We start from the raw sequence: 54587 nt of genomic DNA on the forward strand, positions 1-54587 counted from the left end.
CCGCATCCCGCCGATACGCGACGCGGTCGGTGTCGTCGGTTTCCACGGCAACGATGTCGATATCTCCCTGTCCTCGGGCACCGTCTACATGCCCAGCGGCCGCACCGTGGCGGCCAGCAACGGCACGCTGACGGTCAAGGCGGCCAACCGCCCGCCGGTCGTCGGCGCGCTCGATATCGACGTCGACGGCGAAGCGTCGGCCGTCGCCGAACTCGCATCCTACGAGCCGATCAACGCCATGCGCCATGTCGGCATCCTGCCGGAAGACCTGTCGGGCAGCGTCACCGGCCACGTCAAGGCGGATATTCCGCTGCAGTCCGGTGTCGACTCCTCGAAGCTCGATTGGCTGGTGTCGCTCGACTACAGCGGCATGTCCTTGGCCAAGCCCTTCGAGGGCCAGATCGTGACGGATGCCGACGGTTCGATCACGGTCGATCCGGAGAAGGCGGTGATCTCCGCCAAGGCATTGCTGAACGGCATTCCGGCCGAACTCGATCTGGTAGAGCCGCTCGCGGATGACGGGCCGGCGCGCAGCCGCAAGGTGGCTCTGGTGCTCGACGACAAGATCCGCGCCGCCGCCATGCCCGGCCTGAAGCCGCTGCTTGCCGGAACGGTAAAGGTGGCGATCGACAAGAACGGCAGCGGCGACCAGAACGTCTCGGCCGACCTGACCAACGCCAGGCTGGACATTCCCTGGGCGGGCTGGAGCAAGGGGGCAGGGGTCCCCGCCAAGGTCACCTTCGTCATGACCAGGTCCGGCGAGACCATGACGCTGTCCGATTTCGACCTCGACGGAAAGACGTTCTCCGTCGACGGCAGCATCGTGCTGGTCAATGGCGCCTTGTCGTCGGCGCGGTTCAGCAAGGTCACCTTGAACAGGGGCGACGACGTTGCCGTGTCGGTGAAGCGGTCCGGCAAGGGCTATGCGGTCGACATATCGGGCAACGCGCTCGATGCCCGCTCGCTCATCAAGCAGTTCACTTCGGACGTCGACACGGCTACCAAGACCACCGGTTCCGATGCCATTTCCGTCAGCGCCGATGTCGACCGGCTGACCGGTTTCCACGACGAGCAATTGTCCAATCTGAAGCTCGACTACAGCGCGGCCGGCTCGCGGGTGAACGGGCTGAAGGTCAGCGCCACGGCCAGTTCAGGTGCGGCCATATCAATCAGCAACACCACCGGGGCCGGCCGGCGCACGCTCAACATGCAGTCCGCCGACGCCGGCGCCATTCTGAGATTCCTCAACATCTACGAGCATATGGAAGGCGGCGCGATCACGCTCGCACTGGCCGGGCCGAGCGACGGATCGCTCAAGGGCAAGGTCGACACCAGCAACTTTTTCGTCGTCAACGAACCGAAACTCGCCTCCATCGTCTCGACCACGCCGGCCGGTGACAACCGCAGCCTCAACCAGGCGGTCAAAGGCAAGCTGGATACGTCGCGGGTGAAGTTCGAACGCGGTTACGCCGAGATCGACAAGGGCAGCGGCTATCTGAAACTGGCCAATGGCGTGCTGCGTGGACCGCGCATCGGGACCACGTTCCAGGGCACGCTCTACGACCAGAACAACAACATGGACATGACCGGCACGTTCATGCCGGTCTATGGCCTCAATCGCATCTTCGGCGAACTGCCCATCGTTGGCGCGCTGCTCGGCAATGGCCGCGACCGTGGCCTGATCGGCGTCACCTATCGGCTCAAGGGCAATGCCAACAAGCCGCTGCTGGACATCAATCCGCTGTCGGTGATCGCGCCTGGAATATTCAGGTCGATCTTCGAGTACCGGTGATCGAGTTCAGGTAGGTCGGACCAGAATGTGTTTTTTCTTTCCCAGAGAAAGTTTTACGATGTTTTCCGGACTCAAATCCTTTGATGTCACCAGGCGGCGCTCGTCGCTCACCGGCTCGTCGTTCAGGCGCACGGCACCGCCCTGCACATGCCGCCGCGCTTCGCCGTTCGATGCCGCCAGTCCGGCAGTGACCAGCAGCGACAGGATACCGACGCCGGTTTCAAGCGCCGTTTTGTCGACCTCGACGGTCGGCAGCGACTCCGCGAGCGCGCCTTCCTCGAAGGTCTTGCGCGCCGTATCGCTGGCTTGCTCGGCGGCTGCACGGCCGTGCAGCAGGGCGGTGATCTCGGTGGCGAGGATCTTCTTGGCCTCATTGATCTCGGATCCGCCGAGCTGTTCGAGCCGCGCCACCTCGTCCAGCGGCAGCGTCGTGTAGAGCTTCAGGAAGCGGGCGACGTCGGCATCCTCGGTGTTGCGCCAGTACTGCCAGAATTCGTAGGGGCTCAGCATCTCCGCATCGAGCCAGACCGCGCCCGAAGCCGACTTGCCCATCTTGGCGCCCGACGAGGTGGTGAGCAGCGGCGTCGTCAGCGCATAGAGCTGCGCATCCTCCATGCGGCGGCCGAGATCGATGCCGTTGATGATATTGCCCCACTGGTCGGAGCCGCCCATCTGCAGGCGGCAGCCGAGACGCTTGTAGAGCTCGACGAAATCATAGGCCTGCAGGATCATGTAGTTGAATTCGAGGAACGACAGCGACTGCTCGCGATCGAGCCGCAACTTGACGGAATCGAACGCCAGCATGCGGTTGACGGAAAAGTGACGGCCGACATCGCGGAGGAAATTGACGTAGTTGATCTCCATCAGCCAGTCGGCGTTGTTGACCATGATGGCGTCGTTCGGACCGCTGCCGAATTTGAGGTAGGGCATGAAGTTGCGGCGGATGCCGGCTAGATTGTCTTCGATGTCCTGCGGGGTCAAAAGCTTGCGCGCCTCGTCCTTGAAGGACGGGTCGCCGATCATCGAGGTGCCGCCGCCCATCAACGCGATCGGCCGATGACCGGTCTGCTGCAGCCAGTGCAGCATCATGATTTGGATCAGCGAGCCGGCGTGCAGGCTCTTGGCGGTGGCGTCGAAGCCGATATAGGCCGTCACCGTCTCCTTGGCGAAGATATTGTCGAGGCCGGCATCATCCGAAGTCTGGTGGATGAAACCGCGCTCGCTCATCGTGCGCAGGAAATCGGATTTGAAGGCGGACATTGTTTCTTTCCCGAAAGCGCCCGGCCGCTGTGGCTCGGATGTGCATGAACGCGGGCGTTTAGCATCCAAGCGCGATCAGCAAAAGTGGTTTCCGGTTTTGCGTCTGATCGCGCGCCAGACAAAGATCCAGCGATCAGCAAAAGTGGTTTCCCGTTTTGCAGCTCGCGCGGATGGCGTTTGCGAATCCTTGCTTCGTCGTTTGGGCTGGCGTATTGAGGCGCCGCGCAGGGGCAGGGCCTGAGGCGCCGCGACGGGGCCATCCCGCAGATCAGATCCGGAAAGCTCCGCGATGAACAGGAACTATCTCTTTCTCTTTCTGTTCAGCGTGCTGATGACATTCAGCGGACTGGCGAGCCTTCCACCCGTCGACCGGGACGAATCCCGTTTTGTCCAGGCCACCAAGCAGATGGTCGAAACCTCCGACTATGTCGACATCCGTTTTCAGGATGCCTCGCGCTACAAGAAGCCGATCGGCATCTACTGGCTGCAATCGGCGGCCGTGGCGCTGAGCGGCGAGGGGGCGGCGGCGCCGATCTGGGTCTACCGCCTCGTCTCCATGCTTGGCATTGCCTTGGCCGTCGTCGGCATTGCCTGGACAGGCACCAAGCTGTTCGGGGCCAATGCCGGTCTCGCCGCCGGCCTGATAATGGCGGCTATCTTCGCCACAGCCTTCGAGGGCCGTGACGCCAAGACCGACGCCATGCTGCTGGCCTGCTGCGTGGCGGCGCAAGGCGCGCTCGCCCAGATTTATCTGGCATCGCGCCGCAACGAACCGGTGGCCGCCCATTTGCCGTGGATCTTCTGGGCGGCTCAAGGCCTCGGAATCCTTATCAAGGGGCCGGTGGCTCCGCTCCTGTCGGTGCTGACGGTCGCCGCCCTGTTTGCCTTCGAGCGCGACTGGCGCTGGCTCCTGAAGCTGAAGCTCGTGCGCGGTGTCGCTCTGGTGGTGCTCATCGTGTTGCCCTGGGTGGCCCTCATCACCTGGAAGAGCGGCGGCGCCTTTCTCAGTGATGCCGTCGGCAAGGACATGATGGCCAAGGTCGCCTCGGGCGAGGAATCGCACGGCCTGCCGCCGGGCTTCTACATGCTGACCTATTCCTTGTTCACGTGGCCGTTCGGTCTGATCGCGGTCGGTGCCGGGCTGCAGGCCCTCAACCGTCTGCGCGACGATCCGCGGTTGCGTTTCTGCCTGGCCTGGTACATTCCGTTCTGGCTGGTGTTCGAGCTGATCCCGACCAAGCTGCCGCACTATGTCCTGCCGGCCTATCCCGGCATGGCGCTGCTGATCGGCTGGCTGCTGACCTTGCCGCCGCAGGAGGCGAATGCGCCGCTCAGGCGCTGGCAGGATTGGTTGTGGTGGTCGACCGCATTCGGTCTTGCCGTGGTCAGCCTTGGCCTGGCGGCGGTCTGCGTCGGAGCGCCGATCTACCTCACCGGCACCTTCTCCTGGTGGAGCATTCCGGCCGCCGCGGCAGCACTGGGGGCGGGCTACCTTGCCTTCTCGCGGGAGTTGCAGGTTCCGCTTCCTCGCATCGGCGCCGTCGCGGCTTGCGCGGGCATCACCTATGGGCTGTTGTTCGGCGTCATCGCACCTTCGCTGAAGCCGATCTGGCTGAGCCCGGCGATCGAGGCGGCGTTCCAGGCCAACAGGCCTTGCGACACCACGGTGCTCGCTTCGGCGGAATATCACGAGCCGAGCCTGGTGTTCCTGGTCGGCACCAAGACCGTCCTGACCGATGTCGATGGCGTCGCCAAGCATCTGCTCGGCGATCCTGCCTGCGCCCTGGCGCTGGCGCAGGTCGGCGACGAGCAGAAACTGAATGGGCTGCTGGCGGCGCAAGGCAAGTCGGCGAACCGCGTTGCCGAGGTCGACGGCCTCAACTATTCATCGGGAGACAAGCTGTCGCTCGGCCTCTATCGTGTAACCCAGTGACGGCTCGCCGATGCCCATGACGGCAACAATAGGGTCGAATTTCCTATGCTGGTGAAATCACGCCCGCCCGTTTCGAGCCTGCTCCTTGGGGTAGGGCGCCGGTCGCTCGACAATTTTCGCGATACGATGCAGATCGCCAAAAGCCGCCTTGCCACCCGTCCGGCCAGATACCCGAACGTTTTGTGGTCGGTCTGGGTGCTGGTCTGGATTTTGCTGACGGCGGCGGCGTTTGTTCGTCTCGACACCCCGGCCGGAATGCTTCACGGCAAGTGGTCGGCGGAATTTGCCCGGACTGCCGACTTTTTCACCCAGTTCGGCCTGGGTGGCTGGTATCTCATTCCGTCGGCGCTTCTGCTTGTCGCCGCGAACCTGACGGATTGGCGAAGCCTCTCCCGGCGCTCGCTGATGCTCCTCTACAACTGGACCTGCCTGGCTTTTCTGGTGCTGTGCGCCACCGGCCTGTCGGGAATCGCCGTCAATGTGCTGAAATATGCCATTGGCCGGGCTCGCCCGCTCTATTACGAGGACTTTGGCGTGCTTACCCTGCACCCCTTCGCTTTCGATGCGCGCTTCGCCGGCTTTCCATCCGGCCATGGTACGACGATGGGCGCGGTGTTCGGAGTCGCTTTGCTGTTGTTTCCGCGGCGCTGGTACATCGCCCTGGCGATCACCGCCTGCATCGCCTCGACCCGTATCTTCGTTGGCGCGCACTATCCCAGCGACACCGTCGCCGGCTTCGGCCTCGGCTGCGGTTTCGCGCTGGCCTGCGGGCTGGTCTTTGCCCGGCTCGGCTTCATTTTCCGGCCGATGCCGTCGGGACTGCCGGTCCGCAAGATAACGTTTCGGCTGATCGGACCGACAAGGAAGGCTGCCTGAGCATTCGAAGTTCAGTTGCCGTCCAGTCCGCCATAGGATCTGACCAGACCGGCCATGCCGGGCGACTGGTGGTCTTCGCTTTCCAGCCCCTGTGCAACGCCGACGCGATCGGCGACCGGCCGGTTCTGGCTGACCTTCCACTTTCCGTGGATTTCGCTGATCTCGATTTCCAGCCCGATAATGCCCTTGATCTGCGACTGGATGAAGGGCTCCGGCGCATCGGTCACCGCCCAGGGCGCGGCGCGGGCGCCTTCCTGGGAGACGGTCAGATCGGCGATCTGCTGCGCCAGCCAGTCCTGGTCATCCATCACCTTGACTGTGCCGCGAACCTGCACGATGGCATAATTCCAGGTCGGCACCACCTTGCCGGTCTCGCGCTTGGTCTCGTACCAGGACGGCGTCACATAGGCATCGCTGCCCTGGAAGACGATCAATACCGGTGAAGCCGGATTGTCGGCCAGCAGGCGCCATTGCGGGTTGGCCCGCGCCAGATGGGCGCGCAGCCTGCCGTTAGGCCCGATTTCCGCGTCGAGCAGGAACGGGACAGCGTTGGCGACCGGCCCATCGGACCCGTTGGAAATCAACAGGCCCAGCGGATGCGTCCGGATCAGCCCGTGCAGGATTTCCGGCCGCGTTTCCCTGAAATGAGGAGGCTCGTACATCGCCGTCCGTTCTTTTCTTGTTTATCTCAGCCGCTTCGGACGCGGATCCGACAATTCGCCGGCCAGCCGGCGGTCGAGATAGTCGGCGCATTCCTCGAGCAGCAGGTCGGCATCGTTGGCGAAGAAATGGTTGGCGCCGGGCAACGTCTTTTGCGTGATGGTGATGCCCTTCTGCGTGTGCAGCTTGTCGACCAGGCCCTGCACATCCTTCGGCGGCGCCACCTTGTCGGCATCGCCATGGATGATCAGGCCCGATGACGGGCAGGGCGCCAGGAACGAGAAATCATAGGTGTTGGGCTGCGGCGCGATCGAGATGAAGCCTTCGATCTCCGGCCGGCGCATCAGAAGCTGCATCCCGATCCAGGAGCCGAAGGAGTAGCCGGCGACCCAGCAGCTCTTGGAATCGGGATGCAGCGACTGCACCCAATCCAGCGCCGCGGCGGCATCCGACAACTCGCCGGTGCCGTGGTCGAATTCGCCCTGACTGCGGCCGATGCCGCGGAAATTGAAGCGCAGCGTGGTGAAATCCCGCTTCTGGAACATGTAGAAGAGGTCGTAGACGATCTTGTTGTTCATCGTGCCGCCGAATTGCGGATGCGGGTGCAGGACGATGGCAATCGGCGCGCTTTTTTCCTTGGAAGGCTGATAGCGACCCTCCAGGCGGCCGGCAGGACCGGTGAAAATGACCTCAGGCATAAAATACTCCACTTGGTAATACGAACGCGCGGTGCCTGGAACGTTTCCTCTGGCCTTGACGCAGGGCGAGCGTCTTCTTAGAAGCTAGTTTAGAATTGTTCAAAACTGGGTGGCAAGACATCGAGCCCGGCCACCCGCGCCGCAAGCCGCGTAAATAGGACGGCTCGCCTTGGAATTTCAAGGAAATAACGCCATACGACATCGGAATGGCTTCTGACGGGACTTGACGGACGAAAATGGCCGCAAAACGCGCCTATCTCGATTATAATGCCAGTGCGCCGCTGCTTGCCGCGGCCCGCGAGGCTATGGTCGCGGCGCTTGACGTCGCCGCCAATCCGTCATCGGTTCACGCCGAGGGGCGTGCGGCCCGCCGCCTGATCGAGAGCGCCAGGCGTGACGTGGCGGCGCTCGTCAACGCCAAGGCGGAGCATATCGTGTTCACCTCCGGTGCCACGGAAGCCGCCTCGACGCTGCTGTCACCAGACTGGCGGATGGGGCGCGGCACCGTGCGCATGAGCCGGCTTTACGTGTCCGAGGCCGATCATCCCTGCCTGTTGAATGGCGGACACTTCCCGGCAGCGCAGGTTACCCGGATCGGTGTCGACGCCAACGGCATCGCCGATCTCGGCGCCTTGGCATCGGTGCTCGGCGGTCATGACAAGAGCGAAGGCCTGCCGCTGGTCGCTATCCATGCCGCCAACAACGAAACCGGCGTCATCCAGCCGATCGATCGCATCGCCGAAATCGTCAAGACGGCGGGCGGTATCCTCATTGTCGACGCCGTACAGGCCGCGGGGCGCATTTCGATCGAGCTATCAGCGGGTTACGCCGATTATCTGATTCTGTCCTCGCACAAGATCGGTGGTCCCAAAGGTGTCGGCGCCATCGTCGCGGCTTCGGATTTGATGATGCCGAAGCCGTTGATCAATGGCGGCGGCCAGGAAAAGGGCCATCGCGGCGGCACTGAAAACCTCGCCGCCATATCAGGTTTTGGCGCGGCCGCCCGCGAGGCGCTTGCCGGACTACAAAGCATGGATGCGGTGCGCCGGCGCCGCGACGAGATCGAAGCCATCGTGAAAACGCTGGTGCCGGACGCGGAAATCTTCGGAACCGGTGCGCCAAGGCTTGCCAATACGGCATTCTTCGCTATTGCGGGCGTCAAAGCCGAAACCGCGCAGATCGCCTTCGATCTGGCCGGTGTAGCGCTGTCGGCCGGCTCTGCCTGTTCGTCTGGCAAGGTCGGACCGAGCCATGTGCTGAAAGCCATGGGATACGGCGACAGTCTCGGCGCCTTGCGGGTGTCCATCGGACCGGCGACCGGCGCGGAAGACGTTGAGCTTTTCCGCACCGCGCTTGCGGGTATTGCCGCCCGTAGGGCGGATAGAGAACGGGCCGCGTAGCGGTTGGACGAATTTGGGCCTTTCGGCCTGGTAGAGCCGTGCGTTTCATGCTGGCCGGGTGAATTCCCGGTCGAAGCGCACTATATTAAACTTACGCTGCCGCGAGCACCTCTTGGGGTTCGGTTTTGGCGGTGCCATAGTTTGAAAACTGTCGGGCCTTGACCGCGGCGTGGATGGAGAACGCATATGCCTGCTGTGCAGGACACGATCGATCGGGTCCGAAAGATCGACGTCGACCAATACAAATACGGATTCCAGACCGAAATCGCGATGGACAAGGCCCCCAAGGGCCTCAGCGAAGACATCATCCGTTTCATTTCGGCCAAGAAGGACGAGCCGTCCTGGATGCTGGAATGGCGTCTGGAAGCGTATCGCCGCTGGCTGACGCTTGACGAGCCGACCTGGGCGCGCGTCCACTATCCGAAGATCGATTTCCAGGACATCTACTTCTACGCGGCGCCGAAGAGCACGCCCGGCCCGACCTCGCTCAGCGATGTCGATCCCGAGCTGCTGAAGGTCTACGAGAAGCTGGGGATTCCGCTGCGGGAGCAGGAAATCCTCGCCGGCGTGCAGAAGACCGACGCCTCCGAGCTCGAGGAAGTCAGCGACAATGTCTATAAATCAGGCCGCGTCGCCGTCGACGCCGTGTTCGATTCCGTCTCCGTCGTCACCACCTTCAAGAAGGAGTTGGCGCAGGCCGGCGTCATCTTCTGCTCGATCTCGGAAGCCATTCGCGAGCATCCGGAGCTGGTGAAGAAATATCTCGGTTCGGTCGTGCCGACGTCCGACAATTACTACGCGACGCTGAATTCGGCCGTGTTCACCGACGGCTCCTTCGTGTTCGTGCCCAAGGGCGTGCGCTGCCCGATGGAACTGTCGACCTATTTCCGCATGAACGAGAAGAACACCGGCCAGTTCGAACGCACGCTGATCATCGCCGAGGAGGGGGCTTACGTCTCCTATCTCGAAGGCTGCACGGCGCCGCAGCGCGACGAGAACCAGCTGCATGCCGCCGTTGTCGAACTGGTGGCGCTCGACGATGCCGAGATCAAATATTCGACGGTGCAGAACTGGTATCCCGGCGACGCCGAAGGCAAGGGCGGCATCTACAATTTCGTCACCAAGCGCGGCGACTGCCGCGGCGACCGTTCCAAGATTTCGTGGACGCAGGTCGAGACCGGCTCCGCCATTACCTGGAAATATCCGAGCTGCATCCTGCGTGGCGACGATTCCCAAGGCGAGTTCTATTCGATCGCCGTGTCGAACGGCTATCAGCAGGTCGACAGCGGCACCAAGATGATCCATCTCGGCAAGAACACGTCGAGCCGCATCATCTCCAAGGGCATCGCCGCCGGCTTCTCGCAGAACACCTATCGCGGCCAGGTCTCGGCGCATCGCAAAGCGACCAACGCCCGCAATTTCACCAACTGCGACAGTCTGCTGATCGGCGACCAGTGCGGCGCGCACACCGTGCCTTACATGGAAGCCAAGAATTCGACGGCGCAGTTCGAGCACGAGGCGACGACGTCGAAGATTTCCGAGGACCAGAAATTCTACGTCATGCAGCGCGGCATCCCGGAAGAGGAAGCGATCGCGCTGATCGTCAACGGCTTCGTCAAGGATGTCATCCAGCAACTGCCGATGGAATTCGCGGTCGAAGCGCAGAAGCTGATCGGGATTAGCCTTGAGGGCTCGGTCGGCTGACCGGATATATATTCAGGAAACGAAAAAATGCTTGAAATCAGAAACCTGCACGCCCGCATCGTCGATGACGGCACCGAGATCATCCGCGGCTTGAACCTGACGGTGAAAGCCGGCCAGGTCGCCGCGATCATGGGGCCGAACGGCTCGGGAAAATCGACGCTGTCCTACATCCTCGCCGGCCGCGAGGACTATGAAGTGACCGAAGGCGACATCCTCTACAACGGCCAGTCGATCCTCGAAATGGATCCGGCCGAGCGCGCCACGTCAGGCATCTTCCTCGCCTTCCAGTATCCGATGGAGATACCGGGCGTCGCGACCATGGAATTCCTGAAAGTGGCGATGAACGAGCAGCGCAAGGCACGTGGCGAGGAGCCGCTGAAGATCCCGGAATTCCTCAAGCGGGTGAAGGAAGCCGCCGCCTCGCTCAGCATGGACATGGCGATGCTCAAGCGGCCGCTCAATGTCGGCTTCTCCGGCGGCGAGAAGAAGCGCGCCGAGATCCTGCAGATGAAGCTGCTGGAGCCGAAATTGTGCGTGCTCGACGAGACCGATTCCGGCCTCGACATCGATGCGCTGAAGATCGTGTCCGACGGCGTCAACGCGCTGCGGGCGCCGGACCGGGCGTTCCTGGTCATCACCCACTACCAGCGCCTGCTTGAGCACATCGTGCCCGACACCGTGCACGTGCTCTACAAGGGCCAGGTCATCAAGTCAGGCGACAAGTCGCTGGCGCTCGATTTGGAAGCCAATGGCTATGCCGGCGTGATCGGCGAAGCAGCGTGAGATGCCAGAGGGCAGTTTGATGAATATGCACGCACAACCGCAGCGGACACCGGCCGAGACAGCGTTGATCGACGCGTTCGGCGACCGATTGTCGCTGCTGCCGGGCGACGGCGCGGTGATGCTGAAGCGCGACGACGCCATCGAGACGATCAAGCACGGTCTGCCGACGCGGCGCGTCGAATCCTGGCACTATACCGACCTGCGCCGGTTGCTGAATACCGTGCCGGACTTCGACCCGGCCGCCATGGCTAAAGCCATCGCACCGATCGTCGAAGGTTCCGCCGTGGTGTCGATCCTGAACGGCAAGTCCGACGCCAAGGTGCCTGTCCTTGAAGGCGTCACCTTCCAGCGCCTTTCGGAAAAGCTGATCGACGGCAGCATCGCACCGGGGCTCGATCCCTATGGCAGCGACGATGCCATCGGCGCGCTGAACACGGCTTTCGTTGCCGATGGTTATTTCATCGATATTGCCGATGGGACGAAGCTGGAAAAGCCGATCGAACTGCAGAACCTGCAGGCTGGCGGCCAGACGCATGTGCGCCTGCCCGTGCGCGTCGGCGCCAGCGCCAAGGCCGTCATCGTCGAACGGCAGACGGGTGATGGCGCTGCCTTGAGCAGCTCGGTAAGTCAGATCGTGCTCGACGAGGGCGCCGAGGTAACGTGGCTGGTCGTCCAGGAGCAGCCGGAAACGGCGACGCATCTGGCGCAGTTCAAGGCCCATATCGGCAAGAATGCGAAACTGACGCTGTTCGTCATGAACGCCGGCGGCAAGCTCGTGCGCCAGGAGATCATGGTCAGGACGACTGGCGAAGGCGCCGATTTCAAGCTTCGCGGCATCAACCTGCTGGCCGGCGACACCCACACCGACGTGACCATGGTGCTCGACCACGCCGTGCCGCACACGACCTCTACGGAAGTGATCCGCAATGTGGTGACGGGCAAGGCGCGCGGTGTGTTCCAGGGCCGCATCAACGTCCATCAATATGCGCAGAAGACCAACGCCAAGATGGCCTGCAACACGCTGCTTTTGTCGGACGATGGCGAGTTCTCGACCAAGCCCGAGCTTGAAATCTTCGCCGACGACGTGATTTGCGGCCACGGCGCGACGGTGACCGAGATCGACCACAACCATCTGTTCTACCTGATGGCGCGCGGCGTCGACGAGAAAAGCGCGCGGGGGTTGCTCGTGAAGGCCTTCGTCGCGGAGGTGATCGAGGAACTGGACGACGAGGCGATCGTCGAGGCGCTGGAAGCGCGGCTCGACGACTGGTTCGTGGCACACGGGTGACCTGATGAACGCTCCAGGCAAGATCGGAGATTTCTACGACGTCGAAGCGATCCGCCGCGATTTCCCGATCCTGTCGCGGGAAGTCTATGGCAAGCCGCTGGTCTATCTCGACAATGGCGCCTCGGCACAGAAGCCGCAGGCGGTGCTCGACGCCATCCAGCACGCCTATTCTCAGGAATATGCCAACGTCCATCGCGGCCTGCACTTCCTCTCCAATGCGGCGACCGACGCATATGAAAAGGCGCGGGAAACGGTGCGCCGTTTCCTCAATGCGCCGAGCACCGACAACATCGTCTTCACCTCGAACACGACGTCGGCCATCAATACCGTCGCCTATGGCTATGGCATGCCCAACATCGGCGAGGGCGACGAGATCGTGCTGTCGATCATGGAGCACCACTCTAACATCGTTCCCTGGCATTTCATCCGCGAGCGGCAGGGCGCGAAACTCGTTTGGGTGCCGGTCGACGATCTCGGCGTCTTCCACATCGAGGAATTCGAGAAGCGGTTGACCGATCGCACCAAGCTGATCGCCATCACGCAGATGTCGAATGCGCTGGGCACGGTGACGCCGATCAAGGAGATCGTGCGCATTGCGCATTCGCGTGGAATTCCCGTGCTGGTCGACGGCAGCCAGAGCGCCGTGCATATGCCGATCGATGTGCAGGATCTCGACTGCGACTTCTTCGTCTTCACCGGCCACAAGGTCTACGGCCCCTCGGGCATCGGCGTGCTCTACGGCAAGAAGGACATTCTCCAGGGCATGCGGCCCTTCATGGGCGGCGGCGAGATGATCGAGGAGGTGACGGAAGACATCGTCACCTACAACGAGCCGCCCCACCGTTTCGAAGCCGGCACGCCGCCGATCGTCCAGGCGATCGGGCTGGGTGCTGCGCTCGACTATATGGAAAAAATCGGCCGCGAGCGCATCGCCGCGCATGAGGAAGATCTCAAGAATTACGCGCATGAGCGGCTGCGCGCCATCAATTCGCTGCGCATCTTCGGCGATGCGCCTGGCAAGGGCGCCATCATCTCGTTTGAACTGCAAGGCATTCATGCGCATGACGTGTCGATGGTGATCGACAGGCAGGGCGTTGCTGTCCGCGCCGGCACCCATTGCGCCCAGCCGCTGTTGAAACGGTTCGGCGTAACCTCCACATGCAGGGCATCGTTCGGCATGTATAATACCAGGGCCGAAGTCGACGCTTTGGCCGAGGCGCTCGAAAAAGCGCGCAAATTCTTCGGATGATGATTTTTTTGGGTGACGACCATGGATGATGCAAGCATCGCTGCCGAGACCATTCCGGAAACCGCGCCCAATGCGCTGGTTTCGGGATCGGCCATTCCAGCCGACGAGCTGGCGCGGCTGACCGACGACATCGTCTCGGCGCTGAAGACCGTCTACGATCCGGAAATCCCAGCCGATATCTACGAGCTCGGCCTGATCTACAAGATCGACATCGAGGACAATCGCTCGGTCAAGATCGACATGACGCTGACCGCTCCGGGCTGCCCGGTCGCCGGCGAAATGCCCGGCTGGGTGGAGAATGCCGTCGGCGCCGTCGAAGGCGTGTCCGGCGTCGAGGTCAACATGACTTTCGACCCGCCATGGTCGGCCGACCGCATGTCGGAAGAGGCGCAGGTGGCGGTGGGTTGGTACTAGCCCGACAGAGGCTGGTGCACTTGCGCCAGGGATAAAACTTCACCATTTTAGGTGAGGAATCATTCGGCAGGCCTTGAACCTGCATGGAATGGAAGGAAAAAGAATGGGACGCTTCGCCGTCATCACGATGACCGAAAAGGCCGCCGACCGGGTGCGCGAGATCGTCGCCACCCGCGACAACGCGCACGGCATCCGCCTCGGCATCAAGAAGGGCGGCTGCGCCGGCATGGAATATACGGTCGATCTGGTGACCGAGCCCAACACCAAGGACGACCATATCGAGCGCGATGGCGCGCATGTCTATGTGGCGCCCGAGGCAGCGCTATTCCTGTTCGGGACCGAGATGGATTTCGAGCAGACGACGCTTCGCACCGGCTTCACATTCCGCAACCCGAACCAGAGTTCGGCTTGCGGTTGCGGCGAATCCGTCGAACTCAAGCCGGCCGACCTGAAGGCGCTGGCAGAAGCACGCGCCTCGGCCTGATCTTCCTTCGCCCCGTAAACGGGACGAAGAAGGCTAATCCACCCACATGCCCGTCCGCTTGTGCCAGTCGACGATCGATTCCTCGGGATAGACGTCGAAGACCTTGTCATGCTTGCCAACCTCCGGCTCCACCCAGTTCGCCTTGTATTTCAGCATCAGGTGCACCTTGCTTGGCGGAATGGGTAAATCGCTGTCGACCGCCGAGGCGAAGGGATGCACCAGTTCCGGCCATGTCGGGTCGTAGAGCCAAAGGGCCGCCCCGCATTTCTTGCAGAAATTGCGCTCGCCGCTCGAGATTTCGCAATGCGGATGCTCGTCATCCTCGATCTCCGCCCGAAAGACGCCGAGGCTGCGCTTGCCCCTGATGTTCAGTGTTTCGTTGTCCGCACCGAGATTGATGGCAAACCCGCCGCCGCCCTGCTGCTTGCGGCAGATCGAGCAGTAGCACAGCATGAATGGCGCCGGCGTGTGGCTCTCCACCTCGAAACGCACGGCATTGCAGCGGCAGGACCCTTTGAGCAGGACGGGCATGGCGGGAAACTCCGATCGACCTCACACAACCTGTCAGCATGATTTTGGTTGCGGCGATGACAAGGCCAAACGCCGGTGACATGATCGCGGCATGGACAATGAACGCATCGCCGAACTGTTCGAGGGCCTCGGCCCTGTCAGCATCCGCAAACTGTTCGGCGGCAAGGGCATCTATTTCGACGGTGTCATCGTCGCCATCGTGCTGCGCGGTGAGTTGATGCTGAAGGCCGACGAGCAAAGCGCGCCCGAGTTCGAGGCCGCCGGCTGCACGCAATGGACCTATACCGGCTCGCGCCACGGCAAGCTGGTCGCCATGCCCTACTGGGGCGTTCCCGACAGCGCTTTCGATGATCCCGACGAGATGGCGGCCTGGGTACGGCGGGCGTATGCGGCTGGACGGCGGGCGGGGAAGTGATGCCAGCCTTGGGACGGTCGAGGGACACCACCCCCCTCTGGCCTGCCGGCCATCTCCCCCGCAAGGGGGGAGATTGGCGGTTTCACCGTCTGCCTGCTTTTTTCAACGTTGAAGATTGGCAGAGGCGTTGACGACATTCGATCTCCCCCCTTGCGGGGGAGATGTCCGGCAGGACAGAGGGGGGTGCTGTCCCGCCGACGTTGGCCTACAACGCCTTCGCAATCCGTGCCGCCAGCCGCGCGTTGTTTTCCACCAGCGCGATGTTGGTCTTGAGGCTCCGGCCGCCGGTCAGTTCGAGGATTTTCGACAGCAAGAACGGTGTCACCGCCTTGCCGGTCACGTTGAGCGCTTCTGCGGCCTTCTGCGCGGCGTCGATATAGCCCGCCATCTCCTCAGCCGGGATTTCATGGTTTTCCGGCACCGGATTGGCAATCAGCATGCCGCCGGCGAGCCCCAGCGCTGCCCTCGTCTGGTAGAAATGCGCGATCTCTTCCGGCTCGTGCAAGGTCAGCGGCGCGCGGAATGGCGAATGTCGCGACCAGAAGGCTGGCATCGTCTCGCAGCCATGGCCGATCACCGGCACGCCGCGTGTTTCCAGCACCTCCAGCGTCTTTTCGATGTCGAGGATCGCCTTGGCGCCGGCCGAGACGACGATGACCGGGGTGCGCGCCAGCTCGTCGAGATCGGCGGAAATGTCAAAACTCTTTTCGGCGCCCTTGTGCACGCCGCCGATGCCGCCGGTGGCGAACACTTTTATGCCGACCATATGCGCCGCGATCATCGTGGCGGCGACCGTGGTGCCACCGGTGCGCCCTTGCGCCACGGCAAAACCGAGATCGGCGCGCGACAGTTTCATGGCGTCGCCCGTCATCGCCAGCGATTCGCGCTCGCCGTCCGAAAGCCCGATCTTTATGCGGCCGCCAACCACGGCGATGGTCGCCGGCACGGCGCCGCCGTCGGTGATGATCTTTTCGACATCGGCCGCCATGGCGCCATTGTCGGGGTAGGGCATGCCATGGGTGATGATGGTGCTTTCCAGCGCCACCACCGGCCGCCCGGCAGCCAGGGCCTGCGCCACCGGCGCGTGGATGTCGATGAAGGGGCGGGCGGTCTCAGGGGTCATCAGGGTCTCCAATCCGGAATGCAGCGCGTCCGTCGGGACATCAGGCAACATCGTGGCACTATGAATTTGCCGGTCTCATGCCACTTCCCTGGCATCCGGCACAAGAGCCAATGCCTCAGTGAAATCAGCCGCGGTGAACTCCGGAACGGCGTTGGCGCTTTCGATGGCAAGCGTCGCCCCGGCAATGCCTTCGCGCAGTGCTGACCGCAGGGGCAGTCCGCGCAGCAAAGCAGCGACCGTTGCGCCCGCCAGGGCATCGCCGGCCCCGGTGACGTCAGCGACCTTTCTTGGCGGCGGCGGCAGGATCGAGAAGGCGCCGGCTTCATCGAAGCCCAGCATGGGCTCGCTGCCCGCCGTCACCACGCCGCTGACGAGGCCGCTGCATCGCAACCCGTCGACGACCTCGCGCTCCGTGGCAGTCGCGGCGACGCCGGCCAGCACCATGGCCTCGCGCCGGTTCATGAAGACGAGCGAGAGCTCCTTCAGCACCGGTATCAGCCGCGTTACCTTGGCAGGCGAAATTGCAATGGCGAAAACCGGCTTGCCCGTGGCGAGCGCGACCAGCCGTTCCAGCGCCGAAGAGGGCAGGTTGGCGTCGCACAGGATCGCATCGGCGGCAGCGATCACCTCCCGCACCTTGGAGCGCCTGATCTGCTTGGGAAACGCCAAATCATAGAGCGCCATGTCGGCAAAGCCGACGATCAGCTCGCCTTCGCTGTCGATCAGCGCCGTGTAGCTCGGTGTCGTGCGGTCGAGGAAGACCGCCGACAGGTCGGTAATGCCTGCCTCGGCAATGGCTCGCGAAACGGTGTCGGCAGCGGCATCGCCGCCGCGAACCGATATGAGCGACGCGGAGACGCCGCGCCGCACCGCACTGCGCAAAGCGTTGAAGACCCCGCCGCCGACATCCTCGCGCATCGTGCCGGGATTGGAGGCAGCCGGCACGTAAGCGCCGGACACCTGGCCGCGCCGGTCGATATGGGCGCCGCCTACGGCCAGTATTTTCGCGGATTTCAGCATGCCGGCGATATGACCTTTGTTATTCCAGCCGCACAAGCGCTAGGCTGTGCAACGGAGCTTCGCATGCAAGGCGGCGATTCTGCAGATCGAAACAACCGAGCCGTCTGGCCCAACGTGTGGTGCATCCCTGATCGAATCCTTGGACAAAAAAAGAACAAATCCGGATATTGTTTGTTTTTCAGATATTTGACCCCTCTTGCCAAATGAGAACAAAAAAGGTACAAATAGGCAGGGATTACGGATTGTCCGGCCTTCATTGACGACCAAGGGGTGATGTATCATGGCTCAGAATTCTTTGCGGCTGGTAGAGGACAAGGCAGTGGACAAATCAAAGGCTCTGGATGCGGCGCTGTCGCAGATCGAGCGGGCTTTCGGCAAGGGCTCGATCATGCGGCTCGGCGCCAACGATCAGGTCGTCGAGATCGAAACGGTGCCGACCGGCTCGCTTGGCCTAGACATCGCGCTTGGTGTTGGTGGCTTGCCGCGCGGCCGCATCATCGAGATCTACGGGCCGGAAAGCTCGGGCAAGACGACGTTGGCGCTGCACACCGTTGCGGAAGCCCAGAAGAAGGGCGGCATCTGCGCCTTCGTCGATGCCGAGCATGCGCTCGATCCGGTCTATGCCCGCAAGCTTGGCGTTGATCTCGAAAACCTCCTGATCTCGCAGCCCGACACCGGTGAGCAGGCGCTGGAAATCTGCGACACGCTGGTGCGCTCCGGCGCCATCGACGTGCTGGTGGTCGATTCGGTCGCGGCGCTGACGCCACGCGCCGAAATTGAAGGTGAGATGGGCGATTCGCTGCCCGGCCTGCAGGCCCGCTTGATGAGCCAGGCGCTGCGCAAGCTGACCGCGTCGATCTCGCGCTCCAACACCATGGTCATCTTCATCAACCAGATCCGCATGAAGATCGGCGTCATGTTTGGTTCGCCCGAGACCACGACGGGCGGCAACGCGCTGAAATTCTACGCTTCGGTGCGTCTTGACATCCGCCGCATCGGCTCGATCAAGGACCGCGACGAGGTTGTCGGCAACCAGACCCGCGTCAAGGTGGTCAAGAACAAGCTGGCGCCGCCCTTCAAGGTGGTCGAATTCGACATCATGTTTGGTGAGGGCGTGTCCAAAACCGGCGAACTGGTCGATCTCGGGGTCAAGGCCGGTATTGTCGAGAAGTCTGGCGCCTGGTTTTCTTATAATTCGCAGCGTCTCGGCCAGGGCCGCGAAAATGCCAAGCTGTTCCTGCGTGACAATCCCGACACGGCACGCGAGATCGAGTTGTCGATCAGGCAGAATGCCGGGCTGATCGCCGAGAAATTCCTCGAGAATGGCGGCCCTGAGCGCGGCGAAGACGACGGTTTCGAGGAAGAATCCGGCGCCATGTAACAGCTTCGTGCGCGATGCCGGCCGGAGTTCGGCCATAATCGCGTTCTATTATCTCAGGCTTATGTAATTGAGTTCCGCGTTATTGCGTTTCGAAACCGCCGGCCCAGTGCCGGCGGTTTTGCGTTTGGCGGCGAAAACAGGCCCGGTTCGAATGGCCGCAAAGGCCGTGGATTGGACCAATTCCGTGTTTCTGGACAGGGTGAGGCGCGGCGGCTAAAAGGCCAAGTCCTAATCTTCTAAAAACGCAGAGCCCATTTCCGCCGGTTTGCCGGCGGCTCTTCCGAAAAGGCAGCATTCATGAGTGGCGTGAACGAGATCCGGTCGACATTTCTCGACTACTTCCGCAAGGAGGGTCACGAGATCGTCGCGTCGAGCCCGCTGGTGCCGCGCAACGATCCGACACTGATGTTCACCAACGCCGGCATGGTGCAGTTCAAGAATGTCTTCACCGGTTTGGAGAAGCGGCCCTATTCGCGCGCTTCGACCGCCCAGAAGAGCGTGCGCGCCGGCGGCAAGCACAACGACCTCGACAATGTCGGCTACACCGCGCGCCATCTGACCTTCTTCGAGATGCTCGGCAATTTTTCCTTTGGCGACTACTTCAAGGAGCGCGCCATCGAGCTTGCCTGGAACCTGATCACCAGGGAGTTCGGGCTGAACAAGGACAAGCTGCTGGTCACCGTCTATCATACGGACGACGAGGCGGCCGGTTTCTGGAAGAAGATCGCCGGGTTTTCCGACGACCGCATCATTCGCATCGCGACATCGGACAATTTCTGGGCGATGGGCGACACCGGCCCGTGCGGTCCGTGTTCGGAGATCTTCATCGACCGCGGCGAACACATCTGGGGCGGCCCTCCCGGCAGCCCGGAGGAGGATGGCGACCGTTTCCTGGAATTCTGGAACCTGGTGTTCATGCAGTATGAACAGGTGACGAAGGAGGAGCGGATCGACCTGCCGCGCCCCTCGATCGACACCGGCATGGGCCTGGAGCGCATGGCGTCCATCCTGCAAGGGGTGGAAAGCGTCTTCGAGACCGATCTGTTCCGTCACCTGATCGACGCGGCCTCGTCCGCGATCGGGCATGGTCCCGACAAGGAGACTGTCGCGTCCTACCGGGTCATTGCCGATCATCTGCGCTCGTCCTCCTTCCTGGTCGCCGATGGCGTGCTGCCTTCGAACGAAGGCCGTGGCTATGTCCTGCGCCGCATCATGCGCCGCGCCATGCGTCATGCGCAGTTGCTCGGTGCCAACGAACCGCTGATGTGGAAGCTGGTGCCGGCGCTGGTGCGCGAAATGGGTCAGGCCTATCCGGAACTGCTGCGCGGCGAACAGTTGATCACCGAGACGCTGAAGCTCGAGGAGACCAGGTTTCGCAAGACGCTGGTGCGCGGCCTCGGCCTGCTTTCGGAGGCGACCGAAACGCTTCATGCCGGCGACATGCTGGATGGCGAGACGGCCTTCAAGCTCTACGACACCTATGGCTTCCCGCTCGATTTGACACAGGACGCGCTGCGCCAGCGCAGCATCTCGGTCGATCTTGCCGGCTTCACCAATGCGATGGAGCAGCAGAAGGCCGAGGCGCGCAAGCACTGGGCCGGGTCCGGCGACGCGGCGACCGAGACCATCTGGTTCTCCGTGCGCGAGAAGGCCGGCGCCACCGAGTTCCTCGGATATGAGACTGAAGCTGCCGAAGGCATCATCCAGGCGCTGGTCAGGGACGGCAAGACCGTCGACAGCGCCGGCAAGGGCGACGCGGTGGCGATCGTCGTCAACCAGACGCCGTTCTATGCCGAGTCCGGCGGCCAGATGGGTGACACCGGTGTCATCTCCGGCGAAGGGTTCTCGATCGAGGTTTCCGACACGCAGAAGAAGGCCGACGGGCTGTTCGTGCATATCGGCAAGGTTGCCAGCGGCACGGTCAAGACGGGCGCCGCCGTCGAACTGAAGGTAGATCATGCGCGCCGCTCCAGGTTGCGCGCCAACCATTCCGCGACGCATTTGATCCATGAGGCTCTGCGCGAGGTGCTGGGCAGCCATGTCGCGCAGAAGGGCTCGCTGGTGGCGCCGGAGCGTCTGCGCTTCGACATTTCGCACAACAAGCCCATTTCACCGGAAGACCTCGAAGAGGTCGAGCGCATGGCCAACGAGATCGTCGTCCAGAACGGCCCGGTGTCCACGCGCCTGATGTCGGTCGACGATGCCATTGCCGAAGGCGCCATGGCGCTGTTCGGCGAGAAATATGGCGACGAAGTGCGCGTCGTGTCGATGGGCACCGGCGTGCATGGCGCCAAGGCCAACCGGCCCTATTCGGTCGAGCTCTGCGGTGGCACGCATGTCCGGGCGACCGGCGATATCGGCCTGGTGCGTGTCGTGTCGGACAGCGCGGTCGCCGCCGGCGTGCGCCGCATCGAGGCGCTGACCGGCGAAGCCGCGCGCAAACATCTCGACGAGCAGGACCGGCGTTTGAAGGCGACGGCGGCCGTGCTCAAGATTTCGCCGGCCGATGTGCCGGCGCGCGTCGAGACGCTGCTCGAAGAGCGCAAGAAGCTCGAGAAGGAATTGACCGAGGCGCGCAAGAAGCTGGCGCTGGGCGGGGGATCGTCAGCCGATGCTCCAGCCGCCAATGAGACGGTCGCCGGTGTCGGCTTCCTCGGCAAGACGGTCTCCGGTGTCTCGCCGAAGGATTTGAAGCCGCTGGCCGATGCCGGCAAGAGCTCGCTCGGCTCCGGCGTCGTCGTCTTCGTCGGCGCCGGCGAAGACAACAAGGCAAGCGTCGTGGTGGCCGTCACCGACGACCTCATCGGCCGCTTCAGCGCCGTCGATCTGGTGCGCGTGGCCTCCGCCGCATTGGGCGGGCAGGGCGGCGGCGGTCGGCCCGACATGGCACAAGCCGGTGGCCCCGATGCTTCCAAAGCGGCCGACGCGATCGCCGCGGTAAGGGCTGCGCTGGAAGCAGCCTAGCGTTCATCAGGGACGCTTTGCCGCTTTCAGCGCATGCGTCATTCTGCTGGAATCGCCCCAGGTGGACAGCCAGATCAGGCTGTCCGTGGCGACCGAGATCGTCGACCGCAAAAGGTTGAGCAGCGGTCCAGGCGATTTCAGCTGCTCCTCGGCGTGATGGAGATGGGCAAGCTCTTCCTCGCGGATCGCTAGGATGATGCCGTGCAGTTCGCCATCGCGTTCGGCGAGGAAAAACAGCTGATCGTCGAGATGGCGATGCACCGCCGCTTCGACCGCTGCGGTGCAGGCCCAGATGCCTTGCGGTCCGAGCAGGGCGGTCAGAAAACCCAGCAGCCAGCCGCCCCAGCTCCAGAATTGCATCACCCGGCACGGTCGCGACTGCCGCTACGGCATGGCGGCACGGAAGGCGGCACAGTGATTGCGCTCGTGCCCAAGCATCTCCGACAAGGACGGCACGCAATCTGGCCAAAAGCGCTTGGCGACAAGAATCTGCGCCGAATAGATTCGGATCGCCCCGAACTCGCCGGCGTGGTTCACTCGGACTATTCTGGCGACCGTGAGTGCGTCCTGGTGAGAAAGATCATCCATGGACGCGCCCAAGCCTTATGTCAGCCGGTTGGCAAAGCGTGGGAGCTTTGCAACGCGATCCCACCAGGCCTGGATCTCGGCAAACTCGGCCAGCAGCTTTTGCCCCTCGGCGGCCTTGACGAAATAGCCGATGATCGGTGCTGCATGCAGGTCGGCCAGTGTCAGCCGATCGCCCAGCAACCACGAGCCCGGCGCTTTCAGCGAAGAGAGCGTCTGCAGCGCTTTGCTCGCCTGCGAAATGCCATTGGCGATCAGGGTCTCGTCGGGCGCATCCTTCTCCAGCCGCTCGACGGCGACATCCCAGACCATCGACCTGTAGGCGTAGGCGTCGAGCATGCCGATGATCTGGTTCATCCGTGCGCGGCCGCGAGCCTCCGTCGGCTGAAGGCTCGGCCCGTCGAATACTTCGTCGACATATCTGGCAATCGCGCTCGTCTCGAAGAGCCGAAACCCGTCATGCTCGAACGCCGGGATGCGGCCGAACGGATGGTGCTCGAAATACCAGGCGGGAATGCCGCCAGTGGCGAAGACATCGACCGGCACAAGCTCGTAGTCGAGGGCTTTTTCCTCGAGCGCAAGGCGGACGATGCGCACATAGACGCTGTAATCCGCCCCGTAGACGACCGGCTTGGCCATAGGCCCTAGCTTACGCCATCGCCTTCTGCAGGTTCTCGTCGATCTTGTCGAGGAAGCCGGTGGTCGAAAGCCATGGCTGGTCGGGACCGATCAGCAGCGACAGGTCCTTGGTCATGAAACCGGACTCCACCGTCTGGATGCAGACCCTTTCCAGCGTGTCGGCAAAACGCTTCAGGTCGGCATTGTCGTCGAGCTTGGCGCGGTGCGCGAGGCCGCGCGTCCAGGCGAAGATCGAGGCGATCGAATTGGTCGAGGTTTCCTCGCCCTTCTGGTGCTGGCGATAATGGCGGGTGACGGTGCCGTGCGCGGCTTCCGCTTCCACCGTCTTGCCGTCCGGTGTCATCAGCACTGAGGTCATCAGGCCGAGCGACCCAAAACCCTGCGCAACGGTGTCGGACTGCACGTCACCGTCATAGTTCTTGCAGGCCCAGACATAGCCGCCTGACCATTTCAGGGCGGAGGCCACCATGTCGTCGATCAGGCGGTGCTCGTACCACAGCTTCTTCGACTTGAACTCGGCCTCGAATTCAGCCTCGTAGACCTCCTGGAAGATGTCCTTGAAGCGACCGTCATAGGCCTTGAGGATGGTGTTCTTGGTCGACAGATAGACCGGATAGTTGCGCAGCAAGCCGTAGTTCAGCGACGCCCGGGCAAACTCGCGGATCGACTCGTCGAGATTGTACATGGCCATGGCGACGCCGGCGCCGGGCGCGTCGTACACATCGTGCTCGATCACCTGGCCGTCCTCTCCGACGAATTTGATGGTCAGCTTGCCCTTGCCGGGGAAGCGGAAATCGGTGGCGCGGTACTGGTCGCCGAAGGCATGGCGGCCGACGATGATCGGCTTGGTCCAGCCGGGCACCAGGCGCGGCACGTTCTTCATGATGATCGGCTCGCGGAAGATGGTGCCGCCGAGGATGTTGCGGATGGTGCCGTTCGGCGACTTCCACATTTTCTTCAGCTTGAACTCCTCGACGCGCTGCTCGTCGGGGGTGATCGTCGCGCATTTCACGCCGACGCCGTGTTTCTTGATGGCGTTGGCCGAATCGATGGTCACCTGGTCGTTGGTGGCGTCGCGGTGCTCGATGCCGAGGTCGTAATATTCAAGCTTGAGGTCGAGATAAGGATGGATCAGCTTGTCCTTGATGAACTGCCAGATGATGCGGGTCATCTCGTCGCCGTCGAGTTCGACGACCGGGTTCGCCACCTTGATCTTCGCCATGGAAAGAATGCCTCGTTGCTGGGATATGGGACGGCCTTGCCCGCGTGGCGTTGGGCCGGGAGATGTCGCCCGTATATCAAAGCGCTTTTGGCCACGCAAACGGCGATCGGTCACGAATTGGAGGCCAGAGCCGTCGTCATTTGCGAATGCTTCATTTTCCCGGCCGAATATGGCAGGGACGCTGAAATGCCGCAAACAGCAGTTCATTGACAATCATGCCCGTCATCAAAGATCCCGATAGCATTGCAGTCGCCGGCCCGGCGATCATCCTCGTCGAGCCGCAGCTTGGCGAGAACATCGGCATGGTCGCGCGCGCCATGGCCAATTTCGGTCTGTCGGAGCTGCGCCTGGTCAACCCGCGTGATGGTTGGCCGAGCGAGAAGGCACGCGCGGCGGCCAGCCGCGCCGACCATGTCATCGACGCCGTGAGAGTGTTCGACGACCTGGCCTCGGCGCTCGCCGACTTGAATTTTGTCTTCGCAACCACGGCCAGGCAGCGCGACGGCTTCAAATCCGTGCGCGGGCCGGTGGAGGCGGGCAGGATGCTTCGGACCCATCATGCAATGGGACAACGCACTGGCATCCTGTTCGGACGCGAACGCTTCGGCCTCTACAATGACGAGGTCGGCTTGGCCGACGAGATCGTCACTTTCCCGGTCGATCCCGATTTCTCCTCGCTCAACATCGCCCAGGCCGCGCTGCTGATGTCCTATGAATGGATGAAGTCCGGCCTGGAAGATGAGACCAAGACCAATTTTTCCGGCCCGGACATGAAGCCGGCAAGCAAGGAAGAATTGCACGGCCTGTTTGCGTATCTGGAAGGCGCATTGGAAGCGCGCGGCTATTTCCGGCCGGCGCCGAAGAAGCCGAAAATGGTCGACAATCTGCGCGCGGTGCTCACACGCCCCGGCTTTGCCGAACCGGAGCTCAAGGTGCTGCGCGGCATCATCTCGTCGCTCGACAGGTTTTCTCCGGCGATGCCGCGCGGCGACGGGTCCCCTGGCGACGATCCGCGGCGCTTGCCCGCGGCCGCCGCGCGTGCCCGCAAGGCGGAGGCGGCGCGCTTTGCCGACACCGGCAAGGACGATGACATACCGCCGCTTGGCGGAAAAGGAACCGACAATGACTGAGCGGCCGATCCTGATGTTCGATTCGGGCATCGGCGGGCTTACCGTGCTGCGCGAGGCACGCGTGCTGATGCCCGACCGCCGCTTCATCTATGTCGCCGACGACGCTGCGTTTCCCTACGGCGCTTGGGAAGAGCCGGCGCTGAGGGCGCATATACTCGAATTGTTCGGCAAACTGCTGGAGCGCTTTGCGCCGGCCATTTCCGTCATCGCCTGCAACACCGCCTCGACGTTGGTGATCGATGCGTTGCGCGATAGATTTCCCGAGCATCCTTTCGTCGGCATGGTGCCTGCGATCAAGCCGGCGGCGGAACGCACGCGCTCAGGGCTGGTTTCGGTGCTGGCGACGCCTGGCACCGTCAAGCGCCAATACACGCGCGACCTGATCAGCAAATGGGCGCAGAAATGCCATGTCCGCCTGGTCGGCAGCGACAGGCTGGCGGGACTGGCTGAGATCTACATGCGTGAGGGCTTCGTCGATGAAGAAGCCGTGCGCACCGAGATTACGCCGTGCTTCGTCGAACATGATGCGCTGCGTACGGATATCGTCGTGCTCGCCTGCACACACTACCCCTTTCTGGCCAATCGCATGCGCAAGACGGCGCCCTGGCCGGTCGATTGGCTCGACCCCGCTGAAGCGATCGCGCGCCGGGCGCTGTCGCTTCTCGCCGACATCGATCCGAGCGGTCGTGGCGAGATGCTGCCTGAAGGCCCCGACCTTGCCGTCTTCACATCGAAAAGAGCCGATTTTCCGACCCGTCGCCTAATACAGGGCTTCGGGCTGGCGATGTCGTGATTGCGAAGCGGAACATCACGGCAGTCGTTGCGTTTTTCTCCAGATTCTAACGGGAGAAAGAGCCATGCCAGCCACCTCGAAAGCCCAGCAGAAAGCCGCCGGCGCGGCTCTGTCGGCCAAGCGCGGCGAGACCAAGAAGAGCGAACTCCAGGGCGCTTCCAAGGGAATGTACGAATCGATGAGCGAAAAGCAGCTCGAGGAATTCGCCGAGACGAAGCGCAAGGGCCTGCCGGAGAAGAAGTCGAAAGACTAAGGGTTAAGCATCCGGAATCAAAGAGCCCGCGGCCAAGACCGCGGGCTTTGAAATGATATCGGCCGCCTGAGACCGGATAGGAGCCTACCAGCGCCCGCTGCAGCGCTTGATCTTGTAGCGTATGACCTTCTTGTGGCCGTGCCGCCAGATAACCTTCTTCTTGATCACGATGCGGCAAGCCTGGTGATGCCGGTGTCCTTGCCAATGCCTGGCCTCCGCCGGCTCCGGTGTCAGGACCGCCATGGATCCCGCCAACACAGCGGCTCCTGTCAGGGTAAGGAAGAATTTCTTCATGCGAATGTAGCTCCTCTGCTCCGGTCCCTTCCTGATGCCGCTGGCGCAACCTCCCGCCACATCCGGCACTGTACTCAACCCAGAGACGCTATATCGTCGCCATGGCCTACGCCAGCCACAAGCTTGACACCGGTTAAATCTCCGTTTAATCAGCGCGCCAACACCGGGCCGCAATGCCCGGTGGTTTTCTTTATGTGGGCAAGATGCGTGGAAATCCAATTCTACTATCTTGTTTGAACTGACGTGTCCCGTGGGTTTTCCGCCGCGTTGCGTGGGAAAACCCTGTCAGGTCTCGAAAACGGAGGCCAGAGGAGGGCGCGTTTCCTTCACCCGGACCATGAGGTTCCGGGTGTATTGTTTTGAAAAGGGAATGCGATGAGCAAGCGCGAATCCGCGAAGTACAAGATCGACCGCCGTCTCGGCGAAAATATCTGGGGCCGCCCGAAGTCCCCGGTCAACAAGCGTGAATACGGTCCTGGCCAGCATGGCCAGCGCCGCAAGGGCAAGCTTTCCGATTTCGGCCTGCAGCTGCGCGCCAAGCAGAAGCTGAAGGGTCACTATGGCGATGTTTCGGAAAAGCAGTTCCGCAAGGTCTATGAAGAGGCTGACCGCCGCAAGGGCGACACCTCGGAGAACCTGATCGGCCTGCTCGAATCGCGTCTCGACGCGGTCGTCTACCGCGCGAAGTTCGTGCCGACCATTTTCGCCGCCCGTCAGTTCGTCAACCACGGCCACGTCAACGTCAACGGCAAGCGTGTCAATATCGGCTCGTATCGCTGCAAGCCGGGCGATGTCGTCGAAGTGCGCGAAAAGTCCAAGCAGCTGGTCATCGTTCTGGAAGCGGTCGGTCTCGCCGAGCGCGACGTGCCGGACTACATCGAAGCCGATCACAACAAGATGGTCGCGACCTTCTCGCGCATCCCTGGCCTTGCGGACGTTCCGTTCGCCGTGCAGATGGAACCGAACCTGGTCGTCGAATTCTATTCGCGCTAAAACGAGCGCGTTCTGCGATACCAAGCAAAGGCCGCCCGTCGAGGCGGCCTTTTCTTTGTCGGTCATGTCCGCTAATCCGGCGCTCTGGGCCACTGAAAGCGACATGCCATGAACATGCTTCCAGACATCGAACCGATCGCCGACAGCGAAGGCGGCTTCCATCCGCTGTTCGCCGACGTGCCGTCCTCGGTCGAATTCAACAAATTGCGCAAGCGGCTGCTGCGGCTGACCCGGCAGGCGATCGAGGATTTCTCGATGGTCAAGCCCGGCCAGCGCTGGCTCGTTGCCCTGTCTGGCGGCAAGGATTCCTACGGCCTGCTCGCGGTGCTGCTCGACCTCAAATGGCGCGGGCTCTTGCCGGTCGATCTTCTGGCCTGCAATCTCGATCAGGGCCAGCCCAATTTCCCCAAACATATCCTGCCGGACTATCTCGACAGATACGCCATCCCGCATCGCATCGAGTATCAGGACACCTATTCCGTCGTCACCGACAAGCTGCCTGCGGGCAGCACCTATTGCTCGCTCTGCTCTCGCCTCAGGCGCGGCCATCTCTACCGCATTGCGCGCGAGGAGGGGTGCTCGGCGCTGGTGCTCGGCCACCATCGCGAGGACATTCTCGAAACCTTCTTCATGAATCTCTTCCATGGCGGCCGTCTCGCCGCCATGCCGCCAAAACTGCTGAACGACGAGGGCGACGTCATGGTGCTGCGGCCATTGAGCTACTGCGCCGAGGCCGATCTGGAAAAATTCGCCGCCGCCATGCATTTCCCGATCATTCCCTGCGATCTCTGCGGCAGCCAGGAAGGTCTTCAGCGCAACGCCATGAAGGCGATGCTCGAGGACCTGGAAAAGCGCATGCCGGGCCGCAAGGATACGATGCTGCGGGCGCTGTCGAACAGCAGGCCATCGCATCTGCTCGACAGAAAGCTGTTCGACTTCGCTGCCCTCAACGACACCCTCACCACAAGGCAAGACATTTCCGATGACATTTGACGACACCGCAATCGATTGGCTGGCCGGCATTCTGGCCGAGGCGGCGCTGACCGAGATCATGCCGCGCTTTCGCCGGCTTGGTGAGGGCGACATCCGCCAGAAGACGTCGGCTGCCGACCTCGTGACCGAAGCCGACGTCAATGCCGAGCGGCTGATCACCGCGCGGCTGCGCGAGCGCTATCCCCAGGCGATGATCGTCGGCGAGGAGGCCTGTTCCGACAATCCAGCACTGCTCGATGGTCTGGGGGATGCCGATCTGGCCTTCGTCATCGATCCGGTCGACGGCACTTTCAACTTCGCCTCCGGCGTGCCGCTGTTCGGCGTCATGCTGGCGGTCGTGGTCCAGGGCGAGACGGTTGCCGGCATCATCCACGATCCCGTCGGCAAGGACTGGCTGATTGGTGCCAAGGGCGCCGGCAGCCATATCCGGCATGCGCATGGCAGACTGGAGAAGGTGCACGTCGCGGCACTCGCGCCGATCTCGGAAATGACCGGCTCCGTCTCCTGGCAATATATGGCCGAGCCGGAGCGGTCGCGGCTGGCGCGCAACCAGACGAAGATCCTGTCGCAATTCGCCTATCGCTGCGCCGCGCACGAATACCGCCTGTTGGCGAGCGGCCATGCCCACTTCGTCGTCTACAACAAGCTGATGCCGTGGGATCATCTGGCCGGCGTGCTGATCCATACCGAGGCCGGCGGCCATGCGGCGCGCTTCGACGGCAGCACCTATCTGCCCTCGCATCTCGGCGGCGGCCTGCTTGTCGCGCCCGATCGCGAAAGCTGGGACGAATTGCGCCGCGAACTCTGGGCGCAATAGGATTAATTGCTGCGTTAGCCGAAGGAGCGATGCTATCTTACGCAAATCCGGAGGCTCTCGAATGAAACCTCGGTTCGCATTTGTCGCCACGGCTCTTGCCGCCGTCTTGTTTGCCAGTTCCCAGGAAGCAACATCGCAAGAGCGCAGCTGTCGCAGTCCCGATCCCGTCGATACGATAAAGGAGATGTCGGACGCGATCTATGCCTGCTGGAAGCCGCCACCCGGAACCGCGGGCATGTCCCTCACGTTGCGGTTCTCGCTTCGCCGCGACGGCACATTGATCGGCAAGCCTCGCGCCACATATTCCGATCTGGGCGCCGATGCCCAGCTCAGCCGGGCCTTCGTGGCCTCAATCCTCAAGGCACTGGATGAAGCTCTGCCATTGCCCTTTTCGCACAGCATGGGTGGAGCAATCGCGGGGCGCATGCTTGCTCCTCGATTCACGGCAGCTCTTGAAGGTGCTAATGCAAGTCGGTGATGTGCCCTGAAACGGGCGGGTTCTGTGGCTGGAACATCTTGCCGCGCTCGGCGATGAAGATCATCAGCAGCGCCGCGACCGAGACGCTGCAGAAGCCGGCGGCCAGCGGCGTCACCGTGCCGTTGAAGGCCTGGCCGATCAGCGTGCCGAGAATGCCGCCGAGAAACGTCTGCATGAAACCGAGGATCGACGACGCCGTGCCGGCCAGTTGGCCGAGCGGCTCCATGGCCAGCGCGTTGAAGTTCGCGCCGAGCGCACCGAACGGAAGCATTGCGCAGGCAAAGAAGGTGATGAACAGCCAGAGCGGCATCTTCATTTCCAGCGAAACGACCAGCCAGGCAAGGCTGATGACCAGGAACAGCAGCAGCGCGCTCTGCGACAGGCGGCGCATGCCGATGCGGCCGACAAGGCGCGAATTCAGAAAGTTGGAGAAGGCGAGCACGCCCGCAACCCCGGCGAAGATGACCGGGAACATCTCGCCGACATGGAAGATGTCCACATAGATCTGCTGCGCCGAAGCGATGAAGCCGAACATGGCGCCGAAGATGAAGGTGCTGGCGAAGGCATAGCAGATCGCAATGCGGTTGGTGAGCACGATGCGAAACCCACCAACAATGGAGTTCACGGTCAGCGGCCGGCGATGTTCGGGATGCAGCGTTTCAGGCAGGCGCAGCAGCGACCAGGCCGAGACGAGGAGCGCACCGACGGCCATGGTGACAAAGATCCAATGCCAGGTCGCAAACAGCATGATGAACTGGCCAATGCCGGGAGCAATGACCGGTATCGCCATGAACACCATGAAGATCAGCGACATCACCTCGGCCATGCGCCGGCCGTCGAACGTATCGCGCACGATCGAGACGGCGATGACGCGGGTGGCGGCCGCACCGATGCCTTGCACGGCCCGGCACAGCAGAAGTGTTTCAAAGCTTGGCGCAATGGCGGCAGCCGCCGCCGCGGCGACATAAATCACCAGCCCGGCGACCAGCGGTGCGCGACGCCCGAAGCGATCCGAGATCGGCCCGAAGAACAACTGTCCGCCGCCGAAGCCCAGAATGTAGGCCGTTATGACGTACTGCCGGTGGTTTTCATTTTCGACGCCGAGCGAGGCGCCGATCTGCTGCAGCGCGGGCAGCATGATATCGATGGCCAGCGAGTTCAGCGCCATCAGCGCCGCGCATAGGGCTATGAACTCCCAGCGCGGAATGGGCAGTTTGCTTGCCGATTGCGGCTCTGGTTTTGACTGGTCCACGGCAAGTCCGATCTTTCAAACGAAAATGCGCCGGCGGGCCGGCGCATTGGCTCGTCTTGGTCCTGGGTTCAGGACATGAAAATTGCCGAGGTGGGCTGCTCCCGGCGCCTTTGTGCATGACCCCGAAAATCAAAATCAACCTTCGGATGGCAATATGCACAAACAGAAATCAGGCGGCGCCTTTGACGCTGACGCCCTTCTCGACGAGGAATGTCTGCAACTCACCGGCCTGGAACATCTCGCGGATGATATCGCAGCCGCCGACGAATTCGCCCTTGACGTAGAGCTGAGGGATCGTCGGCCAGTTGGAATATTCCTTGATGCCCTGGCGCAGTTCAGCCGAGTCCAGAACGTTCACGCCTTTGTAGTCGGCGCCGATATAGTCGAGGATCTGGACGACCTGGCCGGAAAATCCGCATTGCGGGAAACCGGGCGTGCCCTTCATGAAAAGGACGACGTCGTTGCCCTTCACTTCATTGTCGATGTAGTCGTTGATACCGCTCATGGAAAATCCTTTCCCGCCTGTGGGAGTCAGGCTCGAAACATATCCCTTCAAATAAACCCAACGATTGCTCGAAACAAGACGTTAGCCGTGCCGTGGCTGAAATGGCGCAAAGGATGAGCCGTGTTGGGCCAAGCGGTTCTCTCGACACTGATCCGCGTGGTTGCGGTTGTTCCGGTGCGGCTCAGTCAGGAACGCTGGTCTGCAGCGCCAGTGCGTGCAGCACGCCACCCATATTTCCTTTCAGCGCGTCATAGACCATCTGGTGCTGCTGCACGCGGCTTTTCCCTCGAAAGCTCTCGGCCACCACCTCGGCCGCATAATGGTCGCCGTCGCCGGCGAGATCGCGGATCGTCACCTTGGCGTCTGGAATGCCGTCCTTGATCAGTTTTTCGATGTCGTGGGCATCCATTGCCATGGCAAAATCCTGTTTCGAGCGGCCGGCAGCCGGCCATAAGATGAGAGTCGGGCGAGCCTAAAGCCTTTCCGGTCCGGATTGAAGCCGTTCTGTCCCACCAACGGCAAGACGGTTCGATGGTTTCAGAGAAAGACTAGGCCGGTGGGCTTGCTTCATCCTCGGCAACGTCGTCACGTGTCGAGAAAGCACGGCCAAGGCTGAAGGCAAGTACATAGAGCGGCAAGTTGAGCACGAGGCTGACAATGGGAAGATAGCTCGTCATTTGCCAAGCCGGCGAGAAGAACGCCTGGCCGTAGCCGTCGCAGGTCAACGACGAGCCGTACTCCCACAACGCGCCTACGACCACCGCGCTGGCAAAAAGCTTGATGCAGGTGACGATATGCCTTGCCCGTGCCGGATCCGGCGCCAGGCGGTCCCACAGAACCAGGCAGACGATCGGGACCGCGTAGACGAGATTCTGCGCGATGAGCATGGGGATGGCGCCATTGGCTGCGGCAAGGAACTCCGCGCGCGTTTCCAGCCGCATGCACACCTCGCTTGAGGTTGTCGACAGCAGGAAAAAGACGAACGGTCCCAGGAACCAGAAGAAGAACAACGACGGCCAGAAGACGACTGCAAGCAGCGCCCGGGCAGCCAGTTTCCTGTGATTGATCATGAGTTTCCCGAAAAACCGTTCCCACTTTTCGGGATCATGCTCTCGTCAACTGGCCTGGTCCATGAAGCGGGGGAACCAGCCTTCGTGCGCCGCGGAGAGTTCGCTGACCGGGATTGCCCTGGCGTCGCCAAGCTTCAGCGCGTTGCCCCCGGTCGAGCCGATCCACGGCGCGAAGATGCCGAGTTCGCCCTGCTGCTTGCGAATGGCGTCCCATTCGTCACCATGCGGATCGATCGACAGCGTCAGGAGATAACGGCCCTGATCCTCGCCGAACCAGACCGGGATCGGGTCGGTGCCGACAAGCCCGGGAACGGCGGCGCCGATTCCGGACGCCATCGCCATCTCGGCAAGCGCAACGGCGACACCGCCATCGGAAACGTCGTGCGCCGCCGTGACGATGCCGGAGGCGATGAGCGCTCGCACATGGTCGCCGACGCGTTTTTCGTGATCGAGATCGACCGGCGGCGGCGGGCCATCCGTGCGGCCGTGTACGTCCCTGAAATAGACCGATTGGCCAAGATGCGTTCCCCAGGACGCCGGTGCGCCGACCAGCAGGATCATCTGGCCCTCGGCCGCAAAGCCGATCCGCACCATCTTCGACCAATCGGCGATCAGCCCGACGCCGCCTATGGTCGGGGTTGGCAGGATGCCTTGGCCGTTGGTCTCGTTGTAGAGCGAGACATTGCCGGAGACGATCGGGAATCCGAGCGCACGGCAGGCGTCGCCTATGCCTTTCACCGCGCCGACCAGCTGGCCCATGATCTCAGGCCGTTCCGGGTTGCCGAAATTGAGGTTGTCGGTTGCGGCCAGCGGCAGAGCGCCGGTGGCGGTCAAGTTGCGCCAGCATTCGGCCACCGCCTGCTTGCCGCCCTCATAGGGGTCGGCCTCGCAATAGCGCGGCGTCACGTCGGAGGAGAAGGCGAGCGCCTTGGTCGCATGGCCTTCGACCCGGACCACGCCGGCATCGCCGCCTGGAAGCTGCAGCGAATTGCCCTGGATCAACGTGTCATACTGTTCCCACACCCAGCGCCGCGAAGACAGGTCGGGCCCGCCGAGCAGCTTCAGCAGCGCGTCTGCAACGTCGGCTTGCGGAATGTCATTGGCGGCCAGCGGCGCCGGCTTTTTCGGTTCGGTCCACGGCCGATCATATTCCGGAGCCTTGTCGCCAAGATCCTTGATCGGCAGGTTGGCGACCTCGTCGCCCTGGTGCAGAACGCGGAAGCGCAGATCGTCGGTGGTCTTGCCGACGATGGCGAAATCGAGCCCCCATTTGTGGAAGATCGCCTCGGCTTCCTTTTCCTTTTCCGGGCGCAGCACCATCAGCATGCGCTCCTGGCTTTCCGAAAGCATCATTTCGTAGGCGCTCATGCGCTCTTCGCGCACAGGAACCTTGTCGAGATCGAGCTCGATTCCGAGGTCGCCCTTGGCGCCCATTTCGACCGCCGAGCAGGTGAGGCCGGCGGCACCCATGTCCTGGATGGCGATGACGGCGCCCGAGGCCATCAGTTCGAGGCTGGCTTCCAGCAGGCATTTTTCGGTGAAGGGATCGCCGACCTGCACTGTCGGGCGCTTCTCATCGATTTTGTCGTCGAATTCGGCCGAAGCCATGGTGGCGCCGCCGACGCCGTCGCGGCCAGTCTTGGCGCCGAGATAGACGACCGGCAGGCCGACGCCCTTGGCTTCCGACAGGAAGATCGCATCGGTTTTGGCAAGGCCCGCCGCAAAGGCGTTGACCAGGATGTTGCCATTGTAGCGGGCGTCGAAATTGACCTCGCCACCGACTGTCGGCACGCCGAAGGCGTTGCCATAGCCGCCGACGCCGGAAACCACGCCTGAAACGAGATGCCGGGTCTTGGGATGGTCAGGCGAGCCGAAGCGCAGCGCATTCATCGCCGCGATCGGCCGCGCGCCCATGGTGAAGACGTCGCGCAATATGCCGCCGACGCCGGTCGCCGCGCCCTGGTAAGGCTCGATATAGGACGGGTGGTTATGGCTCTCCATCTTGAAGACGACGCAGTCGCCGTCGCCGATGTCGACCACGCCGGCATTCTCGCCCGGCCCCTGGATGACTTGCGGACCGGTGGTTGGCAGCGTGCGCAGCCACTTCTTCGAGGATTTGTAGGAGCAGTGCTCATTCCACATCGCCGAGAAGATGCCGAGTTCGGTGAAGCTCGGCTCGCGCCCGACAAGATCGAGGATGCGCTGATACTCGTCGGGCTTGAGCCCGTGTGAGGCAATGAGCTCAGGGGTGATCGGCACGGAATTGGAAATGGTCATGGGCGGCGATTTATATCCGGGACGTTGGGATTTTGAGTCCCGTCTTATCGCAAGCCTTGCGGCCGATACACCCATGGATTGACGAAAAACGACGGAAAACCGGACAAAGCCACGCAATGTCAGGAGAAGCTGTCGTAGCCGGCGCGGCCTTCATCGAGAAGTCGCCGGATCGCCGCGACGCCTTCGGCTATGTCCTCGCGCTGTCTCGGCTGCGAAACGCCAAAGCGGACGCCATGGAAAACCTGCTCGGAGCGTCCGGCCTTGAATTCGTCCTCGTCGTCGATCAGCACGCCGTGCTCAAGGCAGGCGTTCTTGAAGGTGCCGGAAAGCCAGGGGTCGGGCAGGGACAGCCAGACAAAGGGCACCCTGTCATGCGACTTGAATGCGAAGCCGGCCAAAGTCTCGCGCACGATGGCGATGCGGGCGCCGATTTCGGCGATGCTGCGCTTGCGTATCTCATCCGCCTGACCTGACAGCACCAGCCTTGTATTCACCTCCGCCAGCAGGAAGGGCATGCCGCCGGTCATCATCTTGTGAGCGACACGGATGCGGTGGCGGTAGGCGGGCGGGCAAGAAAGCCAGCCGCCGCGTACACCGGCTGCGACCGACTTCGACAGGCCGCCCGCGACAATGGTGCGTTCAGGCGCATACTCGGCCAGCAATGGTGTCGGATCATCGGTCAGATTGCCATAGAGGTCGTCCTCGATGAGGACGACGTTGTATTCGCGTGCGACATGGGCGATCGCCTCGCGGCGCGCCGCCGACAAGGTGGCCAGCGTCGGATTCTGCGCAGTCGGCATCAGGAAGATCATCTTGGGATGCTTTTGCGCGCAGACGCGCTCGAAATCCTGCGGATCGATGCCTTCCTCGTCCGATGCCACCAGCGCGGTGCGCCTGCCGATCAGGCCGGCACTGCGGGAAATCTGCGAGTAGGTGAGGTGCTCGAAGGCAACATAGTCGCCAGGCATGGTGAGCGCCGCGATTGCCGCCATCACCGCCGCATGGGTGCCGAGCGTGGGAACGATGGTGTCGGCACTCGGACGAAACGAATTGCGCGCCAACCAGCGGGCGCCGGCTTCGTACCAGCGGTCGGGAAACTCCCGCGTGTAGCTTGAAATCTCATGTGGATGGTCCTGCGCCGTGCGCGACAGGACACCGGCGACGATGTCGCCCTGGCCGATATCGGGTGCTGCGGTGCTGTCGAAACGCAGCTTGCCTTTAGGCGCATCGATATAGCGTGTGCCTTCGCCGCCGACGTCCGGAGCCGGAAAATCCGGCTTCGCGCGCTGGCCGAGCACATAGGTTCCACGCCCGACTTCGCCGCTCACCAGCCCACGCTCGCGCAGCAATTGATAGGCCCGGCCGACCGTGCCGACGGTGGTGCCGATGTCGTAGGCGAGGTCGCGTTGCGGCGGCAGCTTTGCGCCGGCATCGATCACGCCGCGATCGATGTCCGTCTCGATGGAATCCGCCAGCCGCTGATACAGCGGGCCGGAGCCGGCAGTGAGATCTGGAAGCCAATTTGTCATGGTGACAATTTTCTATATTGCACCGGCACATGAGTCAATACATATCAATCGCGTGCAAAAAAGGGTACAATTTAGACCATCGGCAGAAAGAAAATGAATACAATCGCGACAATACGTCATTCGAGCGCTGCATTATCAGGCCAATCGATACGCCCGTCGGTTCAGCGCGGCTTTGTCAGCCGCCTTGTGCGCGTGCTGAGGTCGCTGGCAAGATGGATCGACAACCTGCTGGATCGCCGCCGCAGCCGGTTGGCGCTGCTGGAGATGACCGACGACCAGCTCAAGGATATCGGCATCTCGCGCTGCGATGCCCACCGCGAGGGCATCAGGCCGTTCTGGGACTGACCGTGATCCCAAAAGTGGGAACCGGTTTTTGGGAAAGATAATGGTCCCTGGAAATGCGGACAGGACGTCCGCACAGTTCTAACGGACGCTCGATGCCCTGGTGCGAGCAATGCCATGGTCCGCAAGGACGGCGACCACGCACAGCACGAGGAAAAGTCCGGTGATGGCTGCGGCCGAGATGACGACGCTGGTCGCGCCGTTCTTGGCGATGTCCAGGAAAGGGTAGGGCACCTCGCCGGCAAACGGCGCCCGCACCAGCGCATAGACCAGATAAGCGATGGGATAGATCACCCACCAGGAAATGTCGCTCCAGCGCGTCCTGCCGTCAGCGCCCGATATCAACCACCACAGCACGAAGAGCACCGGCGTCACATAATGCAGCAGGACGTCGCAGAGCAGGAACAGCCCCTGCGGCTGCCAGAGTTGTGCCAGGACCGTTGCATAGATGATAAAAACCAGCGCGATCGAAGCGGCAACGCCGGCCCGCATCCGCGCGCCTGCAAAGGCCGGCACCCAGGCATAGAAGGTGGGTGACAGCAGCGACATGTACACCAGCACCGCGCCGATGTTGGTCAAGATGGTGAAGAAGCTGAAGACGAAAATGACGGAGCCAAGCAGGCTGCGGCCTGCTTCCATCGATGCCGGAATGCTGATGCAGAACTGCAGGATGAGCCCGGCCAGACCGATGACCAGCCCCACAATCTGCAGAAAGCGGCCCATGGGCTAGGCCGTCGCGGCGCAGGCCGGATTGCCGGTCTGCCAACGAGCGATGTCCGAGCCGATGCGGGCGCCGAGCGGATCGTTCATCAGCGGTCCGAAGACGTCGACACGGCTAGAATTGCCTTGCGCCTGCACGACCAGCAAAGGTTTGCCGCCATAGTGCTTGGCCGGCACCAGCAGGAAACGCGGCGTGCCGCTGAACGAATTCAGCTCATTGGCCATCTGGTACGGTTTGAAGGCTGGGTCCTTGCTGGCGATCCAGCATTTGTGGGCAGCGATCGCCACTTGTTCCATGGCCAGCAGCGCAGCACTTTTGCCTGAGGGAACAGGCGTGCTCTTTGGCGTCGACTGGCAAGATGCCAGCACAAAGCCCGCCGCGGCGACCAGCGCGATCGTCTTCGACTTAATCAAGCGGCACCCATCTCAAGCTCGGACAGAAAAATCTTCAAACCATCGGTCATCTCGCCCCACACCCTCGACAATGCCGGGTGTTGCGAGGCGATCTGCTGGTAGGCGTCGAATTTGGGATAGGCATCGAGCAGGTCGTGGCGTCCCGTCATGGCCCGGAAATTGTTGAAGATGAACCGCGTCGGCGTCAGCCAGGCATCGGCGAAACTAATGTCGTCGCCGAGTGCGAAGGGCCCTTGCGCCATGCGGGCCTCGATCGCTGCCAGTCCATGATGTAGGCGGGCGAACTGGGCGTCGATCTCGGCATTGTTTCGCTTCGGCACGGAATGAAGCTCGAAAAGCTTCATCATCGGTGTCAGCACATCGAGATCGGTGATGCGGGCGAACATACGCACCAGCGCGCGGTCCTTGGAATCGGGGGGCAGCAGCGCCGGTTCCGGGAACCGTTCCTCGAGATATTCGGCGATGACCACCGATTCGACGATCGTCTCGCCCGAGCCGGTGATCAGCACCGGAATCCGGTTCATCGGTGAGATGGCGCGAAACTCTTCCGGGATGGGGAAACCGGGCGGCGGCGCGATGATCTTGAGTGGTACGTCCTTGATGTAGGCCAGTGCCCGCACGATCGACGAGTAGGGCGACAACGGCCGCGAATAGAGTTTCATGACCGTCTCTCTCCCCAATGAACCAGACTTGCTCCAAAGAAACAGGAATGTCCGGCTGTTTTCAAGCTGTTCGCTTCGATATCGTCAGGCGGCGATGCCGAGAGCGCTCTCGAACAGTCCGCGGCCGTCGGTGCCGCCATGGGCTGCTTCGATCAGGTTTTCCGGGTGCGGCATCAGCCCGAGCACATTGCCTTGGCTGTTGACGATGCCGGCAATGTCGTTGATCGAGCCATTGGGGTTGGTGCCCTCGGCATAGCGGAACACCACTTGGCCTTCGCCTTCGAGGCGGGCAAGCGTGTCGGCGTCGGCGAAATAATTGCCGTCATGATGCGCGACCGGCGAGCGGATGATCTGGCCCGGCTGATAGCGGCGGGTGAACATGGTGTTGGCATTGGTGATCTCGAGCTTCACCTGCCGGCAGACGAATTTCAGCGAGGTGTTGCGCATCAAGGCGCCCGGCAACAGGCCGGCCTCGACCAGGATCTGGAAACCGTTGCAGACGCCGATGACCGTAACGCCGGCGGCCGCTTTTTCGGCCACAGCCCGCATGACCGGCATGCGCGCCGCGATCGCGCCGCAACGCAGATAGTCGCCGAAGGAAAAGCCGCCTGGAATGGCGATCAGGTCGACATCGGGGATTTCGGTGTCGGTCTGCCAGACGGTGATTGGCGGTGTTCCCGAAATCTTGGTCAACGCTGCGATCATGTCGCGGTCGCGATTGAGGCCGGGCAGGAGGACGACGGCTGATTTCAATTTAGGCGATCTCCACCGCGTAATTCTCAATCACCGTATTCGCCAGCAGCTTGTCGCACATGGCCTTGAGGTCGGCTTCGGCCTTGGCCTTGTCACTTTCGGCCAGCTCGACGTCGAAAACCTTGCCCTGCCGCACCGCGCCGACGCCGCCGAAGCCAAGGCCCGACAATGCGTGTTCTATCGCCTTGCCTTGCGGGTCGAGCACGCCGTTCTTGAGGGTGACGGTAATGCGGGCCTTGATCACGCTGGACATGCTCCTGTTCTGACTATCAGTTCGCAAGCCGCGATCAGTGCGGCTTGCCTTTGAGACCGTCGGTCGAGGCGACGAGCACAGGGCCGGTCGGGCGCGGCGGTTCGTTCTCGTTCATGATGCCGAGGCGGCGGGCAACTTCCTGGTAGGCCTCGACGAGGCCGCCCATGTCGCGGCGGAAACGATCCTTGTCGAGCTTGTCCTGCGTCGCCACGTCCCACAGGCGGCAGGAATCCGGCGAGATCTCGTCGGCGACGACAATGCGCATCATGTCGCCCTCGAACAGCCGGCCGCATTCGATCTTGAAGTCGACGAGCTGGATGCCGACGCCCATGAACAAGCCGGAGAGGAAGTCGTTGACGCGGATGGCCAGCGCCATGACGTCGTCGATCTCCTGCGGGCTCGCCCAGCCGAACGCAGTGATGTGCTCTTCCGACACCATCGGATCGTCGAGCGCGTCGGCCTTGTAATAGAATTCGATGATCGAGCGCGGCAGAACGGTGCCTTCCTCGATGCCGAGCCGCTTGGACAGCGAACCGGCGGCGACGTTGCGCACCACCACTTCGAGCGGAATGATCTCGACTTCCTTGATCAACTGCTCGCGCATGTTCAGCCGGCGGATGAAATGGGTCGGAATGCCCATGCGGTTCAAATGGTTGAAGATGTACTCGGAAATGCGGTTGTTGAGGACGCCCTTGCCGTCGATGACTTCATGCTTCTTCTTGTTGAACGCGGTGGCGTCGTCCTTGAAGAACTGGATAAGCGTGCCCGGTTCGGGTCCCTCATAGAGTATCTTGGCCTTGCCTTCATAAATGCGGCGGCGATTTTTCATCTGGATTTTTCTCTGGGGTTCCGGACAGGGCGGTATCAGACCATTTCCTGTCCGTCTGCCTGAAATAGTGCGGCTACGGTAGGGTTCAATGCCGGGTCTATCCCAATCACATCGTTTGCTCAATCGGCAAATCCTTCCAATCAACCGCTTTCGGGACTGAAATGCCGCAGCGCAGCATGCGATGAAGCGTATTGACCGGCCCGCGACCTTTTGGTTTGTGCTTTGGCAACGCACATATTCACCGCCAACGAATCGAATTTGACCGGAGGGACGCCATGAGCAGCATGAAAGACCGCGAAGAGGGCTTTGAGCGTAAATTCGCATTCGACGAGGAGCTTCGGTTCAAGGCCTCGGCACGCCGCAACAAGGCGCTCGGCCTGTGGGCCGCCGAAAAGCTCGGAAAGTCCGGCGCTGATGCCGACGCCTATGCCAAGGAAGTGGTTATCTCCGACATCGAGGAAGCCGGCGACCACGACGTGTTCCGCAAAATCCGCGGGGATTTCGACGCGGCCGGCGTCGAGCAGTCGGACCACCAGATCCGCCGCACCATGGACGAACTGATGGCGCAGGCGATCGAGCAGATCAAGAACACCTGATCCGGGCCATGCGCTGATCCCGGCCATACGCTGGACCAATCGACCGCCCGGCCTATCCGGGCGGTTTTTCTTTGCCTTTGTCGCGATTTCTGGCTGAAACTGCCGGAGTTAACAAGGAAAGTACCCATGTCCCTGAAGTCCCGCCTCGCGGCCGACGAAACGCTGTTCACCGCATGGTCCGGCGTGCCGGATGCCTTGACCGTCGAAATCGTCGCCAAGCAGGACTTTGATGCCGTCACGCTCGACATGCAGCATGGCGGCCATCACGAAGACAGCGTGCTGCGTGGCCTGGTGCCGGTGCTCGCTGCCGGCAAGCCGGCGCTGGTGCGCATTCCCGTTGGCCGTTTCGACATGGCAAGCCGCGCGCTCGATTTCGGCGCCGAGGCGGTCATCGCGCCGATGGGGAATTCGGTTGCCGATGCAAAATTGTTCGCCGCCGCCATGAAATACCCGCCACTCGGCGAGCGCTCCTGGGGGCCGACTTACGCTTTTCCGCGCCACGGCCAAGGCGACCAGGCCGACTGGCTGCGCGACACCAACCAGCGCACCATGGCCTTCGCCATGGTCGAGACGCGTGCGGCCCTCGATGCGCTCGACGGCATCCTCGACACGCCCGGCATCGACGGCATCTTCCTCGGTCCATCGGATTTCTCGATCGCCTGGAGCAATGGCGCCACGGTCAATTCGACGCTGGAAAGCATGATGGAGACTGTGGCATCGGTGGCCGAGCGCACCCGCAAGGCCGGCAAACATGCGGCGATCTACGTTGTCGAGCCGGCAATTGCCGGCCGGGTTGTGTCGATGGGCTATCGCCTGCTGGCCATGGGCTCCGAGCATTCGCTGATCGGGCTTGGCGCAAAAACGCTGATCAAGAGCGTCCGCGATTCGATCGGGTCCTGAAGAAACTCAGGGTTTCAAATCCGTCAGGAATTTGGCGAAGGTCATTGAACCTTCGGGCCACGGCCCGAAGCCTGAATCCGCGTTCAGATGACCGGTCTCGCCGGCATCGATGAACAGCGAGCCCCATGCACCGGCAATGTCTTCGGCGACATCGAAGGCGCAGAACGGATCGTTGCGGCTGGCGATCACGATCGAGGGAAAGGGCAGCGGCTCACGCGGGTAGGGACCGAAGGTCATCAGGTGCCTGGGCCTGATCTCGGGATTGGCGACGTCGGGAGGCGCCACGAAGAAGGCCCCGGCGACCGGCTTGCGGAATTGCGGAATGGCTTGCACCGCAGTGGCGACGCCGAGTGAGTGCGCGACCAGGACAACCGGCCGCTCGGCCTCGTTGACCGCCTTGGCGACGCTCGCCGTCCAGTCCTCGCGAACCGGCTTCGACCACTCGGCCTGTTCGACGCGGCGCGCCGTCGACAGTTTCGACTGCCAGCGGCTCTGCCAATGGTCGGGGCCGGAATTGGTGTAGCCCGGCACGATGAGGATATCTGCTTCCTTGACCTTCATGGCGCTGAGATAGCGAGCGGCATCGCTTCGTGCAACCGGCAGGAACGCCGCTATTGATCACAATAGTGAACACCATGTTCGCTTCTTCGCGTCTTGTGTGAACGATGCCGATGGACGATCTGTGGTCAGGAAAAGAAACAGCCGTGCGCGGGAACCCTGACTTTGGAACTGACACGACGTACAATGATCGGCGGAGTGGGGCTTCTCGCTTTGGGAGCTTCATCGCAGGCCGGTCGAACGGAGCATTTGATGAGCGAGTTGCCTTTTGCCGCCACCACCCCAGTCAGCGTTGCCCGCGTCGGGCTGAAGGCGCGCGACGCGGAAAGCCTTGCCGCATATTACCGCGAAATTGTCGGTCTGCAGGAGTTGAGCCGTGCCGATGGTTCGATCACGCTGGGCGCCGCCAACCGTCCCTTGTTGGTGCTTGAGCAGGACGCTTCAGCTAAGCCGGATGATCCGCGCAGCGCCGGGCTGTTCCACACCGCCTTCCTGCTGCCCAGCCGCGCCGATCTCGGCCGCTGGATCAACCACGCTATATCGAACAAGATCGCGATCGAGGGCGCTTCCGACCATCTGGTCAGCGAAGCTCTGTACCTGACCGATCCCGAAGGCAATGGCATCGAGATCTATGCCGACCGCCGCCCGCAGGACTGGAAGTGGAATGGCGACAAGATTGCCATGGCAACGGAGCGGCTGAACATTCCGTCCGTCGTTGCCGAAGTGCCTGCGGGTGACGCCGGCTGGCAGGGCGCGCCGGAAAACAGCATCGTCGGCCATGTCCACCTGCGTGTCGGCAGGCCGGAAGACGCCGAAGCCTGGTGGAACCAGGAATTCGGCTTCGACACGGTGGCGAAATATGGCGGCCAGGCGGTGTTCCTGTCGTCGGGCGGCTATCACCACCACATCGGCGCCAACGCCTGGCAGAGTTCAGGCGCAGGCCGCCGCGATCCCTCCCGGTCAGGTCTGGCCTGGGTCGAGATGCGTTCGGACAAGGCATCCACCGAAACCACGCGGGAAGACCCGTGGGGCACGGTGATCCGCACCGTGCCTGGCGCTGCCGGCTAAGCGCCCGCTGCGCTCTTAAACAGAACTGGCGGCGTAACCGGTCAGCAATCCGTGTGCCCAACTGTCGAAGCCGGCCGCCGTCGCGCGGCTGGATGCTTCGGCCCAGTCATAACTGACCGCGTGATGGCTGAACGACCATTCTCCGCGCTTGTGCGGGCGAGGGCGTAGCGGGCATGCGGGCTGCCGGTCACGGTAAGGCCGGGAAACGCCTGAACACCGACGCTGCCGGGATTTAGGATCGTCTGGCGGTCGGAAAGCCGCACGACGCGCGGCGTATGGGTGTGGCCGCACAAGGTCAGCCCGGCATCGATGCTGCCGAGCTTGTGTCTGATTTCTTTTTGATTGGATGGATAGAAGTGATTGCCGCCGTCTTCCTCGAGCAGGAACGTCTCGTCGTCGCTGGGGCTGCCGTGGCAGAGCAGAATTTCAGGGGCGAGCGTCAGGGCAATCGGCAATGCCAAAAGCCAAGCCAATGACGTCTGGGAGAGGCAATGGTGGGTAAAGGCATCGACGTCTTCCAGCCCGGAAGCCGGCGGCTCGATCAGCACACGGTCGTGATTGCCGCGCACGGTCGGCCAGTTCTGTGCAATCAAATATTGCGCGGTTTCTTCCGGCCATAGCGGCCCGGAGAGACAATCACCCAGATTGACGATGATGTCGGGAGAATTGTCCTTGATCCGCGCATGAACCGCTTCAAGCGCGCGCAGATTCCCGTGAATGTCGGAAAGGACAGCCAGTCGCATGGAAATCCTATCCGAACACCCGCTTGAAGATCGTGTCGACATGCTTGGTGTGATAGCCCAGGTCGAATTTCTCGCGGATCTCGGCTTCCGGCAGCGCTGCGGTCACTTCCTTGTCGGACAGTAATTCCTCAAGAAAATCAGCGCCTTGCTCCCACACTCTCATGGCGTTGCGCTGCACCAGCCGGTAGGAGTCTTCGCGCGACAGGCCCGCCTGCGTCAGCGCCAGCATGACGCGCTGCGAATGCACGAGGCCGCGGAACTTGTTCATGTTCTTCAGCATGTTGTCGGGATAGACGAGCAGCTTGTCGATGACGCCGGTCAGCCGTGACAGCGCGAAATCGAGCGTCACGGTGGCGTCCGGGCCGATCATGCGCTCGACCGAGGAGTGCGAGATGTCGCGCTCGTGCCAGAGCGCCACATTCTCCATCGCCGGCAGCGCCATCGAACGCACCATGCGGGCAAGGCCGGTGAGGTTCTCGGTCAGCACCGGGTTGCGCTTGTGCGGCATGGCCGACGAGCCTTTCTGGCCCGGCGAAAAATACTCTTCCGCTTCCAGCACTTCGGTGCGCTGCAAATGCCGGATCTCGATCGACAGCCGCTCGACCGACGAGGCGATGACGCCGAGCGTGGCAAAGAACATCGCGTGACGGTCGCGCGGGATCACTTGCGTCGAAACCGGCTCGGGCTTCAGGCCGAGCTTCGCCGCCACATGTTCCTCGACATAGGGGTCGATGTTGGCGAAGGTGCCGACCGCCCCGGAGATCGCACAGGTGGCGATGTCCTCCCGCGCGTGCACCAACCGCTCGCGGCAGCGCGAGAACTCGGCATAGGCCTGCGCCAGCTTGACGCCGAAGGTGGTCGGCTCGGCATGGATGCCATGGCTGCGGCCGATGGTGACCGTGTCCTTGTGCTCGAAGGCGCGGCGCTTGAGCGCTGCAAGCAGACCATCGATGTCGGCGAGCAGGATGTCGCTGGCGCGGGTAAGCTGCACCGCAAAGCAGGTGTCGAGAACGTCGGACGAGGTCATGCCCTGATGGATGAAGCGGGCGTCCGGCCCGACGAATTCGGCAAGATGGGTGAGGAAGGCGATCACGTCATGCTTGGTAACGCGCTCGATCTCGTCGATCGCCTCGACATCGAATTTTGCCGCCCCGCCCTTTTCCCAGATGGTTTTTGCCGCTTCCCTGGGGATGACGCCGAGTTCGGCCAGCGCGTCGCATGCATAGGCTTCGATCTCGAACCAGATGCGGAACCGGGTTTCTGGCGACCAGATGGCGACCATTTCCGGCCGGGAATAGCGAGGGATCATCGGTCAGTCCTGACATATCGAGAAGTTTGCCCGCGTCCTAACAGAGGCGAGCAAAATGCTCAACGCCGCTGGCGCGCAAACCAGACGCCCGCGGCAAACAGAGCGATGAAACCAACTGGAAAATAGAGCCGGATGCCCAGCACCACGAACTGATAAAGCGCAATCAACGTCGTGAAGACGAACTGGAGGACCCAGGTGCGGGTGAAAGCAGGCGCATGCCACTCGGCATAGTAGGAGCGGTACTGCAGGGCAAACAGCCCGGCGGTCAGGCCGATCGTCGCCGCGGCTAGGCACACGAAGGCCGCGGCAAAGGCGACTTCCCAGCGTCTTCCCTGCGAAACCAGCCGCGCCGCGAACAGGCCGATAGGAAAGGCCAGCGCAGCTCCCACCGCGAACAGTACGGTGACAATGCGGATTTTCGCCGGCGTCTCCCAGTCGTCCAACAACAGGGTGACGAGCGCACTGGCGCCCATCGTCGTGGCCCATAGCAAGGCGCCATAAAACGCAGTGCGCGGCGTCGGTATAGCGCGGCGAAGGCGGTTCAGCGAACGATCGCGCGGGGCGGGTGGGACAAGCGGTGTCACAGGCGGCCGGTCACCGCGATCCAGCGAAAGTCCGGGCCTTCAAAGCCGTACTGGCGCACCGCGATCAGCACGGCATAGGCGCTGAGACTGTCCATCGAAAAGGTCTGCACGGCGCCGATGCGGTAGCCGTTCGGGCAACCCCGGCTTTTCGGTATCGCCTTATCCTCGTGCAGCAGCTTGGTGGTGCCACCATCCTGCGCCTCGATGCGCAGCAGCCGGAAGCCGTTGATCTCGCCCTGGCTCTCGCAGCCCTTGGTGTTGTTCATGCCGATCTCGTCGAGCCGGAACTCGAGCGGTGGGTCGACCGGCGAAAAGATCGGGCGCGGATTGACCGCCATCCGGTGCGGATCCGCCGAAAGCTCGGTCACCGGGTTGAAACCCGCGGTGATGCCGCGATTGGCGCTCAGCTCGGCCTGACTGACAATGGCTTCGCCTTTTTGCCGGGCCTGAAGGCGCGCCGCATCCAGTTTGGCATTCTCGTCCTCAAGCCGGACCCGGATCGGCGTGCCCTTGAGAAAGCTGTCGGTGCTGGTGTCGATGTAGTAGCGGTTGGCATAGGGAAAACCCGATCCATCCTGCACGCCATATTCCTCGAAAGCAAAGACGCTGCCGTCCTTGGTGAAGCCGAGGATTTCAAGTTCGGCGACATCGCCGGCATGAGCCGCGATCGAGGTGGCAAACTGTGCAAGCAGGCCAACGGCAAACAGAAAGAGCATTCGCATCGGTCTTCACCCCCGTGATCGTCTCAATCCCCTAGCACGCCGAAATCAAAACGTCGTGCGGTGCGAAAGCCGATGCATCCAATCGGCCCGTCATTTGTTATGGTCGGCAGTCCCAATGGAGAACCACCATGACCGACACCAGCAAAATTCGCGAGCATATGGAAGTTGTCGGCGCCGACGGCGTGCATGTCGGCACTGTCGACAAGGTCGATGGCCAGCGCATCAAGCTGACCAAGGCCGATAGCGGCGAGGGCGCTCACAAGGGCCATCATCACTATATTCCCCTGAGCCTGATTGCCGAAGTCGACGGGAAGAAGGTCTGGCTGTCGGCGAATTCCGATGTTGCGGTGACGTTCGAGGAAGAAAAGTCCGATCCAGTCTGATCGATCGCTTTACCCCGGGCGCGACGACCAGACCGGAAATAGATCGTTTTCGGAGGGCGTCGCGGCAAACACGCCGCGGCTGATGGCCCGCGCCATGGTGGCGCCAGCCGCGGCGTAAAGGTCGATCGCCGCGTCGGCGGAAAGTTCGATTCCGCTCGTGCCCGTCGCCAGCGCAAACACCAGGTCGCCATCGGCCGGCGTGTGCGTCGGCCAGATGGCGCGCACGAAGCCGTCATGCGCCGATATCGCCAGGCGCTTGGCGGCAGCTTTTGTGAGCACCGCATCGGTGGCAATGACGGCGATGGTGGTGTTGCCGCCGGTCTCCATCGGCCTTCCCATATGCTTGTCGCGGTATTTCAAAAGAATCCTTTTCGCGTCGTCCGGCATCGGCGAGGGATAGCCAAGCCCACCGAATTCGTCGCCGATTTCGAATGGTGCTGCCCAGAAATGGCGGGTTCGGCTGACGGTTACCGAGCCCGTCGGATTGACGGCGGCCAGCGCGCCGATGGTGACGCCACTTTCCAGCAGCGTCGAGGCGGAGCCGAGGCCGCCCTTTAGCCCCGAGGTCAGCGCACCGGTGCCGGCACCGATCGTGCCGAGTTGGAAATCGGCGGTGGCGGTTTGCGCCGCCTCATAGCCAAGCTCACGGTAGGGCGGATAACGGCCCCAATCCTTGTCGCCGCCATTGCGCAGGTCGAACAGGATCGCCGATGGCACGATCGGCACGCGAAAGCCACCGACCTCGAGGCCGATGCCGCGTTCGCGCAACGCCGCCTGCACGCCGGATGCCGCGTCGAGGCCGAAAGCCGAACCGCCTGAAAGCACGACGGCGTGCACCACATCGACCGAATTGTGCGGTTCGAGCAGGTCTGTCTCGCGCGTGCCCGGCGCGCCGCCCAGGATCTGAACGCCAGCCACCGTCGGCGCATCGCAAAGCACGGTCGTCACCCCGGATTTCAGCCTGGCGTCGGACGCATTGCCGACGCGCAGGCCGGCAACGTCGGTGATCAGGTTGCGTGGGCCGGTGCGAAACATCAGTTGCTTTCCAAGGGCGCAAAGCGCGTGCCGTCGAAACGGAAGACGCGGTAGGGGCTCTGGCTGAGGTCGCCTTTTGCATCAAAGCGGATCGGCCCGATCGCCGTGGTGAAATCCTGCCCGGTCAGGGCTTCAGCCAATGGCTTGCCCGAGCTTTCGGACAAGCTTGATGCCGCCTTGGCGATTTCGACCGCGGCGTAGGCAGGCAGCGCATAGCCGTCGGGCACGATCTTCCTAGCGTCAAATGCCGCCAGCACTTTTGGATCGGCGACATCGGCCCATTCAGGCGGTGCGATCATCAGCGTGCCCACGGCATAGGGCACGTCGCCCGGCGGTGTGCGGAGATTTTCGCCGCCGGCAAAGACGATGCCAGCCTGAAGCTGTGCGGCATCGCGGCCCATGATGGCGATGTCGTCGCCGTCGCCGCCAGCAAAGACATGCGTCGCGCCGGCCTTCTTCAGCCGGCCGATCATGCCGATCTGGTTGTCGAGCTGTGGCCGGAACGTGTCTGTGAATACCGGCCTCAGCGCTGCCTGTTCGGCCGCTGCCCGCAACGTCTCGGCGATCTCACGGCCGTAGATGGTGCCGTCGTCGATAATGGCGAACAGCTCGTTCTGCCACAGATGGGTGAGGGCAGAAGCGACGGTGTTGCGCTCATCGTCGCCGCGTGGTCCGAGGCGATAGACCGGCCAGCCAGTCTTGGCGCGGCGGTCGGTCAGGCTTTCGGTCCGCACGCCAACGGTGATGACCGGAATGCCGGCATCCTTCAGGATCGGCATCGCCGCCTCGATGGCCTCGGTGCAGAGAAAGCCGACCACGATATTGACCTTGGCGGCGGCAAATTCCCTGGCCGCGGCAGCGCCGCCATCGGCGGTGCAGGCATCATCCACCGTCTTGAGTTCGATGCCGTTCGCCTCGGCGGCCAGACCGGTGCCGGCCTCGATCTGCTTGCCGAGAATGGCCGATGGTCCCGACAGGGGCGCTGAGACGCCGACGAGCAGCGTCTGGGCATCCGCGGCACTGGCCAGAAACAGCCAGAACAGCGCCGCTATTGTTCTTGTCCTGGGTCGCATTCGAGCGATGGGTCCCTCCGTGCCGGCTCTATGCTCCCGGCACTATTACCGCCAAGACCTAAAGGCTGCCCGGCCTTGGTGCAACACGCGAATTTCGGGATATGGCTCAGGCGCTTCGCTTGTGGCGGGCTATGTCTGGCCATATATGTCGGTAGGATCCTGACCACGGAAAATTTACGGTGCTGAAGAAGAACGACATTGGGCCGCAGGCCTATCGCGACGCGATGAGCCACTTTGCCGGCCACGTCCATGTGGTCACCACCGACGGGCCGGCCGGCAAGCGCGGCACGACGGTGATCGCCGCCTGTTCGGTGTCGGACACGCCGCCCACCATCCTGGTCTGTCTCAACCGCGAAAATGCCAAGAATGAGCTGTTCGTGAAAAACGGCAGGTTTGCCCTGAACACGCTGGCCTCGCACCAGGAGCCGCTGTCGGTCGGCTTTTCCGGCATCACCGGCCTGCCGGTCGAGGAACGTTTCGCGCTTGGCGAATGGGATGTGATCTCTACCGGCGCACCGACGCTGAAAGGCGCGCTCGCCGTGTTCGACTGCGAATTGATCGACACCAAGGATCTGGCCACCCATCGTGTGCTTTTTGGCAAGGTGACAGGTCTGCGTATGGGCGATAATTTGCGGCCGCTGATTTACCACGCCCGCGGCTACCACGTACTGGAAAGCGGAGCGGCGGCGTTCACGGAGAAAGAATGACCGAGCTGAAACCGCGCGCCGCGCCACGGACGATCGACGAGACGCTCGATCTCCTGACCGGTGCGGACTATGTGGCGGACCGGTCGCTGGCGACCGTGCTGTTCCTGTCGTTGCGTATGAAGCGGCCGCTTTTCCTCGAGGGCGAGGCCGGCGTCGGCAAGACCGAGATCGCCAAGGTGTTGGCACAGGCGCTCGGCCGCCGGCTGATCCGCCTGCAGTGCTATGAAGGCCTCGACGTCTCGTCCGCCGTCTATGAGTGGAACTACGCCGCGCAGATGATCGAGATCCGCATGGAGGAGGCGGCCGGCGAGGTCGAGCGCTCCGCCATGGAGCGCAACGTCTTTTCCGAAAAATACCTGATCCGCCGCCCGGTGCTCGATGCGCTGACCGGAAAGACGGGCGCTGCCCCGATTTTCCTGATCGATGAGCTCGACCGCACCGACGAGGCGTTCGAGGCCTTCCTGCTCGAAATCCTGTCCGATTTCCAGGTGACGGTGCCCGAACTCGGCACCATCAAGGCGGAAGAACCACCGATCGTCATCATCACCACCAATCGCACCCGCGAAATCCACGATGCGCTGAAGCGGCGCTGCCTTTATCACTGGGTCGACTATCCCAATGCCGAGCGCGAGCTGGAGATCGTGCGCCGCAAGGTGCCGCAGGCCAACCAGCGCCTTTCGGCCGAAGTGGTCTCCTTCATCCAGAAGCTGCGCCAGATCGAGCTGTTCAAGGTGCCGGGCGTCGCCGAAACCATCGACTGGGCCGGCGCGCTGACCGAGCTCGACAAGGTGGCGCTCGATCCTGAAACCGTCTCCGACACGATCGGCGTGCTGTTGAAATACCAGGACGACATTGCCCGCATCGAACAGGGCGAAGGCCGGCGCATCCTCAACGAGGTGAAGGCCGAGCTTTCGGCGGCGGAGTAGGCGATGCTGCGCCCCGAGCCAAAAGAGGCCATGCCGCACGGGCGAATCGCCGACAACATCGTCTATTTTGCCCGCACCTTGCGCAAGGCGGGCATGCGGGTCGGGCCGGCCTCGGTCAAGGACGCCATCGAGGCGGTGCTCGCCGCGGGCATTGGTTCGCGCGACGATTTCTACTGGACGCTGCACGCCGTGCTGGTGTCGCGGCATGAGGATCACGCCATTTTCGACGAAGCCTTCCGGCTGTTCTGGAAGTCGCGCGAACTGATCGAAAAGATGCTGGCTATGTTTTCGCCGGTGACACCCAACACCAGGGAAAAGCAGAAGCCACGCGCCGCTGAAAACCGGGTCAGCCAGGCGATGTTCGAGGGCCACCAGAAGAACCAGCCGCCACAGGAAATTCCCGAGATCGAGGTCGACGCCCGCTTCACCTTTTCCGGCAACGAGGTGCTGCGGGCCAAGGATTTTGCCCAGATGAACGCCGCCGAGATGGCCGACGCCAAGAAGGCGATCGCGCAGTTGCGGTTGCCTTTCGACATGGTGCGGACCCGGCGCTTCAAGGCCGATGCGCATGGCCGCCGCATCGATCCGCGCGCCATGATGCGTTCGGCTGCGCGCACCGGCGGCGAGCTGATTCTGCCGAAGTTCCGTTCGCCGCGCGAGGTTCACCCGCCGCTGGTGGTGCTGGCCGATATTTCCGGCTCGATGAGCCAGTACACGCGCATCTTCCTGCATTTCCTGCATGCGCTGACTGAAAAAAGGCGTCGCGTGCACACCTTCGTCTTCGGCACCCGGCTCACCAACCTGACCCGGCAGATGCGCCATCGCGACCCGGATGCAGCCCTTGCCGACTGTTCGGCGGCGGTCAGGGACTGGTCGGGCGGCACCCGCATCGGTGACACGCTGGCCGAGTTCAACCTGATATGGTCGCGGCGTGTGCTGGGGCAGGGCGCGGTCGTGCTTCTGATCACCGACGGGCTGGAGCGCGACGATGTCGCCGGCCTGTCAGAAGAAATGGAACGCCTGCACAAATCCTGCCGGCGTCTGATCTGGCTGAACCCGTTGCTGCGCTTCGACGGCTTCCAGGCGCGCGCCCGCGGCGTCAAGACGATGCTGCCGCATGTCGACGAGTTCCGCTCGGTGCACAATCTCGACGCGCTCGCCGATCTCTGCGCGTCGCTGGACAAGAAGTCGGCACAATCCGTCGATCCGCGCCGATGGCTGGAAGCTGGCGCGAGGCACGCCGCATAACCATATCTTTCCCATCCGGAAAACAGATCCCGAGAAAAACAGACTTCTGGAGAAACGGTCATGGAAAACAGCATTTATCTGGATGAGGCCCGCGACCCGCTGATCATTGCGGAGGGCTGGATGAAGGACGGCAAGGACGTGGCCATCGCGACTGTGGTCGAGACCTGGGGTTCGGCGCCCCGACCCATAGGCAGCCATCTGGTCATTGATGCCGACGGCAATTTCCACGGCTCCGTTTCCGGCGGCTGCGTCGAAGGCGCTGTGGTCAGCGAGGCCATCGACGTCATCGACAGCGGCAAGGCCAGGATGCTGGAGTTCGGTGTTGCCGATGAAACCGCATGGCAGGTCGGCTTGTCCTGTGGCGGTCGCATCAAGGTCTATGTTGAAAGGCTCGGCTGATCTTCAATGGATCCATATGCACTGAAAACACTGAACACCGAACGCCGTGCCCGCCGCGCGGCGATCCTTGTCACCGATCTAGGCGACGGCCGCGACAGGATCGTGCGCGAGGGCGATCAGGTCGCCGGCGATCTTGGCGCCGCGATCGCCAGGGCGTTCCGCACAGGCAACTCCGGTTCGGTCGAAGCAGAGGGGCGGACTTTCTTTCTCAACGCGCATCTGCCGCAGCCGCGTCTGGTCGTGATTGGCGCTGTCCATATCAGCCAGGCGCTGGCGCCGATGGCCAGGATCGCCGGCTATCCCGTCGAGATCATCGACCCCCGCACTGCTTTCGCCACGCCGGACCGCTTTCCCGATGTGGCGCTTCATGCCGAATGGCCGGAGGATGTGCTGAAGCGTCAGCCGCTCGACAGCTACACCGCACTTGCCGCCGTCACCCATGATCCGAAGGTCGACGATTTCGCCCTGAAGGCCGCGCTCGACGCCAACTGTTTCTATGTCGGGGCGCTCGGTAGCAGGAAGACGCATGCCAAGCGGGTCGAACGCCTGCTGGCGCTGGGCGCGAGCGCCGATCAGATCGCCCGTATCCATGCGCCGATCGGGCTCGACATCGGTGCTGCCAGCCCGGGAGAGATCGCCGTTGCGGTGTTGGCCCAGGCGATCCACGCCTTCCGCTCGCGCGGTTTCGATGCCTCCGCATCGGCTCCAAAATCGAAATCGATTTTGGAAAAGCACGATGCGTAGATTCAAAGTAGTAGAGCGTCCTTTGCGCGTCCAAAAGGACGCGCGGCGCTCTACGGGCGCTGCGGCGTGAAATTCGGCCCGATCCCGATCGAGACCGCGGAAGGCGCGGTGCTGGCGCACTCCACCACCGCTGGTGAACGCCGCTTCCGCAAGGCGCACAGGCTGAGCGCCGAAGATGTGGCGCTGCTGCGGGCTGCCGGCGTTTCCGAGGTCGTTGCGGCTGTGCTGGCTGAGGACGACCTCGGCGAGGATGCGGCCGCGCAAACGATTGCCGAGAGCATGGCCTTTCGGGGCATCGAGGCCAGGCCTGCCGCGACCGGGCGGGTCAACCTCCATGCCAAGGCGCCGGGCATCTTCACGGTCGATGCCGCTGCCATCGACGCCATCAATGCCATCGATCCCGCCATCACCATCGCCACGCTGGCGCAGCATGCGCCGGTCGAGAAAGGCCAGATGGTCGCGACGGTGAAGATCATTCCCTTCGCGGTCAGTTCAGCGCTGGTCGACGCCGCGACAAAAATTTGCGCCGGCGGTGAGATCTTTGCCGTCAACGCCTACCAGCCGGTGCGTGTCGGCGTCATCCAGACGGTTCTGCCGGGCATCAAGCCTTCCGTGCTGGACAAGACGCTGCGAGTCACCGAAGCGCGGCTGGCGCGCACGGGCGGCAGGCTGACTGCGGAGCGCCGCACGCCGCATGAGATCGCACCAGTGGCGGAGGCCGCAGTCTCCCTGGCGCGCGACAACGACATGGTGGTGATCTTCGGCGCTTCGGCGATGAGCGATTTTGCCGATGTCATTCCCGCGGCGATCGAGA

At 62.6% G+C, this 54587-nt stretch carries 59 protein-coding genes and 2 pseudogenes (1 of these 61 running past the window's edge); 32 read left to right on the forward strand and 29 right to left on the reverse strand.

Annotated elements, in window-relative coordinates:
- A pseudogene (locus tag EOA19_RS08120) lies at positions 1-1792 on the forward strand (hypothetical protein); the annotation flags it as partial.
- 6 nt (positions 1793-1798) lie between these two features.
- On the opposite strand, the gene tyrS reads toward EOA19_RS08120, so the two are convergent.
- Positions 1799-3052: a tyrosine--tRNA ligase gene (gene tyrS / locus EOA19_RS08125; RefSeq protein WP_128303257.1), complete on the reverse strand. Its 1254-nt coding sequence runs from the start codon at positions 3050-3052 to the stop codon at positions 1799-1801.
- Between tyrS and EOA19_RS08130 the strand changes: the two genes are divergently transcribed.
- From EOA19_RS08130 to EOA19_RS08140, 3 genes are read left to right on the forward strand one after another with little or no spacing between them, the layout of a single operon-like run.
- Complete coding sequence (locus EOA19_RS08130; RefSeq protein ID WP_128303258.1) at positions 3039-3293, forward strand: hypothetical protein; 255 nt, start codon at positions 3039-3041, stop codon at positions 3291-3293. The genes tyrS and EOA19_RS08130 overlap by 14 nt on opposite strands.
- 48 nt (positions 3294-3341) lie before the next feature.
- Positions 3342-4985, forward strand: coding sequence for a glycosyltransferase family 39 protein (locus tag EOA19_RS08135; protein WP_128303259.1), 1644 nt, complete (start codon positions 3342-3344; stop codon positions 4983-4985).
- Positions 4986-5030: 45 nt separating this feature from the next.
- A complete protein-coding gene (locus tag EOA19_RS08140; RefSeq protein WP_128303260.1) occupies positions 5031-5861 on the forward strand; it encodes a phosphatase PAP2 family protein in 831 nt (276 codons plus the stop codon).
- Between the two features lie 11 nt (positions 5862-5872).
- Here the strand turns inward: EOA19_RS08140 and EOA19_RS08145 are convergent, their stop codons facing one another.
- On the reverse strand, positions 5873-6523 hold the full coding sequence (locus EOA19_RS08145) for an FMN-binding negative transcriptional regulator (protein ID WP_128303261.1): 651 nt from the start codon (positions 6521-6523) through the stop codon (positions 5873-5875).
- Between the two features lie 21 nt (positions 6524-6544).
- On the reverse strand, positions 6545-7219 hold the full coding sequence (locus EOA19_RS08150) for an alpha/beta hydrolase (RefSeq protein WP_023669128.1): 675 nt from the start codon (positions 7217-7219) through the stop codon (positions 6545-6547).
- 236 nt (positions 7220-7455) lie between these two features.
- On the opposite strand from EOA19_RS08150, the gene EOA19_RS08155 reads away from it, so the two are divergent.
- From EOA19_RS08155 to sufA, 7 genes are all read left to right on the forward strand, one after another.
- Positions 7456-8619: a cysteine desulfurase family protein gene (locus tag EOA19_RS08155; RefSeq protein WP_128303262.1), complete on the forward strand. Its 1164-nt coding sequence runs from the start codon at positions 7456-7458 to the stop codon at positions 8617-8619.
- Positions 8620-8805: 186 nt separating this feature from the next.
- The gene (sufB, locus tag EOA19_RS08160; RefSeq protein ID WP_127319478.1) at positions 8806-10323 is read left to right on the forward strand and encodes a Fe-S cluster assembly protein SufB; all 1518 of its coding nucleotides are present in this window, start codon (positions 8806-8808) and stop codon (positions 10321-10323) included.
- A 27-nt stretch (positions 10324-10350) separates the two neighbouring features.
- Positions 10351-11106: a Fe-S cluster assembly ATPase SufC gene (sufC, locus tag EOA19_RS08165; RefSeq protein ID WP_128303263.1), complete on the forward strand. Its 756-nt coding sequence runs from the start codon at positions 10351-10353 to the stop codon at positions 11104-11106.
- A gap of 19 nt (positions 11107-11125) precedes the next feature.
- Positions 11126-12394: a Fe-S cluster assembly protein SufD gene (gene sufD / locus EOA19_RS08170; protein ID WP_128303264.1), complete on the forward strand. Its 1269-nt coding sequence runs from the start codon at positions 11126-11128 to the stop codon at positions 12392-12394.
- Positions 12395-12398: 4 nt separating this feature from the next.
- A complete protein-coding gene (locus tag EOA19_RS08175) occupies positions 12399-13643 on the forward strand; it encodes a cysteine desulfurase (RefSeq protein ID WP_128303265.1) in 1245 nt (414 codons plus the stop codon).
- Positions 13644-13664: 21 nt separating this feature from the next.
- Complete coding sequence (locus tag EOA19_RS08180) at positions 13665-14057, forward strand: SUF system Fe-S cluster assembly protein (RefSeq protein ID WP_023810315.1); 393 nt, start codon at positions 13665-13667, stop codon at positions 14055-14057.
- Positions 14058-14160: 103 nt separating this feature from the next.
- Positions 14161-14541, forward strand: coding sequence for a Fe-S cluster assembly scaffold SufA (gene sufA, locus EOA19_RS08185; RefSeq protein ID WP_023810316.1), 381 nt, complete (start codon positions 14161-14163; stop codon positions 14539-14541).
- Positions 14542-14574: 33 nt separating this feature from the next.
- Here sufA and EOA19_RS08190 read toward each other — a convergent pair whose 3' ends face one another.
- Positions 14575-15072, reverse strand: coding sequence for a GFA family protein (locus EOA19_RS08190; protein WP_128303266.1), 498 nt, complete (start codon positions 15070-15072; stop codon positions 14575-14577).
- Between the two features lie 91 nt (positions 15073-15163).
- On the opposite strand from EOA19_RS08190, the gene EOA19_RS08195 reads away from it, so the two are divergent.
- On the forward strand, positions 15164-15487 hold the full coding sequence (locus EOA19_RS08195) for a TfoX/Sxy family protein (protein ID WP_128303267.1): 324 nt from the start codon (positions 15164-15166) through the stop codon (positions 15485-15487).
- 205 nt (positions 15488-15692) lie between these two features.
- Here the strand turns inward: EOA19_RS08195 and EOA19_RS08205 are convergent, their stop codons facing one another.
- Together EOA19_RS08205 and EOA19_RS08210 are read right to left on the reverse strand one after the other, a co-directional pair.
- Positions 15693-16610, reverse strand: a complete 918-nt coding sequence (locus tag EOA19_RS08205) for a pseudouridine-5'-phosphate glycosidase (protein ID WP_128303268.1) — start codon at positions 16608-16610, stop codon at positions 15693-15695.
- 75 nt (positions 16611-16685) lie between these two features.
- Positions 16686-17630 carry a carbohydrate kinase family protein gene (locus tag EOA19_RS08210; protein WP_128303269.1) on the reverse strand — a complete coding sequence of 315 codons (945 nt, stop codon included), beginning with the start codon at positions 17628-17630 and terminating at the stop codon, positions 16686-16688.
- A gap of 280 nt (positions 17631-17910) precedes the next feature.
- On the opposite strand from EOA19_RS08210, the gene recA reads away from it, so the two are divergent.
- Together recA and alaS are read left to right on the forward strand one after the other, a co-directional pair.
- On the forward strand, positions 17911-19011 hold the full coding sequence (gene recA / locus EOA19_RS08215) for a recombinase RecA (protein ID WP_023810321.1): 1101 nt from the start codon (positions 17911-17913) through the stop codon (positions 19009-19011).
- A gap of 297 nt (positions 19012-19308) precedes the next feature.
- Positions 19309-21975 (forward strand): alanine--tRNA ligase, encoded by a 2667-nt coding sequence (gene alaS / locus EOA19_RS08220; RefSeq protein WP_128303270.1) that lies wholly within the window; start codon positions 19309-19311, stop codon positions 21973-21975.
- Between the two features lie 6 nt (positions 21976-21981).
- Here the strand turns inward: alaS and EOA19_RS08225 are convergent.
- The 3 genes and pseudogenes from EOA19_RS08225 to EOA19_RS08235 all read right to left on the reverse strand — a co-directional run bounded on the left by EOA19_RS08225 (position 21982) and on the right by EOA19_RS08235 (position 24421).
- A pseudogene (locus EOA19_RS08225) lies at positions 21982-22563 on the reverse strand (demethoxyubiquinone hydroxylase family protein).
- Positions 22564-22578: 15 nt separating this feature from the next.
- Positions 22579-23199, reverse strand: coding sequence for a glutathione S-transferase family protein (locus EOA19_RS08230; protein WP_128303271.1), 621 nt, complete (start codon positions 23197-23199; stop codon positions 22579-22581).
- 10 nt (positions 23200-23209) lie between these two features.
- Positions 23210-24421 (reverse strand): NADP-dependent isocitrate dehydrogenase, encoded by a 1212-nt coding sequence (locus EOA19_RS08235; protein ID WP_128303272.1) that lies wholly within the window; start codon positions 24419-24421, stop codon positions 23210-23212.
- 215 nt (positions 24422-24636) lie between these two features.
- Here EOA19_RS08235 and EOA19_RS08240 point away from each other — a divergent pair, with 215 nt between their 5' ends.
- The 3 genes from EOA19_RS08240 (at position 24637) to EOA19_RS08250 (ending at position 26597) form a co-directional block, all read left to right on the forward strand.
- Positions 24637-25551 carry an RNA methyltransferase gene (locus EOA19_RS08240; RefSeq protein WP_128303273.1) on the forward strand — a complete coding sequence of 305 codons (915 nt, stop codon included), beginning with the start codon at positions 24637-24639 and terminating at the stop codon, positions 25549-25551.
- The gene (gene murI / locus EOA19_RS08245) at positions 25544-26344 is read left to right on the forward strand and encodes a glutamate racemase (RefSeq protein WP_023810327.1); all 801 of its coding nucleotides are present in this window, start codon (positions 25544-25546) and stop codon (positions 26342-26344) included. The genes EOA19_RS08240 and murI overlap by 8 nt, the downstream gene beginning before the upstream one ends.
- Positions 26345-26408: 64 nt before the next feature.
- Complete coding sequence (locus tag EOA19_RS08250; protein ID WP_023810328.1) at positions 26409-26597, forward strand: DUF3008 family protein; 189 nt, start codon at positions 26409-26411, stop codon at positions 26595-26597.
- A gap of 84 nt (positions 26598-26681) precedes the next feature.
- Here the strand turns inward: EOA19_RS08250 and EOA19_RS08255 are convergent, their stop codons facing one another.
- Positions 26682-26891, reverse strand: a complete 210-nt coding sequence (locus EOA19_RS08255) for a hypothetical protein (protein WP_023810329.1) — start codon at positions 26889-26891, stop codon at positions 26682-26684.
- Positions 26892-27266: 375 nt separating this feature from the next.
- Here EOA19_RS08255 and rpsD point away from each other — a divergent pair, with 375 nt between their 5' ends.
- The 4 genes from rpsD to EOA19_RS08275 all read left to right on the forward strand — a co-directional run bounded on the left by rpsD (position 27267) and on the right by EOA19_RS08275 (position 30172).
- On the forward strand, positions 27267-27884 hold the full coding sequence (gene rpsD, locus EOA19_RS08260) for a 30S ribosomal protein S4 (protein ID WP_023759539.1): 618 nt from the start codon (positions 27267-27269) through the stop codon (positions 27882-27884).
- Between the two features lie 108 nt (positions 27885-27992).
- On the forward strand, positions 27993-28877 hold the full coding sequence (ttcA, locus tag EOA19_RS08265; protein ID WP_128303274.1) for a tRNA 2-thiocytidine(32) synthetase TtcA: 885 nt from the start codon (positions 27993-27995) through the stop codon (positions 28875-28877).
- Positions 28867-29694, forward strand: coding sequence for an inositol monophosphatase family protein (locus EOA19_RS08270; protein ID WP_128303275.1), 828 nt, complete (start codon positions 28867-28869; stop codon positions 29692-29694). The genes ttcA and EOA19_RS08270 overlap by 11 nt, the downstream gene beginning before the upstream one ends.
- 61 nt (positions 29695-29755) lie before the next feature.
- Positions 29756-30172, forward strand: a complete 417-nt coding sequence (locus EOA19_RS08275; RefSeq protein ID WP_128303276.1) for a hypothetical protein — start codon at positions 29756-29758, stop codon at positions 30170-30172.
- On the opposite strand, the gene EOA19_RS08280 is transcribed toward EOA19_RS08275, so the two are convergent.
- From EOA19_RS08280 to EOA19_RS08305, 6 genes are all read right to left on the reverse strand, one after another.
- On the reverse strand, positions 30156-31340 hold the full coding sequence (locus tag EOA19_RS08280; RefSeq protein WP_245486115.1) for a multidrug effflux MFS transporter: 1185 nt from the start codon (positions 31338-31340) through the stop codon (positions 30156-30158). The two genes, EOA19_RS08275 and EOA19_RS08280, sit on opposite strands and share 17 nt — an antisense overlap.
- Before the next feature lie 253 nt (positions 31341-31593).
- Positions 31594-31929 carry a Grx4 family monothiol glutaredoxin gene (grxD, locus tag EOA19_RS08285; RefSeq protein WP_006332883.1) on the reverse strand — a complete coding sequence of 112 codons (336 nt, stop codon included), beginning with the start codon at positions 31927-31929 and terminating at the stop codon, positions 31594-31596.
- A 181-nt stretch (positions 31930-32110) separates the two neighbouring features.
- The gene (locus EOA19_RS08290) at positions 32111-32344 is read right to left on the reverse strand and encodes a BolA family transcriptional regulator (protein ID WP_010909092.1); all 234 of its coding nucleotides are present in this window, start codon (positions 32342-32344) and stop codon (positions 32111-32113) included.
- 133 nt (positions 32345-32477) lie between these two features.
- Entirely contained in the window at positions 32478-32999 is a 522-nt protein-coding gene (locus EOA19_RS08295) for a hypothetical protein (RefSeq protein ID WP_128303277.1), read from the reverse strand.
- A gap of 45 nt (positions 33000-33044) precedes the next feature.
- On the reverse strand, positions 33045-35276 hold the full coding sequence (gene purL, locus EOA19_RS08300; RefSeq protein ID WP_023810335.1) for a phosphoribosylformylglycinamidine synthase subunit PurL: 2232 nt from the start codon (positions 35274-35276) through the stop codon (positions 33045-33047).
- 119 nt (positions 35277-35395) lie between these two features.
- Positions 35396-36805: a PLP-dependent aminotransferase family protein gene (locus EOA19_RS08305; RefSeq protein WP_128303278.1), complete on the reverse strand. Its 1410-nt coding sequence runs from the start codon at positions 36803-36805 to the stop codon at positions 35396-35398.
- A 93-nt stretch (positions 36806-36898) separates the two neighbouring features.
- Here EOA19_RS08305 and EOA19_RS08310 point away from each other — a divergent pair, with 93 nt between their 5' ends.
- Positions 36899-37150, forward strand: coding sequence for a DUF1127 domain-containing protein (locus EOA19_RS08310; RefSeq protein ID WP_128303279.1), 252 nt, complete (start codon positions 36899-36901; stop codon positions 37148-37150).
- Positions 37151-37228: 78 nt separating this feature from the next.
- Here the strand turns inward: EOA19_RS08310 and EOA19_RS08315 are convergent, their stop codons facing one another.
- The 6 genes from EOA19_RS08315 to purC form a co-directional block, all read right to left on the reverse strand.
- Positions 37229-37870, reverse strand: coding sequence for a Pr6Pr family membrane protein (locus EOA19_RS08315; RefSeq protein ID WP_128303280.1), 642 nt, complete (start codon positions 37868-37870; stop codon positions 37229-37231).
- 3 nt (positions 37871-37873) lie between these two features.
- Positions 37874-38281 carry a hypothetical protein gene (locus EOA19_RS08320; protein ID WP_128303281.1) on the reverse strand — a complete coding sequence of 136 codons (408 nt, stop codon included), beginning with the start codon at positions 38279-38281 and terminating at the stop codon, positions 37874-37876.
- Positions 38278-38943 (reverse strand): glutathione S-transferase family protein, encoded by a 666-nt coding sequence (locus EOA19_RS08325; RefSeq protein WP_127810643.1) that lies wholly within the window; start codon positions 38941-38943, stop codon positions 38278-38280. Before EOA19_RS08325 ends, EOA19_RS08320 begins: the two co-directional genes overlap by 4 nt.
- 84 nt (positions 38944-39027) lie before the next feature.
- A complete protein-coding gene (gene purQ, locus EOA19_RS08330) occupies positions 39028-39696 on the reverse strand; it encodes a phosphoribosylformylglycinamidine synthase subunit PurQ (protein ID WP_128303282.1) in 669 nt (222 codons plus the stop codon).
- A gap of 1 nt (position 39697) precedes the next feature.
- The gene (gene purS, locus EOA19_RS08335) at positions 39698-39940 is read right to left on the reverse strand and encodes a phosphoribosylformylglycinamidine synthase subunit PurS (RefSeq protein WP_023810342.1); all 243 of its coding nucleotides are present in this window, start codon (positions 39938-39940) and stop codon (positions 39698-39700) included.
- Positions 39941-39983: 43 nt separating this feature from the next.
- Positions 39984-40778 carry a phosphoribosylaminoimidazolesuccinocarboxamide synthase gene (gene purC, locus EOA19_RS08340; protein ID WP_013532127.1) on the reverse strand — a complete coding sequence of 265 codons (795 nt, stop codon included), beginning with the start codon at positions 40776-40778 and terminating at the stop codon, positions 39984-39986.
- A 275-nt stretch (positions 40779-41053) separates the two neighbouring features.
- On the opposite strand from purC, the gene EOA19_RS08345 reads away from it, so the two are divergent.
- On the forward strand, positions 41054-41374 hold the full coding sequence (locus EOA19_RS08345; RefSeq protein WP_013532126.1) for a DUF1476 domain-containing protein: 321 nt from the start codon (positions 41054-41056) through the stop codon (positions 41372-41374).
- Positions 41375-41500: 126 nt separating this feature from the next.
- Entirely contained in the window at positions 41501-42274 is a 774-nt protein-coding gene (locus tag EOA19_RS08350; protein ID WP_128303283.1) for an HpcH/HpaI aldolase/citrate lyase family protein, read from the forward strand.
- Positions 42275-42280: 6 nt separating this feature from the next.
- Here the strand turns inward: EOA19_RS08350 and EOA19_RS08355 are convergent, their stop codons facing one another.
- Entirely contained in the window at positions 42281-42835 is a 555-nt protein-coding gene (locus tag EOA19_RS08355; protein ID WP_128303284.1) for an alpha/beta hydrolase, read from the reverse strand.
- A 249-nt stretch (positions 42836-43084) separates the two neighbouring features.
- Between EOA19_RS08355 and EOA19_RS08360 the strand changes: the two genes are divergently transcribed.
- Positions 43085-43900: a VOC family protein gene (locus tag EOA19_RS08360; protein ID WP_023810345.1), complete on the forward strand. Its 816-nt coding sequence runs from the start codon at positions 43085-43087 to the stop codon at positions 43898-43900.
- Positions 43901-43941: 41 nt separating this feature from the next.
- Here EOA19_RS08360 and EOA19_RS08365 read toward each other — a convergent pair whose 3' ends face one another.
- From EOA19_RS08365 to EOA19_RS08380, 4 genes are all read right to left on the reverse strand, one after another.
- Positions 43942-44643 (reverse strand): metallophosphoesterase family protein, encoded by a 702-nt coding sequence (locus EOA19_RS08365; protein ID WP_164892884.1) that lies wholly within the window; start codon positions 44641-44643, stop codon positions 43942-43944.
- A 7-nt stretch (positions 44644-44650) separates the two neighbouring features.
- On the reverse strand, positions 44651-45952 hold the full coding sequence (gene purB / locus EOA19_RS08370; RefSeq protein WP_128303286.1) for an adenylosuccinate lyase: 1302 nt from the start codon (positions 45950-45952) through the stop codon (positions 44651-44653).
- Positions 45953-46011: 59 nt separating this feature from the next.
- Complete coding sequence (locus tag EOA19_RS08375) at positions 46012-46425, reverse strand: hypothetical protein (protein WP_128303287.1); 414 nt, start codon at positions 46423-46425, stop codon at positions 46012-46014.
- A gap of 107 nt (positions 46426-46532) precedes the next feature.
- Complete coding sequence (locus EOA19_RS08380; RefSeq protein WP_128303288.1) at positions 46533-47258, reverse strand: DUF2259 domain-containing protein; 726 nt, start codon at positions 47256-47258, stop codon at positions 46533-46535.
- 128 nt (positions 47259-47386) lie between these two features.
- Between EOA19_RS08380 and EOA19_RS08385 the strand changes: the two genes are divergently transcribed.
- Positions 47387-47641, forward strand: a complete 255-nt coding sequence (locus EOA19_RS08385; protein WP_013532118.1) for a DUF2171 domain-containing protein — start codon at positions 47387-47389, stop codon at positions 47639-47641.
- 9 nt (positions 47642-47650) lie between these two features.
- On the opposite strand, the gene EOA19_RS08390 is transcribed toward EOA19_RS08385, so the two are convergent.
- Together EOA19_RS08390 and EOA19_RS08395 are read right to left on the reverse strand one after the other, a co-directional pair.
- The gene (locus EOA19_RS08390) at positions 47651-48676 is read right to left on the reverse strand and encodes a P1 family peptidase (protein ID WP_128303289.1); all 1026 of its coding nucleotides are present in this window, start codon (positions 48674-48676) and stop codon (positions 47651-47653) included.
- Positions 48676-49749 carry a branched-chain amino acid ABC transporter substrate-binding protein gene (locus EOA19_RS08395; protein ID WP_128303290.1) on the reverse strand — a complete coding sequence of 358 codons (1074 nt, stop codon included), beginning with the start codon at positions 49747-49749 and terminating at the stop codon, positions 48676-48678. The genes EOA19_RS08390 and EOA19_RS08395 overlap by 1 nt, the downstream gene beginning before the upstream one ends.
- Before the next feature lie 179 nt (positions 49750-49928).
- Between EOA19_RS08395 and EOA19_RS08400 the strand changes: the two genes are divergently transcribed.
- From EOA19_RS08400 to EOA19_RS08425, 6 genes are all read left to right on the forward strand, one after another.
- Positions 49929-50456: a flavin reductase gene (locus EOA19_RS08400; protein ID WP_027036962.1), complete on the forward strand. Its 528-nt coding sequence runs from the start codon at positions 49929-49931 to the stop codon at positions 50454-50456.
- On the forward strand, positions 50453-51382 hold the full coding sequence (locus tag EOA19_RS08405) for a MoxR family ATPase (protein WP_128303291.1): 930 nt from the start codon (positions 50453-50455) through the stop codon (positions 51380-51382). Before EOA19_RS08400 ends, EOA19_RS08405 begins: the two co-directional genes overlap by 4 nt.
- Positions 51383-51385: 3 nt before the next feature.
- On the forward strand, positions 51386-52630 hold the full coding sequence (locus EOA19_RS08410) for a VWA domain-containing protein (RefSeq protein WP_128303292.1): 1245 nt from the start codon (positions 51386-51388) through the stop codon (positions 52628-52630).
- A 60-nt stretch (positions 52631-52690) separates the two neighbouring features.
- Positions 52691-53029: an XdhC family protein gene (locus EOA19_RS08415; protein WP_128303293.1), complete on the forward strand. Its 339-nt coding sequence runs from the start codon at positions 52691-52693 to the stop codon at positions 53027-53029.
- Between the two features lie 6 nt (positions 53030-53035).
- On the forward strand, positions 53036-53773 hold the full coding sequence (locus EOA19_RS08420) for an XdhC family protein (RefSeq protein ID WP_128303294.1): 738 nt from the start codon (positions 53036-53038) through the stop codon (positions 53771-53773).
- A gap of 66 nt (positions 53774-53839) precedes the next feature.
- A protein-coding gene (locus EOA19_RS08425) for a molybdopterin-binding/glycosyltransferase family 2 protein (RefSeq protein WP_128303295.1) crosses the window boundary here: on the forward strand, positions 53840-54587 show its beginning. The gene runs 863 nt beyond the window's last position; 748 of the gene's 1611 nt are visible here — the first part of the coding sequence; it begins with the start codon at positions 53840-53842; its stop codon lies off the right edge, out of view.

The organism is Mesorhizobium sp. M7A.F.Ca.US.010.02.1.1 (assembly GCF_004023085.1).
Classification (GTDB): Bacteria; Pseudomonadota; Alphaproteobacteria; order Rhizobiales; family Rhizobiaceae; genus Mesorhizobium.

Excerpts from the sequence above, each read along its gene's own strand:
- tyrS (WP_128303257.1), bottom strand. The coding sequence starts at position 3,052 with ATGTCCGCCTTCAAATCCGATTTCCTGCGCACGATGAGCGAGCGCGGT.
- EOA19_RS08135 (WP_128303259.1), top strand. The coding sequence starts at position 3,342 with ATGAACAGGAACTATCTCTTTCTCTTTCTGTTCAGCGTGCTGATGACA.
- EOA19_RS08140 (WP_128303260.1), top strand. The coding sequence starts at position 5,031 with ATGCTGGTGAAATCACGCCCGCCCGTTTCGAGCCTGCTCCTTGGGGTA.
- EOA19_RS08145 (WP_128303261.1), bottom strand. The coding sequence starts at position 6,523 with ATGTACGAGCCTCCTCATTTCAGGGAAACGCGGCCGGAAATCCTGCAC.
- EOA19_RS08150 (WP_023669128.1), bottom strand. The coding sequence starts at position 7,219 with ATGCCTGAGGTCATTTTCACCGGTCCTGCCGGCCGCCTGGAGGGTCGC.
- EOA19_RS08155 (WP_128303262.1), top strand. The coding sequence starts at position 7,456 with ATGGCCGCAAAACGCGCCTATCTCGATTATAATGCCAGTGCGCCGCTG.
- sufB (WP_127319478.1), top strand. The coding sequence starts at position 8,806 with ATGCCTGCTGTGCAGGACACGATCGATCGGGTCCGAAAGATCGACGTC.
- sufC (WP_128303263.1), top strand. The coding sequence starts at position 10,351 with ATGCTTGAAATCAGAAACCTGCACGCCCGCATCGTCGATGACGGCACC.
- sufD (WP_128303264.1), top strand. The coding sequence starts at position 11,126 with ATGAATATGCACGCACAACCGCAGCGGACACCGGCCGAGACAGCGTTG.
- EOA19_RS08175 (WP_128303265.1), top strand. The coding sequence starts at position 12,399 with ATGAACGCTCCAGGCAAGATCGGAGATTTCTACGACGTCGAAGCGATC.
- EOA19_RS08180 (WP_023810315.1), top strand. The coding sequence starts at position 13,665 with ATGGATGATGCAAGCATCGCTGCCGAGACCATTCCGGAAACCGCGCCC.
- sufA (WP_023810316.1), top strand. The coding sequence starts at position 14,161 with ATGGGACGCTTCGCCGTCATCACGATGACCGAAAAGGCCGCCGACCGG.
- EOA19_RS08190 (WP_128303266.1), bottom strand. The coding sequence starts at position 15,072 with ATGCCCGTCCTGCTCAAAGGGTCCTGCCGCTGCAATGCCGTGCGTTTC.
- EOA19_RS08195 (WP_128303267.1), top strand. The coding sequence starts at position 15,164 with ATGGACAATGAACGCATCGCCGAACTGTTCGAGGGCCTCGGCCCTGTC.
- EOA19_RS08205 (WP_128303268.1), bottom strand. The coding sequence starts at position 16,610 with ATGACCCCTGAGACCGCCCGCCCCTTCATCGACATCCACGCGCCGGTG.
- EOA19_RS08210 (WP_128303269.1), bottom strand. The coding sequence starts at position 17,630 with ATGCTGAAATCCGCGAAAATACTGGCCGTAGGCGGCGCCCATATCGAC.
- recA (WP_023810321.1), top strand. The coding sequence starts at position 17,911 with ATGGCTCAGAATTCTTTGCGGCTGGTAGAGGACAAGGCAGTGGACAAA.
- alaS (WP_128303270.1), top strand. The coding sequence starts at position 19,309 with ATGAGTGGCGTGAACGAGATCCGGTCGACATTTCTCGACTACTTCCGC.
- EOA19_RS08230 (WP_128303271.1), bottom strand. The coding sequence starts at position 23,199 with ATGGCCAAGCCGGTCGTCTACGGGGCGGATTACAGCGTCTATGTGCGC.
- EOA19_RS08235 (WP_128303272.1), bottom strand. The coding sequence starts at position 24,421 with ATGGCGAAGATCAAGGTGGCGAACCCGGTCGTCGAACTCGACGGCGAC.
- EOA19_RS08240 (WP_128303273.1), top strand. The coding sequence starts at position 24,637 with ATGCCCGTCATCAAAGATCCCGATAGCATTGCAGTCGCCGGCCCGGCG.
- murI (WP_023810327.1), top strand. The coding sequence starts at position 25,544 with ATGACTGAGCGGCCGATCCTGATGTTCGATTCGGGCATCGGCGGGCTT.
- EOA19_RS08250 (WP_023810328.1), top strand. The coding sequence starts at position 26,409 with ATGCCAGCCACCTCGAAAGCCCAGCAGAAAGCCGCCGGCGCGGCTCTG.
- EOA19_RS08255 (WP_023810329.1), bottom strand. The coding sequence starts at position 26,891 with ATGAAGAAATTCTTCCTTACCCTGACAGGAGCCGCTGTGTTGGCGGGA.
- rpsD (WP_023759539.1), top strand. The coding sequence starts at position 27,267 with ATGAGCAAGCGCGAATCCGCGAAGTACAAGATCGACCGCCGTCTCGGC.
- ttcA (WP_128303274.1), top strand. The coding sequence starts at position 27,993 with ATGAACATGCTTCCAGACATCGAACCGATCGCCGACAGCGAAGGCGGC.
- EOA19_RS08270 (WP_128303275.1), top strand. The coding sequence starts at position 28,867 with ATGACATTTGACGACACCGCAATCGATTGGCTGGCCGGCATTCTGGCC.
- EOA19_RS08275 (WP_128303276.1), top strand. The coding sequence starts at position 29,756 with ATGAAACCTCGGTTCGCATTTGTCGCCACGGCTCTTGCCGCCGTCTTG.
- EOA19_RS08280 (WP_245486115.1), bottom strand. The coding sequence starts at position 31,340 with ATGGCGCTGAACTCGCTGGCCATCGATATCATGCTGCCCGCGCTGCAG.
- grxD (WP_006332883.1), bottom strand. The coding sequence starts at position 31,929 with ATGAGCGGTATCAACGACTACATCGACAATGAAGTGAAGGGCAACGAC.
- EOA19_RS08290 (WP_010909092.1), bottom strand. The coding sequence starts at position 32,344 with ATGGCAATGGATGCCCACGACATCGAAAAACTGATCAAGGACGGCATT.
- EOA19_RS08295 (WP_128303277.1), bottom strand. The coding sequence starts at position 32,999 with ATGATCAATCACAGGAAACTGGCTGCCCGGGCGCTGCTTGCAGTCGTC.
- purL (WP_023810335.1), bottom strand. The coding sequence starts at position 35,276 with ATGACCATTTCCAATTCCGTGCCGATCACCCCTGAGCTCATTGCCTCA.
- EOA19_RS08305 (WP_128303278.1), bottom strand. The coding sequence starts at position 36,805 with ATGACAAATTGGCTTCCAGATCTCACTGCCGGCTCCGGCCCGCTGTAT.
- EOA19_RS08310 (WP_128303279.1), top strand. The coding sequence starts at position 36,899 with ATGAATACAATCGCGACAATACGTCATTCGAGCGCTGCATTATCAGGC.
- EOA19_RS08315 (WP_128303280.1), bottom strand. The coding sequence starts at position 37,870 with ATGGGCCGCTTTCTGCAGATTGTGGGGCTGGTCATCGGTCTGGCCGGG.
- EOA19_RS08325 (WP_127810643.1), bottom strand. The coding sequence starts at position 38,943 with ATGAAACTCTATTCGCGGCCGTTGTCGCCCTACTCGTCGATCGTGCGG.
- purC (WP_013532127.1), bottom strand. The coding sequence starts at position 40,778 with ATGAAAAATCGCCGCCGCATTTATGAAGGCAAGGCCAAGATACTCTAT.
- EOA19_RS08345 (WP_013532126.1), top strand. The coding sequence starts at position 41,054 with ATGAGCAGCATGAAAGACCGCGAAGAGGGCTTTGAGCGTAAATTCGCA.
- EOA19_RS08350 (WP_128303283.1), top strand. The coding sequence starts at position 41,501 with ATGTCCCTGAAGTCCCGCCTCGCGGCCGACGAAACGCTGTTCACCGCA.
- EOA19_RS08355 (WP_128303284.1), bottom strand. The coding sequence starts at position 42,835 with ATGAAGGTCAAGGAAGCAGATATCCTCATCGTGCCGGGCTACACCAAT.
- EOA19_RS08360 (WP_023810345.1), top strand. The coding sequence starts at position 43,085 with ATGAGCGAGTTGCCTTTTGCCGCCACCACCCCAGTCAGCGTTGCCCGC.
- EOA19_RS08365 (WP_164892884.1), bottom strand. The coding sequence starts at position 44,643 with ATGCGACTGGCTGTCCTTTCCGACATTCACGGGAATCTGCGCGCGCTT.
- purB (WP_128303286.1), bottom strand. The coding sequence starts at position 45,952 with ATGATCCCTCGCTATTCCCGGCCGGAAATGGTCGCCATCTGGTCGCCA.
- EOA19_RS08375 (WP_128303287.1), bottom strand. The coding sequence starts at position 46,425 with ATGGGCGCCAGTGCGCTCGTCACCCTGTTGTTGGACGACTGGGAGACG.
- EOA19_RS08380 (WP_128303288.1), bottom strand. The coding sequence starts at position 47,258 with ATGCGAATGCTCTTTCTGTTTGCCGTTGGCCTGCTTGCACAGTTTGCC.
- EOA19_RS08385 (WP_013532118.1), top strand. The coding sequence starts at position 47,387 with ATGACCGACACCAGCAAAATTCGCGAGCATATGGAAGTTGTCGGCGCC.
- EOA19_RS08390 (WP_128303289.1), bottom strand. The coding sequence starts at position 48,676 with ATGTTTCGCACCGGCCCACGCAACCTGATCACCGACGTTGCCGGCCTG.
- EOA19_RS08395 (WP_128303290.1), bottom strand. The coding sequence starts at position 49,749 with ATGCGACCCAGGACAAGAACAATAGCGGCGCTGTTCTGGCTGTTTCTG.
- EOA19_RS08405 (WP_128303291.1), top strand. The coding sequence starts at position 50,453 with ATGACCGAGCTGAAACCGCGCGCCGCGCCACGGACGATCGACGAGACG.
- EOA19_RS08410 (WP_128303292.1), top strand. The coding sequence starts at position 51,386 with ATGCTGCGCCCCGAGCCAAAAGAGGCCATGCCGCACGGGCGAATCGCC.
- EOA19_RS08415 (WP_128303293.1), top strand. The coding sequence starts at position 52,691 with ATGGAAAACAGCATTTATCTGGATGAGGCCCGCGACCCGCTGATCATT.
- EOA19_RS08420 (WP_128303294.1), top strand. The coding sequence starts at position 53,036 with ATGGATCCATATGCACTGAAAACACTGAACACCGAACGCCGTGCCCGC.